Source organism: Pontibacter deserti, from assembly GCF_023630255.1.
Classification (GTDB): domain Bacteria; phylum Bacteroidota; class Bacteroidia; order Cytophagales; family Hymenobacteraceae; genus Pontibacter; species Pontibacter deserti.
On record NZ_JALPRS010000003.1, the window covers coordinates 1 to 57671 of the forward strand.

Genomic DNA, 57671 nt, shown 5'->3' on the forward strand with positions numbered 1-57671 from the left:
TCTTGGAACTATAGCCACGGAAAAGGCTATATAACTATAGCATCTCCAATTCACTATAGTAGCTGCTATCGAAAGCTTTCAGTCTTTGGGTTGAGCGCCTTTGATTTGTTGCGGTGGCGCAGCCAACCCGAGGTACGAGGGTAGCTTCAAATCAGCAGCGCGATGCCCGAAGACGGGGCCCCGCGGCCGTGAGCGCACCAAAGCCAACTATGGTAACTATAGGTAAGCAGAGCTCCTAGGATCAGAGGTAGCTATGAAAGGAAGACTTGACGTCAACTGCAACTATAGATTTCAGCTACAGAACTATAAGATTTCTCCACTGCGCTCAAGATGACAGGAAGTGTAGGACATATAAGATCCCTCGGCTGATGCTCGGGATGACATTAAAAGAAAACGGTGACTAGAATTTATACTTCCAGCCACCGCTCCAAACTATAGTTTTTAAAAACCTTAATGCGCTTCCAGCCAGTTATCTCCAACGCCTAAACCAACTTCCATCGGCACACTCAGCGGCAATGCATTCGTCATTAGCTCTACGATCTTTGGCGTTATGATCTCCACTTCCTCTTTAGGAGTATCAAACAGCAATTCGTCGTGTACCTGCAGAATCATGCGGGTTTTTAGGTTTTCCTGTTTCAGGTACTCGTGTATGTTGATCATCGCAATTTTGATGATATCGGCAGCCGTACCCTGGATTGGAGCGTTAATGGCGTTACGCTCGGCAAACCCACGGATGTTCTGGTTGCGGGAATTAATGTCGCGGAGGTAGCGGCGGCGGCCCAGCAACGTTTCTACATACTCATCTTCGCGGGCTTTGTTGATAGTTTCATCCATGTACTCCTTCACAGCCGGGAATTCCTGGAAATAGGCATCAATAATATCGGCAGCCTCACGGCGTGGAATATTCAACCGCTCTGCCAGGCCAAATGCCGAGATACCGTAAATGATACCGAAGTTAATGGTTTTGGCTTTGCGGCGCATCTCCCCATCCACCTGATCGAGTGGCACGTGAAACACCTTGCTAGCCGTAGAAGCGTGAATGTCCAGACCGTTCTTAAAGGCTTCCTTCATGGTTGGGTCACCACTGAAGTCAGCCATAATCCGAAGCTCTATCTGAGAATAGTCGGCAGAGATGAGCAGGTGCTTGTTATCGCGTGGCACAAAAGCCTTACGTATCTCGCGGCCACGTTCGGTACGCACCGGTATGTTCTGCAGGTTCGGGTTGGTAGAGCTCAGTCGGCCGGTTGCGGTTACAGCCTGGTTAAACGAGGTATGCACGCGGCCATCCAGCGAGCAAACCAGTTGCGGCAGGGCATCCACGTAAGTCGATTTAAGCTTGGTCAGTTGGCGATGATCCAATATAAGCCTTACAATTTCGTGCTCGCCTGCCAGTTTAGATAAGATCTCTTCGCCGGTAGCATGCTGACCAGTTTTCGTTTTCTTTACCTTGCTTTTGCCGTGCAGCTCAAGCTTATCAAACAGGATCTCACCTAACTGCTTCGGTGACCCGATATTGAACTGCGTGCCGGCTATTTCAAAAATGCGTCTTTCCAGTTTTATAACTTCACTCTCCAGCTGTGTAGAAATATCAGCTAGCGCATCTGTATCTATAGTTATACCCTCCCGCTCCACATCAGCAAGCACCTGCACTAATGGCGTTTCTACTTCATGGAAGAGCTTCATCAGGTTACGTTCCTGCAACAGAGGCTCAAAGTATAGTTTCAGGCGCAGGGTAATGTCGGCATCTTCACAGGCATAATCCTTTACATCTTCCGGTGCTAAATCAGACATGTTCAGCTGGTTCTTACCTTTCGCCCCTATCAGGTCAGTGATCGGGATTGGGGTATAGTTCAGGTACGTCTCTGAGAGCACATCCATGTTATGACGCATTTCAGGCTCCAGCAGGTAGTGGGCCAGCATGGTATCAAATAACGGCCCCTGTACTTCTACGCCATAGCTTTTGAGGACCATGATATCGTACTTGATGTTCTGGCCAACCTTTTGAATTGCCGGGTTCTCAAGCACTTTTTTGTAAATATTAACGATGCGTTGTGTTTCCTCCTGATCGTTGACAGGCACCGGGATGTAGTAGGCTTCGCCGGGGAGGTAGCTGAACGACATGCCCACCAGCTTGGCCGTGATGGCATCTATACTTGTGGTTTCGGTATCGAATGAGATCTCGTCCTGTTTCTCTAAATAACTAACCAGGCTCTCGTGCAGTTCTGGCGTGTTGATCAGGTGGTAATCGGCAAGAGAATTATTGAAGCTGCGCATGGTTACCGGTGCCATATCAGCTATGGTTTCCTCTGCAGGCGCTTCTGTTGCCCCGAAAAGCGATGTTTGTCCGGTGTCGGTAGCTTTGCGGCGCGGAGTTTTAGCTGCAGCTGTTGCTGCCGCAGCTGCCATTGGCTGCCCTAATACGCGCTGTGCCAGTTGCCGGAATTCCAGTTCGTTAAATAAGCTGATCAGTTGCTCTTCGTTCGGGGCATCGCAATGCAGCCCTTCTTCACTGAAGTCCAGCGGTACATCGCAATGTATGGTTGCCAGTTCTTTCGACATCAGGCCCTGGTCAGCGAAGTTCTCTACATTCTCTTTCTGCTTGCCTTTCAGCTCATGCGAGTGAGCGATCAGGTTCTCTACGGAGCCATACTTTTGGATAAGCGCTTTTGCAGTTTTTTCGCCAATGCCCGGTATGCCCGGTATGTTATCCACTGCATCGCCCTGCAAGCCAAGTATATCTATTACCTGGCTCACGTTCTCGATCTCCCATTTCTCCAGCACTTTGTTCACATCCCATACTTCAATAGCATTACCCATAAAGGCAGGCTTGTACAGGAAAATATGCTCGGTTACCAGCTGGCAGTAATCCTTATCGGGGGTCATCATGTACACATCAAAACCGGCTTTTTCGGCTTTGCGCGCCATAGTGCCTATAATGTCGTCGGCTTCGTAACCATCCAGGATGAGCACCGGAATGTTAAAGGCTTCGACAATTTTTTTGCAGTAAGGTATAGCCACCGAAATATCTTCAGGCATAGCCTGGCGGTTTGCTTTGTATTCGGCAAAGTTATCGTGGCGGAAGGTTTTGGCAGCTGAATCGAAGGCGACGCCAATGTGCGTTGGCTTCTCTTTTTGCAGCACTTCTACCAATGTGTTGGTAAAGCCGAGTGCTGCGCCCGTGTTCATGCCTTTTGAGTTTATTCTGGGGTTCTTGCTGAACGCAAAATGTGCCCGATAAATCAAGGCCATGGCATCCAGCAGGAACAGTTTTTTTCTAGGTTCGCTCATGTTATAAAGGTAGCGTGTGCGGCTATTATCTGCAAATGTGAAGTAACTGTAAGTATAAACTATGACTTTTGAAATGAATGCCCGCTGTCAGCAAAAATCACTTGTCCGGTTTTGATTGATATACGTTAGAAGGGGCAACTGTTTCAGATCAGAGCAGCATCCTGTTTTCCCGTTCCAGATAATATTAATTGAAGCTGACCTTATGGCAAAATACTTACTAACTCTTATTGCGGCTTTGGCCGTGATTGCAACTGCCAGCGCACAAAAAATATCACTTGTTACTAACTATAAGCCTGCACCTGAAAAGCTGACACATGCTTTTGTAGACTCTGGAGGTACTAAATCAATGACTCCAGTTGCTACGCCCGCACTTGTTATAGCTGAACCTGAACGTAATGAAGTAGAAGAAGCTGCTAAGTTGCGGATACAGGCCCGACAAGATGCTAAATCCTATTATAAGCCTAAAGGAGTTTTCTGGGGAACAATGGGTACAACAATATTATACCCTGCTGCTGGTTTGGTAACAGGAGCTGTAGTTTCTGTAGTGCCTCCAAGCACAGATAATGCCGATAACCCAAATGCTTACCTGATGAAAGAAACTGCCTATGAAGAGGCTTACAGGAAGCAGGCGCACCGTAAGCGTTTCGGTAGTGCTGCAGCTGGTTTCGGGATTGGTGTAGCTGTTTTGGGGATTGCCTCTAAGCTGTTGGTTGGTGGGTTATAGTTTATACTTGTTTAAACCAAGCTATCCTTCCATAGCTGCCCCTAATCCTGGGAGCTCTACTTACCTACAGATTTATAGTTGGTTTTGGTGCGCTCATGGCCGCGAGGCCCCGTCTTTGGTCCTCGCGCGGTGCAAATCTCTTTTGCTCCAAACGTCGCAATGCCTTAGCGGCACCAGATATTTACAAGGCGCTCCACCCAAAGACTGAGATCAGTTCGATAGCTGAAACTTTAGTTAAATGTTCAGTTATAGTTGTATAGCTTTATCGTGGTTGTATTTTCATAGGGACAGGTCTCGACCTGTCCTTTTCTGTAACTATAGAACTGTAAATAAACTATAGCAATATCAGAACTGTCCCCTTGAGAGGACCATAGGGGTGTTGAAAAAGAAACTATAAAACTATAACTACGACTAGAGCAAAGGCTGGAAACTTCCGGCCTTAGATAAGGAGGGGATAATGAGGTGGTTGGACCAACAACAACTATAAAACTATAAATTCAGACTCTCGCAGGGGATGTTGATAAAGTGAGTGTATTCAGTTCAATAATTCGTAATTCTCTAATACATTCTCGGCAGCTCTATTCCTTTAATTTTACGGTATAGGTTTATGGCAGCCTGGTCGGTTAGGCTGGTAACAAAGTCGGTGATGTGGATGATGCGCTCGTAATCTGAGACATGTTCGGGCAGGTTAATATAGTGTGCAGGAATGAGGTCAGCTAATTTACGGTGGCGCTTCGACTCTGGCAGAAATACTGCTTTCATGCAGGCATCCAGTAAACCGCTCAGTACTTCAAAACCTGCTGCTTCTATTTCTAATACGGGTTTGTTACGGTAGATCTTCTCAATAGAAAGCATCTTGATCTCGTCCAGCACAGATTTGCAGTGGAGCAGGTTGATAAGTGGCGTATCGAAGGCGCCGGCTAATATTTCCTGTTCATGTTCCAGGAATACCGCAGCACATTCCTCTATCAGTTTACCTATGATACGGGCACGCAGGTAACCGATCTCTTCACGCCAGTCGTAGAATTTTATACTTGATACCCGGTTCGGATCATCGTTCAGGATTTGCTTAAGCAATGCTATGCCTTGCTCTTTTGTTACAAGTCCCAGTTTCAGACCATCCTCAAAATCAATCACTCTATAACAGATATCATCAGCGGCTTCAACTAAAAAGGCCAGAGGGTGACGATGATAAAAAACAGTGTCGCCATCACCTTTGCGTAGCAATCCAAGCTCTTGTGCAATAGTGTTAAACCATGACTTCTCAGTCTGAAAGAAGCCATACTTTTTCTCGCTGGTATTTTTAGTTTTTGCTATAACCGGCAACGACTCCTTTGGGTATTTCGTGAAAGTAGCCAGCGTAGTATAAGTTAAGCTTAGGCCGCCAGACAGGTTACAGTGCGCAGAATAAGTATAAGTAAGCACCCTGAAGCCAGCAGCATTACCTTCAAAGTTTAGCAGGTCTTTGCGTTGGGCTTCAGTCAGGTTCTGCATAAATGGCTGTGCCGCTTCACTCTCAAAGTATGAAGAAATGGCATCTTCGCCGGAGTGCCCGAAAGGAGGGTTACCAATATCGTGAGCCAGGCAGGCAGCAGCAACTATGTCCCCAAAATCAGCTTCCTGTATGTATTTTTCTTCGGTTAGCTGCGGGTTGCGTTCCAGTATACTTTTACCAACTATACGGCCCAGTGTACGGCCTACTACCGATGCTTCTAAACTATGCGTCAAGCGGGTATGCACAAAATCGCTCTCGGGCATAGGCATTACCTGTGTTTTGTTCTGTAACCTCCTGAACGCTGAAGAGAAAACTATACGATCGTAATCGCGCTGAAACTCGCCCCTTACAGATTCGTCCGAAGTATACTTCTTATCGGTACTCTCGAAGCGTTTTTTAGAAATCAGTTTGCCCCAGGTGGTAGAAGGTATCATAAAGGTAAAGTATAAAGTATAGCTTGCTCGTTCATTTGCATACTCACAGCTATTAGTTATCTCAAATATAGCCTTATCTAGATAAATTAACCAATGAGTGTTTACTACTGATATTCCTTAAAAATTACGCTTTGTTAATGTTACGTATTCATGTAAAATCTCAGTTTTTTTAACACAATTTCTCTTGTAATGTAATTTAGAATGTATTTGGCAAGCTTACAGCTAAAAAATCCAATGTTACAACTGCTATACAAATAGCCTTGCTAAGCAAAATTCAAATATGTTTTTTTGTTATAAATCTTACCAACCTTTCCAAGCTAAAACAAAACAGGCAGCTCTAATAGTATCTGCGGACAGGCCTTGTGCCATCCCAATAGAGACGCAAAAAAGATAAAGTGTTAGAGTTATAAGGCGGGCGTGCATTTGTATCCGGCAAATGTTACGCCCGCCTTATTTTATACCTCCTATTACTGCCCTAAATAAGTATAAACTATAACTGAACAGCCCTAATTACAGGAGCTATACTTATACTTTTATAAAAGAAAAAGCCAGGTATACTTACCTGGCTTCCTGCTTTATCTTTGTTTAACTAAGTTACAGCTTCACGATCTTCATGTTACCGTTAACTCTTTGCGAGCTCCATTTTAACACATAAGCACCCGGTGCAATTCCGGTCATGTCAAACTCTAACGGCAAATTAGCATCCGTAAATACAACTGTAAAACTCCGTACTACTTTACCTGTCATATCGTACAGGAACAGTTCCACAGGTGTATTCCTGTTCACCAGGAACGAGATGGTAAATTTCTCATCAGCACCAACCGGGTTTGGATATACCTCGAATATGTTCAGTAGCTTAGGATCAGTAACCCTGACTTTGAAAGTATACTTAAAGTTTCCGTCGTTATAAATGACGCGCAACCGGTAATAGCTGGTACGAGGCAGCGGGTCTTCGTCTACGAACCTGTTGTCCGCTGCGGCATCTACGGTGCCTACTTCTTCAAACTCATTACCATCCTGGCTACGCTCAACTATATAACGGCTTATATTCGCCTCTGAGTCAGTTTCCCAGGTTACTTCTACATCACCATTTGAGTTATAGGCTGCCTGCAGGGTAGCAATTTCTGGTGCCAGGTTACACTCTCCGTCCAGCTTTGGTTCCATAAGCGGCTGTCGGCAAACGCTTGCTACATCTTGCTGGTTGCTTTCTGCTATCACGGTTCTGCCACCTGTAATATCGGCCTCGCTCAGGTCCCTGAAATCTCTTTTATACTCCAGAGCATAGTGCATCACAGCTTCATTAGGCAAAATTACGTGGCCTAACTGGTGTGCGTGGCCTAACTCGTGTAGCATTACTGTTTCAAAGTCGAACTGACCTGTACCCGGAGGCCCCGGACCATATTGCCAGGTAATGTTGCTGTTAATTTCCATGTCGAACTCTGATAGCCACCAGTTTATCTCTTTAGTAGCTGTAACCTGGCAGCCTCGGTAGCGGCTAAGTGTGCGTGCCAGCACGTTTTTACCAACTTCCGATTCAGGTGCAAACATAATGATCACCTCATCGTCGCCTTCGCTTTCTTCTTTGGTAGTTGGTGCACCTATTTTCCAGTTCACATTTGTAGTACAAATCCAACTGTTCATGGCTCTTATAAAACCTTCCTGTGCTTCAAGGCGGCTTTGCATGCTTGGTGCAAAATGTATCGTATAACCACCATCATCATCAACATCTATAAGAGCAGGCTGGTAAGACAGGGAGTCTTCGTAAAGGTTCGTATAGGTAAAAGGAATTGTTATTTTATCAACGGTGGTAGCGGTGGTGCCATCATTGGCTGTTATCCGTATCTCGCCTGTTCCGGCTGTTCCATCATCCGAGCCTGTAGAGGGCACATACATTCTGATCTGGGTATTGGTCCAGGAGAGATAGGCATCTTCAGGTGCTTCGGTAAAGGTACGTCCGCCATCGTCAGCGTTCTTAAAAGATACATTTCCTTTGCCTCGCACACTTCCGAAGCCCGTGCCATTGATAGTAAGTATAGTCTCGGTACCACCACTGGCCACTTTCGGAGAGAATGATGTTACTACAGGCGCCAGTGCGCTTTGCTGCATTTGCTTCTGCGAGGTAGCCTGCAGTTTCTGGTTAGCACTTATCGTTTTATAATTGGCACCGGTTCTTTTTTTGATACCACTGTAAACCTGCTGAATAGAAGTATAGCTATCAAAAACGCTCTTGGCACTAAGCGTTCGGGTATCATATTTAATAAAACCCTGTTCGCTGGCATAAGCACGTGTGCTGAGACGGGTTTTGCCTGGTGTACGGGCTAATAAATTCTGTCGCTTCAGAAAGAACATTCCCTGCTGCCCTTCGCTTAGAGTAAGTGCCACAGAATATACATGTTTATCAAGCCCGACTGTACCGCCTTCGGTTATAACCTCTATTTGTTTTTCCTGCAAAGTGCCTTTAAACACCTTGTATACTTTAATGATGTTGGAAGTATAAATATTTTTATGCTCCTGATCCCAGAAAGACTGTTTTGCTATCACTTCACCTTCTACTACCATTTCTGCACCCTGCAGGCGCTCCTCTAAAGAAATCGGAATCATATGCGCTCCGGACTGAGCTAACACACCCTGCACCAAGAGCAGATTTATGAGCAACAGCAGCCATAACCTGTTGCGGGTAAGGGTAAAAACGGCTGGATTTCCGTTGTAGAAAATTGTCATAAGAACGGTTATGTGTTATAGTGTAACAGGTGCAGATGATATCGTGGTCTCAACAGCAACACTGCTTTTACGCAAATTCAGCTGCAAGCGGATACAGATTTTATGCTTACAACCATGTTTTATAAGTACTTGTTTAGCAATTTATTTACAAACTAATCAGGCAAAGCCATAGGACTGACCTCTTTGTCTGAACTGATGAAGATACTTAATATTATTTAAAACCTATATACATAGCTTTCTTGCCGCATTTGCTACAGTTAAAATAAATAAAAATGGGCTACCGTTAGTAGCCCTTTTTCTGGTTATAGAAATGGTTATAGCCTAGTCTTTAATCATAACTTCCTTGCTTTTGCCATCCTTTTTATAAGTATAATTTACAGGCTTTCCATCCTTGGTCTTCATTAGGTTGCGATACTTGTTGTAAACCTCCTGCGGTTGCTTTTTACCGTCAATGTATAAGCCTGTATTGTCTATTTTGAAATCGATCTTTTCTGCATCCTTTTTCAGCAGGCCATCTTTTACCAGTTCCTGGTTCACATTATCCAGAACAGCAGAGAGCTCTTCATGACGCTTCATGCTTTCGTCGTGACGTCTCATAGACTCTTCGTGGCGTTTCATACTTTCGGCATGGCGGCGCATAGCCTGTTCGTGACGTTGTTCTGCCAGTTCCTGCTGCCGGCCTCTATCATTTTGCCTTCTGGCTGCAGCAGCTTCCATTTCCTGGGCATGTTTCTTCATATCCTCCTGAAACTGCTTCATGTCCTTCTCATACTGCTTCCTCGCTTGCTCGTAAGCCTTCTTCTGTTTCCTGGCTTCTTCTTTATTATTACCTTCTAAATCAAGCGGCATAGCAGGTGGCACAGGTGGAATCATTGGGGCCATAGGTGCCATGGGAGCCATTGGTGCATGTGGTACTGCCGCTGCTCTAGGTGCATGGGGAACTGGAGGTGCAGGCGGAGGAGGCACCAGTAAGTCGTCCTGATCTGTTCTGAATTCGTAACGGTATTCCTCTCTTCTGTTTTTGCGGTTGCTTCGGCGAGCTTCATCTATGACTTCGCGTTCTACTACCATTTCACGCTCTACATCTACACGGCTGGCTTTAGGTGCATTTTTAACTGCTTCCAGTCGCTGGTTTATAAGGTCGTTATATTCCGGAATATCTTTCTTCGGTATCTGTTTACCGTTTACATATAACTCTGTTACTTCTCCTTTTTTATTTTTTATAATCACAATATCCTGTTTGCGTCCGGTAGTATCCTGCACCGAAAAAGTATAGGCGGAATAACTCTCTTCGGCAACGTTAACAGGAAGTATAACTTCATTCCTGCTCTCTGTTGCTTTTTCTGCCGATCTCGTAGATGCGTTACTTTCTGCTGTTTTGTCTTTCATGCTGGCCATAGCACCTGCCGATAAAAACAGTACTCCGACCACTACAACCAACGCTGCCATAAACCCTTCGGAGAAAGAAGGGCGGAGTGAAGGTTGTTCTACCAGGCGTTTAATGCGGCTAAGCAAAGAACCTTTTTTACCAGCCAGCGCCATAGCTACATGTGAGGTTTGCGGTAATTGCATTTGAGCAAGTGTAGCCAACGCCCGGGCATAAGTCAGGTAATTGCCACAAACAGCCACTGCCATATCATCACAGCAGTTTTCGCGTTCATCGCGCACCACAGCCGACATCCACCACATAGCCGGGTGGTAAAAGAACAAAATATCTACTACAGACTGCAGCAGGTTTACCAGGTAATCGTTGCGGCGGATATGAGCCAGCTCGTGAGCAAGTATAGCTTCAACCTGAGTAGTGCTGAGGCCTGCTGCAGCGCCTATCGGCAGCAGTATAACTGGTTTAGCAAAGCCAATTACCATAGGCACCTTTACCAGCACCGATTCTGCCAGCTGAACTGCCTGCTTCACACCCAGTTGTGCGGCTATATTTTGCAGCGTTGTATCCCATTTGCTGCCCAACTGATTTACCTTATGATAACGTAACCTTTGTGTATAGGCCAGGCCACCCATAAAACGAAGTGCCATAACCAGTAAACCCAGTAACCATAGTGTAACCAGCAGCGGCAGGTGCTGCTCAAAGTATAGCGTTGCAGCTTTAAGTGGCTGCGACCAATCTGTGGCAGCAGTTGTCACCTGGTTTATACTTTGGGTGTGTACTATAACGCTGCTTGCAGGATGTATTGCTGTTGCCGGGGCCGGGGCTGCAGAAGTATAATAGTAGATAAAGGTAGCACCTGAGAGAAGCAACTGCAGCAGTATACTAGCTGTAGCCAGGTAATAGCGCACCGTTGCAGCGTGGCGCTGAAGCAGTACCAGCAGCAAGGCCAGTGTAAGTGCAATTAAAGCTCCTTGCCATAACGAGTGCAGGAGTGTCCAGCCAAGTGCGCTTACTAACGCTTCTGTAGCTAATTGAGTAATCAGGTTCATGAGTTACCTCCTTCCAGTTTATCTAACAGATTTCTTATTTCATCAATTTCTTCTTTTGATGTGCGCTGGCTGCCGAGTGCCTGCAGTACCAGTTTAGATGCCGAACCTCGGAAAGTTGTATCAAGGAAACGGTCCAGCAGGCGGCGCTGCGTGGTTTCTTCAGACAGAAGTGGCTTAAACACATGCGACTTACTGGTTTTATCTGCTTCCAGTATGCCTTTTTCAGCCATGATCTGCATCAGCTTAAGGGTAGTAGTATAACCGGCATCTTTGGTTTCGCTGAGTACATCGTGCACAAAGCGAACCGTAGACGGCCCATGCTGCCACAGTACCTGCAGTATTTCAAGCTCTGCTTCGGTGGGTTTATAAGATTGGTTCTTGCTCATAGTTTTTAATAGATGAGATTAAAGTAGTTACAGCTGCATCACTAAGTTATACGAATGTTTTCGTAAATAGAAATAATTATTACGATTTTTTTCGTAGATAACGTTAAAAATTGTTAAACCCAGCTCCAAAGTATAAATAAAGCAAAGTATAACCAACTATATACTATTATAAATAAGCATCTTAACCCATAATCATGAGAATGTAAAGGGTAAGCTGTAACTGCTATTAATTTTCAGCAAGGGCAAAATGGGTGAACAGCTGTGTTTAATGCACCAAGGCAGATTTGATCATGATAAACTCATTGATGTTATCTGTATTGATAACGCCTGCCAGCCTTCCATTTTCCAAGACCGGGTACAACGGGGAGCGTGTTTTCTGCAGTTCTGTATACGCCTGCGATAACTTATCTTTTACATCAAAAGTCATGAACTCCCTTGACATAATTTCGGACACAGGGGTATCAGTTTTGTTTTCCTTCAATGCCTGGATCAGTTGGCTTCGGGTAAGGGTACCAACTACCTTCCCATCCAATTCAACAATAAATTCGTGTTCAGAACCCATCAGTAGTTTTTCCAGGGCATCGCGCACAGTGTTTTCGGGGGTAAGGGTTACATAGCTGGTCATCATACCTTCACGAACAAGGTGGCCACGCAAAAAATCAAGGTGCTGCACTATCATGTTTTCGGTGTAAGCACCAAAGAAAACAAACAGGCCTATAAGTATAAGAAACGGGTTTGTAAAGAAACCATAGAATACAAAAAGTATAGCCAGTAGTTGGCCAAGGTTCGAAGCGATCTGGGTAGCACGCACGCGCCCCAGTTTAAAAGCCAGCAAAGCCCTTAACACCCGCCCGCCATCCATCGGGAATGCCGGAATAGCATTAAAGAGCACCAGCATTACATTTACAAATAGCAGCAAGTATAAAAAGTTGGCTGGAGTAATGCGCATAAAGAATTCATCTGAGGGCACACTCTGCAGCGCAGGTAAGGCAATCCAAAGTATAAATGCGATCACTACGTTAACAGCCGGGCCGGCAAGTGCAATCAGGAGTTCCTGTTTAGGATTTTCAGGCATTTGCTCCAGGCTGGCTACACCACCAATGGGGAGCAGTGTGATCATGCGTGTTTTAATACCGTAGCGTTTGGCAGTAAGAGCATGGCCTAGTTCATGCAGCACTACACAGAAGAAAACCGATAAAATAAACCCTATAGCCAGCAGGATCGTGTTCAGGTCATTACCGCGCTGAGCTTCAGTAAAGGCTACCCAACCCAGCAACAGCACGAATGTCCAGTGCACCAGAATTTTAATGCCTGCTACCCTGCCTAATGTAAGCGACCATTTCATGAGATGTATTTGTACAGGTATACTACATCTGTAACGAAGTGACCGGCTATTTGTTTATAACATACTAAGCTTTAACTACTTGTTTCTTTTTCACCTGCTTTGGCTTTAACCTGAACCAACGATAGCCATATGCATCCAGTTCTACTCTACCATTGTCGGGTGCTGCGTATGGCTTGTTGCTGAATACTTCTTTTATAAACTGCCCTTTCTGTTGCAGTTCTTCCAGTGTTACATGGCATCCCTGGTTACTGAGATTATGTAAGGCTATAAGTGTATAATCAAGGTGGCTGCTGTGTACAAACACTTTTCTGTTATCTGTATCTAGGATGGTATAATCGCCACTACCAAGTTCCAGGAACTGGCGCCGCAACCGGATCAGGCGCTCTATCCAGTTCAGGAAAGAGCCCGGGTCACATTGCTGTTCAATAACATTTATTTTTTTGTAGCTAAACTTGCCTTTGCTGATAACAGGCCTGATCAACTCCTCTGTTGTATCTGAAAAGCCGCCGTTAGGAGCATCTTCCCATTGCATAGCAGTCCGTACGCTGTTGCGCTCAGGTAATGTCAGGTCATCTCCCATACCTATTTCAGCGCCATATTGCAGCATGGGAGTGCCCGGTAGTGTAAACAATAAACTATAAGCCAGCTCAAGCCGGTTACGGTTACCGTTAAATATAGGAGCCAGCCTGCGCCTGATGCCCCGCCCAAAAATTTTCATGTCTTCTTCGGGCGCAAATACTTTAAATATATCCTCCTGCTCTGATTTTTCCAGGTCTTCGATGTTCAGCTCGTCGTGGTGACGCAGGAAGTTAAGCCATTGCGATGAGTAAACAGTTTCGGGTAACATTTTAAGACCTTTGGCAATAGGAGCGCCTTCTTTGCGTGCAAAAGCAAGGAACAGGTGTTGGTTCAGCAGGAAGTTAAACATCATATGCATCCGCTCTTTGGCTTTAAAAAAAGAACCCACCACGTGCGGCGGCCCCGATGCTTCTGCCACTAGTATGGCATCACGGCTGTGCATGGTTATAAATTCCCTCATATCCTCCACCAGGTCATAGAACTCATCTTTATCGTTTTCGCTGTCGCTTTGCACCAGTATATGTGCTGCATCTACTCTAAAGCCAGACACACCCATCAGTAACCAAAAACGCATGATATGGTGAATCTCTCTCCGTACATCTGGACTCGCTATATTCAGGTCGGGCTGATGTGCGTAAAAACGGTGCAGGTAGTACATACCGGCTTCTTCGTCCCACTCCCAAATACCATTTTGTTTATCTGCAAAGGCTGGCTTCCCTATCAGCTCTTCAGGTTTCTCTTTAACCCATGTATAATAGTTTCTATACTTTGAGTTCTCATCCCGCCGGGCCTCCTGGAACCATGGGTGCTGGTTTGAAGTATGGTTCACCACCAGATCCACAATAACTTTCATTCCCCGCTCTTTAGCTTCCTTCATAAAAATGGCAAAGTCTCCCAGATCACCTAAGCGCTTATCTACATTATAGTAATCCATTACATCGTAGCCATTATCGCGGTTAGGGGTGGGATAAAAAGGAAGCAGCCAGATACAGGTTATACCTAACGTGTCCAGGTAATCCAGCCGGCTGATCAACCCTTGAAAATCACCGATGCCATCTCCGTTCGAATCCTGAAAGGTTTCAACATCTAAAGCATAAATAATGGCTCGTTTGTACCATAGATCTCTTTCTTCCATAAGTTATAAGCTGGTTTAGCGCCCTGCCGGTATAGTTCAGGAATTTTGTAACTAGTTTGATGCAGTAATATGTACTACGGCTATACTTTAAAGTATGGTTCGTACGTAAGGGATAGGCAAAGCAAACAAGTGGTAGTAATTTATAGATGGACTTACAGGAAAGAGGTTTTGAAAAGGAGTTGCAGTTCCAGTCAAGCAGGAGCGGCGGCGCGGGCGGCCAGAACGTAAACAAAGTAGCCAGTAAAGTGGAGCTTCGGTTTCATGTGGAAAGTTCTGCGTTGCTGAGCGATGAAGAAAAGGCCCTGGTGCAACAAAAACTGGCAAGCCGGATGAACAGCGAAGGTTACCTGCAGGTAGTTTGCCAGGATGAACGAAGCCAGTTGCAGAATAAAGAGTTATGCATATCCAGATTTTACGAACTCGTACGCCAGGCACTTACCAGGCAAAAGAAGAGAAAGGCTACAAAACCAACACACGCATCGGTAAAGCAACGACTGGAGAGCAAAAAGCGGCAGGCCCAGAAAAAAGCCAACAGGCGGTTTAATGATTAGGCATAAATGCAAACGGAGCAGACCCATGGCTGCTCCGTAGCTGTTTAACTTGTGAACGTGGACTAAAGATTTATCCTTGTGAGCCTATTATAATTAATCTGCCAGCGCATTTGTTAGAATTAGAATGGCTACAAGCACATCAATTTAATATAATTTTTCCAATTAAAAAATGGCCTATACGAGGTAATTTTAATTTAGATGTGGTCGTGTAAACTTTTTACGTTTTCGGGAAAGGTTTTTGTAAAGCCATAGAAAGTTACTTTGTAAATTCAATATGAAGATTAAATGGTTACTATTTTTCCTGCTCCTGGCAGGTATAAGTATACAGGCAAATGCCCAGAAATATAGAACAGCCGCTGGTGCTCGTTTTGAAAGCGACAAGGTTGGTTTTTCTATCCAGCAGAAGGTGCATGAACGCGGCACCATAGAAGGTATAGCCTCGCTGGGTGAGCGCGAGTACAGCGGCACAGCACTGTATGAATGGCACTTCCCGTTACTGGGCGAACGATTTAACTACTACCTGGGTGTCGGTGCACACGTGGGTAACCTAAAAGATCATGGTGTATTTACAGGTGCCGATGCTATACTTGGCATAGAGTATAAAGTTAACGGGCTTCCTTTCCTCTTATCTGCTGATATCAAACCAGCTTTCCACCTGAACCACGAAGATTGGGTAGGGTTATCTTCCGGTGTATCGGTGCGATATGTAATCTTAAAGGAAAAGAAAAAGAAAAATTCTATCTGGCCCTTTGGCAACAACGATGACGAAGACAGAAAGAAGAAGCGGAAAGATAAAGACGATAGCCCTTCTATTATCGACATCCTGAAAGGAGGCAACCAATAACCGGCACTAGTATAAAATAAAAGACCCGGTGGGGACCGGGTCTTTTCCATGTCATGTAAGATTTGTTGTTGCGGCAGGTTTGTTTTCTACCATAGTTTGTACGAAGTCGGCAATCTAAACATTAAATGTCTTTTGCCTTATTACTTTCTATCGCAACAACTGTAATAAGTAAACGGGTTTATACTTACATGTATGGTTCACTTTAGAATAGCCTACAGGCATATTCCACAAAACAGTTCATTTCAACACCTTATAAATCTATTTTGCAAGGTAAAATTACTGTATTGTTTCCTGATAAAAAAGGGAATCTGACAGGTAACTATAACATCGTCAAAAAAACTACGCCAGTAGCAAATTGGGTCAACAGAGCAGGTATAGCTTAATTACGTGCTGAATAAATGCTTGTATTTCAGCATTTCGTAACAATTGCAGGAAAAGCAGGTCGTGAAAATCTTCAGAGGAGAAATTAAGTGAGCCAGGCTACTCCTTATCCTTTTAGGATAGCCTGGGTCAGGGTTAAAATATGCTGGTCAGGGCCAACCAGCATTTCAGGGTAGTTAGTATGTGTCATCCAGGATCTTGCGCTTCGGGCTTTTTCCCGGGCCAGGTAAAAACACAGCAACAGCGCCAACAATAGCAACAAGGTTTTCATAGTAAGTGGGTAGCAAAAGGTAATCTCTAAAAGCGCGTCACACAGGCCGTGTAGCAGGTGTTAGCTTTGCTGAGCTACCACCTCTACAACAGGCAATAAGTTAGGGTAAGAGTCCAGATTCTTGATTTCCTGCTGAATGGTTATCTCTTTTACATTTTCAGCAGCTTGTTTAACAGCAAATCCGAAAGCAAAGACGAGAGCTAAAAGAAGAACGATAATTTTCATAGTTTTGGAGATTAATGGTTACAGATAATTGGTTTAAATAAGGTTAGCTTTTATGTCCGACAACTTCAACAACTGGTAATAAGTTAGGGTAAGATTTGTACTGGTTGAGCTCATGCTGGAAGCTGATCTCTTTCTGGTCGTTAGCAGTTTGTTTCATGCTAAATCCGAGACCAAGTACTAAGGCGAGAAGCAGTGCAATAATTTTCATAATAGTAGGTAGTTAGTTGGTTATAAAATCTTTTAACTTAAATGCTTTGTAACTAATAGATGGTACTCATAATCAAAAGGTTGCTTAGGCCTCTAATAATTTTTTCCGCATCTGATCGAGTTATTACACTTAGCGTGCCAGACAAAATAAATACCTGAATAACAGCAGTTTACATGCAAAATGATTGAATATAGTGTTTAAAAAGTGTCCGGTGGCGTACACTACTTTGTTCATTAGCGAACAGATTTATTCCTGCTTTGAAATTTTTCTTAAACTTCTTCCGGCTTATGTGCTTGTTACTGAAGCAAATGCGCTGTTTAATCTGCTAACGGAAAGCAAAATCTCTTTACATACTCAGCCTATGTAATAGCTACAACTAATCTCAACAAAGGCAGTCAAAACAAAGTATAACATATTTAATAGTTAGCGAAAGCATATATGGAAACAGTAAAAGGAAAATTGATTGCGCTTGGCGGCGGCGACGACGAAGGACTTATAAAATTGATACGATCTGAAATATGTGACCTACAGTCGCATATAGAAGTGATTGCCACTGCTACGCCCAGGCCATCTGATGCTGTTGACTCTGCACAGGCTTATAAAGAAGCTTTTGAAGAACTGGGATGCAGTAGCGTGCACTTTATGCGCATAGATGAAGAACACGAAGCAGACTTGCCTGAAAACCTGGAGCGGATCGCGAAAGCGGATGTGATCTTTTTTACAGGAGGCGACCAGGTAAGACTTGCCAAATTCCTGAACGACTCAAAGTTTCTGGACATAATGCAACAACGTTACCGCAAAGAAGACATCATCATTTCAGGAACCAGTGCCGGTGCCGCCGTTATGTCTGACAGAATGATATATGACGGGTACGGACATTACTCACTGATTAAAGGTGAAATGAAAACAACGCATGGCTTTAGTTTCATCAACAATGTTTACATCGATACTCACTTTGCAGAACGTGGCCGCTTTGGCCGATTAGCCCATGCCGTAGCCCACGACCCCACGCATATTGGTATTGGCCTGAGCGAAGAAACAGGTATTATCATTAAAGAAGGAGATCAGGTAGAAGTATTTGGGCCGGGTGTTGTAACTATAATTGATGCCAGCCAGGTAAAATTCTCGAGAGTGCGCAAAGCTGAAGAAAACGAACCTATTGCGGTAGAAAATCTTGTAATGCACCTTTTGGTAGAAGGGTATCGCTATTGCCTGCGTGACCACCTGTTTCAGCCGGTAGAGTACGGAGCACCTGCCTTAAACGGCAAAACTGTAGCAATACGAAAATAAGTATAGCCACTATTATAGTTAGTGGCTATACTTTGGTGATTTTATTTTCGCTCTTCGCGCTGCAGCTCCATATTTATGGCTACGCCAGCTTTAGCGCCTTCGGCTGCAGCTACAATTACTAATTGCATATCACGGGCAGCATCGCCTGCTACATATAAGCCAGGTATATTTGATTTCTGTTGCCGGCGCGTTCTTATTACTCCTTTATTTGTAAACTCACACCCTAGCTGCTCTCCCAGGTCGCACTGCTGCGAACTACCAGTTGAGAAGAACATAGCCTGATGCGCTCTTTCTTCCCCGTTGGTAAGTATAATTTTCTGCAGCATTCCATCTTCACCTTTCAGCCCGGTAATTTTAGTAGTGCATACTTTTACCTCGTTACGTTGCAGCAGTTCCTGGTCCAGGCGGCTTAATTTATTTGTACCGTCCGTAAACAAGGTAACATCAGCGCTCCATGTTTTCATGGCCAGTGCCTGCCCTATGCCATCACGGTTTCTGCCGTATACTGCCAAGGCTTTATCCCGGCTCTCCCAGCCATCGCAGTACTGGCAATGATGTACAGATTTGCCGTAAAATGCCTCTATACCTTCTATCTCCGGCAGATAATCTTTTAACCCGGTAGCAAGCAACAGCTTTTTTGATTTATACACAGTGCCATCATCGTCATTAACTACAAAACATCCCTTAGAGTGAGTAGCCGAAACTATAGCCTTGTATAATATCTCTACATTATATTGCTGCAGTTCTTCCCTGCCTCTTTCTATAAAATCATGCGGGTTCATCCCGTCGCAGCCCAGAAAGCCATTCATATGCACAGCCCATCTATTACGGTGTTTCCTATTGTCAAATACAACTACTTTTCTGCGTGAGCGGCCCAGCAACATAGCGGCATTAAGTCCGGCAGGCCCTCCGCCTATTACTATAACATCGTACATAAATTCTCTTTAGTCCACATTTCAAGAATATGTAAACGTACAGGCGACCGAACTGGTGGTAAGCGGAACACAAAATTTATACTTACACAACACTGGCTGCTACAGCCACTCCGTCAATAAGCAGACTTTAAGGGTATTAAATATAAAAGCATAGCCTACAAAAAATGGCCTTGCAAGGGCACAAGAGTATTTTTAGCAGTTTTTCGACTGATATTAAAAAATATTTGAAAAAAGGTAAGCCTGCTGCTAGCGAGCATATATATTATTTCTATATTTGTTTAGACGTACTAACACTCTACAATTAAAAAGTCGCATTTTATGAAAAGCAAAATCTTAGCCTTGCTGGGCAGCACCCTGCTTACAGGCACGGCAATGGCCGGAGGATACCAAGTGAACCTGGCCAGCCAGCGACAGATCGGTATGGGCCACACCGGTACCGGTTTAGTAACTGGAACTTCAAGCATCTTCTTTAACCCAGGTGCAATGGCTCAGGCACGTAATGGTGTTACTATAGGAGCCAGCGCTATTATATCTAAAATTGCTTACGAGGCTCCAGAAAGCTACAACACTATTCAGGCCGACAACCCAACCGGAACACCATTTCAGGTATATGGCGTGTATGGCATAACTGACAAATTAAAAGCAGGTTTAGGCGTTTATACTCCTTTTGGTAGCACTGTAAACTGGGGCGACGAGTGGAATGGCCGCTTTGGTTTAAATGAACTTACGTTGCAAGCCATATTCGTACAACCAACACTTAGCTATCAGATAACTGAGAAACTGGGCATAGGTGCTGGCTTTGTTTATTCATTTGGCGGTGTAAATCTGCAGCGCTCTATACCTCTTGAAAATAACGAAGGCGAAGGAAAAGCTGAACTTGATGGCAATGCAAGCGGTATTGGTTACAATGTAGGTATCTTCTTCAAACCATCTGATAAACTTTCTTTTGGTCTGAACTACCGCTCTCAGGTAGACATGGAAGTAGAAGATGGTACAGCTGAGTTTGATGTTCCGGCTTCTGTACAGTCTCGTTTCCCGGCTGGTACTAAATTTAATGCTGAACTACCATTGCCATCTACTTTAACACTGGGCATAGGCTTTAACCCAACTGATAAACTTACACTTGCTGTAGACATCAGCCGTGTAGGCTGGAGCGCTTACGAAAAACTTCGCTTCGACTATAGCCAGAATGTAAATGGCCAGCCGTTCACAGAGAACGCCCGTAACTACGAAGATGTATACATTTACCGTATAGGTGCCGAATATAAAGTTACTGATGCACTTGTAGTGCGTGGTGGTGCTTATTATGATGAAACCCCTGTGCAGGAGGGTTACCTGACCCCAGAAACACCAGATGCTGACTCACGCGGTCTGTCTGTAGGTGTAGGCTATACTTTCTCTGAGAAGTTTAGTGTAGATGCTTCTTTCCTATACATCAACAAAAAAGAAAGAACAGACGCTGCTAATTTATCCGGTGGTGTACCAGGCACATTTAAATCTATTGCCTACATACCAGGTGTTGCCCTTAATTACAACTTCTAATTTCCCTGAAAATCAATATGAAGAACTTTATCTATAAATCTGGTGTGCTGGCGCTTTTTGCCGGTGTACTGCTTACAAGCTGCGATCCTGAGATCGATAGCCCTAGCCCAAGTGCTGGCGAAGCTGATTTTACAACATATGTAGCGCTTGGCAACTCACTTACTGCAGGTTTTGCGGACGGCGCTTTATACCGCGAAGGCCAACAGAATTCCTACCCTGCTATACTTTCCAGGCAATTTGCTTTAGTTGGCGCAAGTGATCCTCTTTGGACTCAGCCGTTGCTGCCTGCAGGTGTTAGCCTTGGAAGCCCGCGTCAGAACGCCGAAGGGCAATTTGAAGTACCCCAGCAGCGTGTTTTAAGAATTGTAAACGATTGCAAAAATGTTCCTGGTCTTTCTCCGGTTGAGGCAGGTGCCCCTGCGCCATTCCCGCAGGCATTTTTAGGAGCTGCTCCGCAAGAGCCTAGCCCATTTAACAACATGGGTGTGCCAGGTGCTAAGTCTTTCCACTTATTAGCTCCAGGTTATGGCAACCCGGCCGGGCTGGCAAATGGTACAGCGAACCCATTCTTTGTAAGATTTGCATCGTCTCCTACTACCAGTGTTATTGCTGACGCCATGGCACAGAGCCCTACTTTCTTTACACTTTGGATCGGTAACAACGACGTATTAGGTTATGCATTGGCCGGTGGTGTACCAGTAGCAGGCGAGAAGGATTATCCTACCGATAAGACCCAGTTTGCCGGAGCTATTAACCTATTGATTAATCAGCTTACTTCAAATGGTGCTGGTGCTAAAGGGGCTGTTGGTAATATTCCGTCTGTAGATAAGATCCCATATTTTACAACTATACCTTACAACGGCCTTAACCTTACAGCTGAACAGGCTACTCAGTTAACTGCTGCATACGCGCAGGCAGGTCTTACACACATTACGTTCCAAGCAGGTGCAAATGCATTTGTAGTACTAGAAGATGGTATTCCTCGTAAGGCGACCTCAAACGAGCTTATCCTGTTGCCAGCCTCTGACCTGTTGAAATGCCAGGGGTTTGGTTCTCAGAAACCTTTAGATGATAAGTATGTCCTTTCTGAAGCCGAACTTGAAACTATAAGAGATTATACTGCCAGCTACAACCAGTCCATTGCAGCAGCAGCTCAGGGGAAAGGCCTTGCTTTAGCCGACTTTAACGCTTACATGAACAGAATAGCAACCGGCTTTACACTAAACGGCGTTACCTATAGCTCTACATTTGTTTCAGGTAACATTTTCAGCTTGGATGGTATTCACTTTACCCAGCGTGGTGCAGCCTTGGCAGCTAATGAGTTTATTGATGCGATTAACAAGACTTATAACTCAAGAATACCAAAAGTTGACGAAACTCAATTCAGTACAGTTGTATTCCCGTAAGTATAACTGCTTATAAAGTATAAAAAGCGCCTCTTAAATGGAGGCGCTTTTTTTGTACCTATACTTCCAGTAAGTATAGCTATAGTTCGTCGAGTTATCCGGCGGGTTCGTCAGCACGTGTTTTGAGTTTGCAGATTGGTAACAGCCAAATAAAAGTACAAGCTGGGAAGTTGACTGTTTTTAAGCTAAATTTAAACAGGAAAGTTGTGGCTTTTTTACACCGCTACGCTTTCATCTTTATAGTATCATTTTACACCAAAACATATGAAACGTAAAATTATCGCCTGCCTTCTGTGGTGTGTTTCCGGTGCTGCTGCACTGGCGCAAACCCAGGGCAACAAGATCGAGTTCACGGAGTACACCCTCCCGAACGGACTGCACGTGATCCTGCACAAGGACAATTCTACACCAAACGTAGCAGTTTCAGTACTATACCATGTAGGTTCTAAAAACGAGGTTAAAGGCCGTACTGGGTTTGCTCACTTCTTCGAACACCTGATGTTTGAAGGTACTGAGAACATCGATCGTGGCCAGTACATGAGCATGGTACAAAGCGCGGGAGGTTCACTTAATGCCAATACCTCTTTCGACCGTACCTATTACTACGAGTTGTTACCATCTAACCAGGTTGCTTTAGGTTTATGGATGGAAGCAGAGCGTATGAAAGGCGCTAAAGTGGATGAGGTAGGTGTAGAAACACAGCGTAAGGTAGTGCAGGAAGAAAAACGCATGCGTGTAGATAACCAGCCTTACGGAACTATATTGGAGAATACTTTTGGCCTGGCTTATACCGAACATCCTTATAAGATCACTCCGATTGGTACATTTGCTGACCTGAACAGCGCTAAAATAGAGGAGTTCCGCGATTTTTATAAGACCTTCTATGTGCCAAACAATGCTACGCTTTCCATAGCCGGCGACATCAACATCGATGAGACCAAAAAGCTGATAGAGCAGTATTTCGGCAGCATCCCAAAAGGTACTAAAGCAATACCTCGCCCAACTATAAAAGAGCCTAAGCAATCCGAGGAGCGTCGTAAAATTGTGTACGACAACATTCAGCTTCCGGCAGTTATCCAGGCTTACCACATACCGGCACAAGGCACGCCGGACCATTACGCGTTATCAATGTTAACCACTTTATTATCAGGTGGAGAGAGTGCCCGCTTGCCAAAAGCGCTGGTTGATAAGCAGCAGAAAGCAGTTGCAGCTATGTCTATACCTTTCCCAACTGAAGATCCGGGTCTGTTCCTGACTTACGCTATTGCTAATGTTGGTACAGATGCACAGGTACTGGAAGATGCTATGAACGTGGAGATTGAGCGTGTAAAAACAGAGCCTCTCAGCGATAAGGAGTTCCAGAAACTGCGCAACCAGATTGAGAGCCAGTTTGTGCAGCAGAACAGCACTGTAGCCGGCCGCGCCGAGAACCTTGCCAACTACCATGTATACTATAAAGATGCGAACCTGATCAACACAGAGATCGACCGTTACATGAAAGTTACCAAGAATGACATCCAGCGTGTGGCAAAAGAATACCTGACTAAAAACAACCGTGTAGTACTGCACTACCTGCCAAAGTCAGCTCAGCCAAAACAGTAAATTTTTAGGCAAAGGTTTTATGATAGAGGAAGCAAGATTTATACTTCAGCAACTCCTTCGTCTGATAGTCTTTCGTCAAGTATAGATAAAGAGATATTTCACTCATGATAAAGAAATTATATACCACACTGGCGCTGGTTTTGGCGCTGGTATATGTTGCTCCGGCACAAACAAAACAATCTCCGCCTCCTGCAGGTCCGGCTCCTAAAATTGAGCTGGGCAAGTATGAGCAGATCACGCTGAAGAACGGCCTGAAAGTATATGTGGTAGAGAACCATAAACAGCCTGTTGTATCTATGTCTTTAGTATTAGACAGAGATCCGATTCTGGAGGGCGACAAGGCTGGCTACGTACAGGCTGCAGGCCAGATGATGCGCACCGGTACTGCCAACCGCACCAAAGACCAGTTTGATGAGCAGGTAGACTTTATCGGAGCTAATTTGTCGTTCAACTCAACAGGCTTTAATGCTTCAACCATGAAGAAGCACCTGCCTACGTTGCTTGACCTGACAACCGATGCCCTGCTGAACCCTAAGTTTACGCAGGAAGAGCTGGACAAGGTAAAAAAGCAGATGTTATCTAACCTGGCCTCTGAAAAAGATAACCCGGATGCCATTGCCAGCAAGACACGCAACATGCTGCTGTATGGTAAAAACCACCCGTATGGCGAAGTAATGACCGAAAAAACAGTAGAGAGCATTACGCTGGCTGATGTTCAGAACTACTACAACACTTACTTCAAACCAAACATCGGTTACCTGGCTGTAGTTGGCGACATCACCCCGAAAGAAGCTAAAAAACTACTGAACAAGTCGCTGAAAAACTGGAAGAAAGGTACTGTACCAACCAAAACGTTTGCACTGCCTGCAGCACCAGCTAAAACACAGGTAGTTATAGTTGACAGACCAAGTGCTGTACAAAGTGTACTTTCTTTTGTTAACCCAGCCGATCTGAAGCCGGGTGCTCCGGATGCAGTTTCAGCTCAGTTAATGAATGCTATACTTGGTGGTGGCAGCTCTGCCCGCCTGTTCCTGAACTTGCGCGAAGACAAAGGTTATACGTACGGCGCTTACTCTTCTCTGTCTTCTGATGAGATTCTGGGCCGCTTCAACGCATCGGCTAACGTGCGTAATGCAGTTACTGATAGTGCAGCAACTGAGTTCATGAAAGAACTTACCAAGATCCGCAAAGAGCGCGTAACGGACCAGGAACTGAATTATGCTAAAGCGTACATGACTGGTAACTTTGCACGTGGCTTAGAAAGCCCGGCTACAGTGGCCATTTACGCTATCAACACAGCCCGTTATAACCTGCCAGCTGACTATTATGCCAATTACCTGAAGCAGGTAGAAGCTGTAACCGCAGAAGATATTCAGCGTGTGGCTCAAAAATATATTACCCCTGAAAATTTATACCTTATAGCTGTAGGTAACGCTGCTGAAATAGCTTCTAAATTGAAGAAATTTGACCTGGAAGATGGCCAGATAACTTATTATAATGCAGCCGGTGAAAAAGTAGAACGTACTGCGGCTTCTGCAACTTTACCCGCTGATGTTACTGCCGAAAAAGTACTCGCAAACTACATTAAAGCAATTGGTGGTAAAGCAAATATCGATAAGGTAAAAGACATTACCGTAACCAGCAACGCAACTATACAGGGCATGCCGCTTGTAATTACTCAACAGCAGAAAGGCACTGATAAATTTGCTGCTCTGGTTAGCATGAACAACAGCCCGCTTCAGCGCGTGATCATTAACGGCAACAAAGGCAGAATGGAAGCTCCGATGCAAGGTGTAAACAAAGAAATGAGCGCTGATGAACTGGCTACACAAAAACTGGAGTCTGATATGTTTGCACAGTACCGTTACGACAAGCTTGGCATTAAAACCAAAGTAACAGGTATTGAGGACGTAGATGGCAAAGAAGCTTATGTAGTAGAAGCCACAGCTGCAAACGGACAGAAAACACTGCACTACTTCGATAAGAACACAGGCCTGTTATTAAAAGATGTAAAAAGCCTGCAGTCGCCACAAGGTATAATGACTCAAACTAAGAACTACAGCAACTATAAAGAAGTGAGCGGCATTAAAGTACCTCATACTGTAGAAACATCTGTAGGGCCACAGGTTATTAAAGCAGAAGTAAAAAGCGTTGAAGTAAACAAAGGCATCAGCGACGATACCTTCAAGATCTAAGTATAAGTTTATACTTCTTATAGCAAAAGCGGCTGCTCCATTCGGGCAGCCGCTTTTATATTAATTTATAGTTCGTCACACAGTCGTCATGTCGAGCGCAGCCGAGACATCTTATATATCTTATGGCTTCCCTGTCATCTCGACCAGCGGGAGAAACCTAGGTTCTATAGTTGGCTATAGTTGCACCTTGAACTAAGGTATATTTCCATAGTTACCTCCAATCCTGGGAGTTCTACACAACTACAGTTCTATAGCTGGCTTTGGTGCCCTCACGGCCGGAGCCCCGTCTTCGGGCATCGCGCTGCTTTCGCTTCCTTTGCTCGTGCCTCGCAATGCCTTCAGCACCGGAACCTCTCGAGGCGCTCAACCCGAAGACTGATATCAGTTCGATAGCTAACTTATAGTTAGAGGAGAAGTTATAGTTGTATAGCCTTCTCAGCAATGTAGTTCCGTAGGGACAGGTAAACCTGTCCTGCTCTTGGTTTGTAACTATAACTAGTGAAATGGCAAAGGCAGAATTGTCCCCTTGAGGGGACTACAGGGGTGTTACAACGGGAACAACTATATAACTATAGCTGAAGCAAATAGTACCCCACCTTTGATAAGGAGGGGATAAAGGGGGCGGCTGGAGCTCGAAGACCATAAAAACACCTCCCTACCCTCCTCAAGGAGAGAATCTTGAATGCCCAAGCTCCTTCCCCTGTTCTGGGTGTATGAAGGTTGGGAAGGGGTGAAACCTTTAAAACAATTCACCCTGCATAGGCTGTACATACTTCTTTGGCACCTTCAGATCCAGACCACATGTTTTATTCAGCTTTTCGATCAGGTAAATAGCCAGATCAGGCGCTAACGTGTTGTCGGGCTCATGCACAAAGAAGTATAGCTGCTGCAGCCCATTATCAAACCAATGCTTCAGTCTTTCTACCCAGGCATCAATGCGGGTATAGTCTGTTGGGTGCAGGCCGTTGCCTACAAAACGTACCATAGCTGATGGGGTAGTCAGGCGCATGTGCAGCACATCGCGTCGTCCGGCTACATCTGTTAGTACCGTACCTACGCCATACTTTTCCAGCACCTCAAACAGCTCCAGGCTGGCTATGTTATCAACAAACCATTCGGGGTGGCGCAGCTCTACAGCTACTGGTATGGTTTCAGGAATAAACTTCAGGAACTCTTCGAGGTCAGGTAACTGGTCCGGGCCGAAATATGGCGGTAACTGCAAAAATGAGCATCCCAGGTTATCTTCCAGTCCGGCAATAGCTTCGCAGAAGGTAGCAGTTATACTTTGCGTACTGCGCAGGGCACTCTCGTGGCTGATGAGTTGCGGAAACTTTGGGCAAAATTTGAAGCCTTTCGGCACCGAGTTACGCCAGCGCTCTATTGTTGTATCGCCTGGTATATGGTAATGGGTACTGTTAAGCTCGATAGTGTTGAATTGTTTGGCATACCATAACAGTGAATCTTTCTCGCGCATGGTAGCCGGGTATATACTTCCTATCCAGGATTTGTTTACCCAAACCGGTAATCCAATGTATACTTCGGGCTTGCTGTCTTGTTTATGGGCTTGCAACAAACGCTGAGTATCAGGATGATCTGACGGTAGTGTAAAATCTACGTGGTCTATGTTCTGTAATTTCCCGAAATCCATGTTCTGCTTAGTATACTGGTTTTATACGCTGATAAGCTCAAGGTTGTGCCAACGTATGAAATTATGCTGTTATGAAAATATTTTGATAATTTTTTTATTGTACTTTCTCCCGATTTAATTTATTAAAATAAGCCTATACTTGCATAAAACGCACTTTTCGCATTATAGCCCTTATAGCAACTTTGCACCCTAGCCTGTATCCCCCTACATCTCTCGGGCAATATTAGCGTAAAAGGCTTCGTTTAAAAAATTATTCGTAAATTTGCTGTTTCACCAACAATTAGTATTATGATATATAATAGAAAGTGCATCCTCTTAACAGTAATCATTTTTCTATTTATCGGCTTAGGCCAAGTAACAGTAGCACAAGAAAACACTCAAACCCAAACCGGATCTGCCTCCTGGTACGGAAGTAAATACCACGGCAGAAAAACCAGCAGCGGCGAACGTTATAACAAGAACGACATGACCGCGGCACACAATACACTTCCTTTCGGCACAAAGGTAAAAGTAACCAACCTCGCCAACAACGAATTTGTAGTAGTACGCATCAACGACCGTGGCCCGTATGTTGGCAAACGCATTATTGATGTATCGGAAGTAGCCGCCAGAAAACTTAGCATGCACAGCGCTGGTGTAGCACAGGTAAAAGTTGAGGTCGTAGAATTAGATGGCAAATCCATTGCCGCTGGCGAACCTATCAGACCAAACCTGTTTACCATACAGCAAGGTGCCTTTGCCTCACAGGAGCTTGCCTTAGAGCAAACCAAAAAGCTGAAGGAATTCGACAAGAATCTGCCTGTGGAGCTGAAAGAAGAAAAAGTGGAAGGCAAAAAAGTATACCAGGTACGCATTGGCAGTTTCGAAAGCCGCCAACACGCCGAAGCATTTAACGACCTCCTGAAAGAAGAAGACCTGGAAGGCCTGGTAAGAGAATCTTAACAGTTAATTACATATTTTGAGAATGCGGCATCTAACAGGTGCCGCATTTTTGTTTTATAGTCTTTTGTAAGCAATTGTGACTTAATATAGTTTATCAGGCAATTCGTCTATAGTTGTGGTTGGTTAAGCTTGTTTGGCGGGTATTTGCTTTGAAAAGTATTGATATATACTTATACTTAGTTACCCAAATTATTAAACTTTAACCTGACCTTATACTTTGAAAAGACGAAATTTCCTCGAACTATCGGCGCTGGGGCTTGGGGGCTTAATGTTGCCTTCTATTCCTGTGTTCGGTGATATTATAGCACCGGAGCGGGCGCTTGAGACGGTAGACGTTGCCCTTAAAAAACGTCTGGCCGATGTTGCCTTAAACACAGCCAAGTCTAAAGGTGCTTCTTATGCCGATGTGCGCATTGGCCGCTACCTGCAGCAATATGTGTTTACCCGCGAAAAACAGGTGCAAAATATTGTAAATGCGGAGTCTTATGGCGTGGGTGTGCGCGTACTGGCCAATGGCACCTGGGGCTTTGCCGCTACTTCTGATGTGTCGGATAAAGGTATAGCCAAAGCTGCCGAACAGGCTGTTGCCATTGCCAAAGCAAACTCCAAATTGCAGAAAGAACCTGTGCAGTTAGCCCCTGTAAAAGGCTATGGTGAGGTAAGCTGGAAAACACCGATCGAGAAAAATGCCTTTGAGGTGCCGGTAGGCGAGAAAGCCGATCTATTGTTAACTGCCAACGCCAAAGCGATGGAGAATGGAGCCAACTTCGTTAACTCTGCCTTGTTCCAGATAAATGAGCAGAAATATTTTGCCTCTACCGATGGCTCTTACATCGATCAGGACATCCACCGCATCTGGCCAAACTTTACAGTAACTGCCGTTGATAAAGCATCCGGTAAGTTCAGAACCCGCGAAGCACTAAGCGCGCCGATGGGCATGGGCTACGAGTACATGATACCAAAGGCATCTGAAAAAATTAAAGGACCGGAAGGCACAGGCCTGATGGGTTACCGCTATGCCTACGACATGCTGGAAGATGCCACCTTGGCAGCCAAGCAGGCCCGTGCAAAACTAACTGCAAAATCTGTAGCAGCCGGTAAGTATGACCTTATACTTGACCCGAACCACTTGGGTCTAACTATACACGAATCGGTGGGTCACCCGCTGGAACTTGACCGCGTACTGGGCTATGAGGCTAACTATGCCGGTACCTCCTTCGCTACGTTGGATAAGTGGAGAGCCAAGAACTTTAAGTATGGCTCTGATAAGGTGAACATCTTCGCAGATAAAACGCAGAAAGGTTCGCTTGGCTTAGTTGGCTGGGATGATGAAGGTGTAAAAACCAAGCAGTGGGACTTGATAAAAGATGGTATACTTGTAAACTACCAGGCTATCCGCGACCAGGCGCACATCATCGGCGAGAAAGAATCGCATGGTTGCTGCTACGCCGACAACTGGAGCTCAGTACAATTCCAGCGCATGCCAAACGTATCGCTGGCACCAGGCAAAGCTAAAATGAATGTAGACCAACTGATTTCCGGTGTAGACAAAGGCATTTACATTGCCGGCCGTGGCTCTTATTCTATCGACCAGCAGCGCTATAACTTCCAGTTTGGTGGCACGGTGTTCTATGAGATCAGCAAAGGCAAAATTGTTGGCATGCTGGAAGACGTGGCTTATCAGAGCAACACTCAGGAATTCTGGAACTCTTGTGCCGGCTCCTGCGACGAAAGCGATTACCGCCTGTTCGGTTCGTTCTTCGACGGCAAAGGCCAGCCAAGCCAGGTAAGTGCGGTATCACATGGTTCTGCCCACACCCGCTTCAACGGCGTGAACGTGATCAATACAGCGCGAAAAATCTAGTCTTTCACCATCAATTGAGAATTAATTAACATGGCAATATTAAGTAAAGAAGAAGCACAGGCTATACTTAAAAAAGCGCTTGCTTATTCAAAGGCTGATGAGTGTGAGATTACGCTCAACGGCAACAATGGCGGCAACATCCGCTACGCAAATAATGCAGTATCTACGAGTGGTGCCGAAGAGAACACATCGCTGGCTGTGGAATCGCGGTTTGGCAAACGCTCTGGTGTGGCAACTATAAATGAGTTCGATGATAAGTCGCTGGAAAAAGTGATTCGTCGTTCGGAAGAGATTGCGCGCCTTGCACCGGAAAGCCCGGAGTATGTAGAAATGCTGGGTCCGCAAACTTACATCACTACCAAAGAACATTTCGATACAACAGCTAAAATAGACCCTGCTTACAGAGCGGAGGCTGCTGCTAAAAGTATAGCTGCTGCATCTGCTAAAAACCTGTCGGCGGCAGGCTTCCTGGAGCACTACACCAGCTTTGTGGCTAAAATGAACAACAAAGGTTTGTTCGCTTACCATCCATCTTCTGTTGTTGACTTCTCGGTAACGATGCGCACCGAGGATGGTACCGGCTCTGGTTATGTAACCCAGGACTTCTCTGACGCAAGCAAACTGGATACTGGAAAAGCCTCTGAAATAGCTGCTCAAAAGGCTGCCAACTCTAGAAATGCAAAAGCACTGGAGCCAGGCAAGTATACGGTTATCTTAGAACCAGCTGCCTCTATAGATCTGCTGCAAAACATGTTCTTTAATATGGACCAGCGTAACGCCGAAGAAGGCCGCAGCTTCCTGAGCAAACCAGGTGGCAAAACCAAAATCGGTGAGAAACTATTGGATGAGCGCATTACTGTTTACTCTGACCCAACTAACCCGGAAGTGCCATCTTCTCCGTTTGCTGGTGATGGCCGTCCGCAGCAAAAAGTAACCTGGATAGATAAAGGCGTTGTTAAAAATCTGTACAACTCACGTTTCTGGGCGGGCAAAACCAACAGCAAATCTATACCTGCACCGGGCAATGTAATTATGGAAGGCGGCACACAGTCGCTGGAAGATATGATCAAGAGCACTAAGCGGGGCATACTTGTTACACGTTTGTGGTATATCCGCTCCGTAGACCCACAAACACTGCTTTACACCGGCCTTACCCGCGACGGTACTTTCTACATCGAAAACGGCAAGATCATGTACCCGGTTAAGAATTTCCGTTTCAACGAGAGCCCGGTTATTATGCTCAACAACCTGGAAGCTTTAGGTAAACCGCAACGCATCAACGGCAGCCTTATTCCGCCAATGAAAGTGCGCGACTTTACCTTCACCAGCTTATCAGATGCTGTATAATTGCTGATATTTATAATTTGAATGCCGTATGCAGCCGAGCTGTGTGCGGCATTCATTTTAAAATTACGTTCAAAAATGCCTACTATACTTAGGATATTTGGTTACAGGTTCTTCTTCTTTAGCAATGAAGGAAATGAGCCACCCCATATTCATATTGAGAAGGCAGAAGCCTATGCCAAATATTGGCTAGAGCCGGTAGAGCTCGCAAGTTCTTACAGCTTCAATGCAAAGGAACTAAATGAACTCCGTAAATTAGTATTAGAAAACAAATCTCTCTTTGAGCAAAAATGGCATGAGTACTTTAGCTAAAAAATCTACCCCGCAAGCACAGAAAGTATGGTTTACTGATGCAAAAATGTATGTGCTGTTAACTGATGGACGCGAGGTAGGTATTCCGTTAGAGTGGTTCCCCAATTTACGAGATGCCACAGAAACACAGCGTATGAACTGGAGGCTTATTGGTGGTGGCATAGGCATACATTGGGAGGAGCTTGATGAGGACCTCTCTGTTGCCGGTTTATTATAATTAACTCGAGACACAGCACTCAAAACTCAGAACTCTTATAGTGCAACCTTTTACCTTCGTACGCCTGCAATACCGTTCCGGCAACTGGGATACCGACCCGCGTATGCCAAGCAATTTGCTGCACTCGCTTATCCAATACACAACAGTAAAGGTAAACGAGCAGGAGAAGGTGGTATCGTTGGAGAGTGCGGAACTGTTTAATTACCCTTTCAGCTATCTGAGCGGGCACAAACTGGTGCAGTTTAACCAGAAGGAGCGGAAGAACTTTGAGACCTATGTACGTAACGGTGGCTTCGTGTTTGTAGACGACTGCAACCATGACATCGACGGACTTTTTGCCAAATCATTTGAGGAGCAGATGCGGCAGATATTTGGAGCAGGAGCGCTGAAGAAACTACCTAACAACCATAAACTATACCGTAGCTTCTTCACTTTCGAGGATGGTCCACCAACTACAAGTTTCGAGCTAAACGGCTGGGGCGACGACCTGGTGCACGACTACCTGAAAGCAATAGAAATTAACGGCCGGATAGCAGTGCTCTACAGTAACAAAGACTATGGCTGCGAATGGGACTACGATTTCAGAAACAAACGCTGGCTGGCTGAGGACAACACCAAATTTGGCGTCAACATCATTATGTATGCGCTAACCAGTTAAATATGAAAGATGTGCACAGCTCCTGTGAGCGTCTGACCATACTACAAAGTATAAAATGACTGAACAAGATATAAACCACCTGTTAGGCAAACTACCGCAGCTAAAGCAGGAAATACAGAAAGTAATTGTAGGCCAGGAAGAGGTGCTCGACGAGGTACTGATTACCATGATGGCCGGCGGACATGGTTTGCTGGAAGGTGTGCCGGGCCTTGCCAAAACCTTGCTGGTACGCACGCTAAGCAATGCTATGGATTTAGGCTTCCGAAGAATACAGTTCACCCCGGACCTGATGCCTACCGATATACTTGGTACTGAAGTACTGGAAGAAGACCATGCCACCGGAAAACGCTTCTTTAAATTTAACGAAGGGCCGATCTTCTCGAACATTGTGCTGGCCGATGAGATAAACCGTACGCCACCTAAAACACAGGCCGCGTTGCTGGAAGCCATGCAGGAGCACGAAGTAACCTATGCCGGTAAAACCTATACTTTGCCCAAGCCTTTCTTTTTGCTGGCAACCCAAAACCCGATAGAACAGGCCGGAACGTACCCATTACCCGAGGCCCAACTCGACCGTTTTCTGCTCTACATCAAAATAAAATACCCAACCGAGCAGGAGGAGCTAAACATACTTTCCAACACCACCGGTACGCGCCAGGCACAGGTACAGCCTATAGTTACCGGTGAAGAAGTAATGCTGCTGCGCCAACTGGTACGCGAGGTAAGTATAAACGAAGACCTACTAAGCTTTGTGAACCAACTCGTACGCGCCACCCGCCCCGACAGCACAACTATAGATTTCGTGAAGAACTACTGCCGCTGGGGAGCAGGGCCACGTGCCGGGCAGGCACTTATACTTACTGCCAAAGCCAGGGCGCTACTGCATGGCCGTTTTGCTGTAACTATAGATGATATTAGAACCATGGCCTACCCGGTGCTGCGCCATCGTGTGCTGGTAAACTTCGCCGCCGAAGCAGAGCGCATCACACCGGATAATGTGGTAGATGAGTTACTACAAAGTATAAAGTTGCCGAAGGCGGTGTTGGTGTAGGGTATCCAACCACCCCTGCCCCTCCTTGTTTAAGAGGGGAGTTAAAACGCTTGGCGCGGGTATCTAACCCGTAACTTAAAGTGAATGCGAGTCTCCAAGCTCGCTTGATTAGCAAAAGAAAACAGATGGAAGAGACAGCAACTATAAAACTGACGGAGACAGGCACGCAGCTCCTGAAGAAGATCGTGGGGGAAAGGATCTGTTATTTCTTTACTGATAGAGTAAAAGTAGAAGCAACCGGTAGCAAGGTGCTGTACTGGGCACCGGAGTTTGCGCTTGGCCTCAAAACCAACCGCGGCGACCTGACCTTCATCAACATCAGCGCTGACTATAAACTTACGTCCGGCTCATCTACCACCTATTATGAATTTGCCATTGAAGAAAGTAAAATGCCGCTCCGCTGCGAAAAGCTGCTGCAGTCGGGGCAGTACTCGGAGATAAAGGTGCTGTCGTCGCAGGTGCTGATGCTGGAGGTGTACCAGGACTGGAACCAGGAGTTCGACGAAACCATACACTACGACGCAGCTATCGTGCTCTACACCGACTCCCGTAAGTATATGCTAAAGGTGCGCGAAGAGCTGATCGGCGGTGTAGATATTGTACTTGATGAGGCTGCTATTGAGATGGAGTTGGTGGATTTGAAGCTGAGGCAGAGTTTGGTATAGGAAATGGTGAAGCTAGAATTAGATGAATATTGCCCTTGTTGTGGGTATAACACATTTGAGGGGGAAGAACGATTGCAATATATAATCTGCCCAATCTGTTTTTGGGAAGATGATCCTATTCAGTTTGAAAAACCCAAGTTAGAAGGATGTGCAAATAAAGTTTCATTAGTACAAGCACAAGGGAACTATGAAGACTTTGGAGCTTGTGAAAGAAACATGATAAAGCATACGAGAAAGCCAAATATAGACGATAAAAGAAAGCCCAATTGGTCAGCTTATCTCCATGAGAAGAATAATTAAAAGAGTAGCTATTGGTCTTGCATTAGTTCTTGTTGACTTGGCTGTGTATGCTGTCTTAGGAATAATGATGATGGCTTACGATGACTTTTATGATGAGAGTAAGGGAGAATACTGGAGTTGGGAAAGTATGACAGACTTCGATAGAGCCGTAGTTGTAGGTTTATACTTTTGGCATTTTATCAACTTTGTTGTAGCGTGCTTTATAATCTATAATGCTATCAGAGCATTAAACCGAAGACTTAGTTCCAACTATTAAGATATAAAATCGATTAACCTTATAACTTATAGTCCTTGAACACCCACAAATTCATTGACCCGAAGGTATTGGCTACCATAAAAGACCTGCCGCTGTTGGCTAAAACGGTGGTGGAGGGCTTTTTGGCGGGGCAGAACCAGAGTTTGCGGCGTGGGGCGGGGCTGGAGTTTAGCCAGTACCGCAGCTACCAGCCCGGCGACGACCTGCGCCAACTCGACTGGAAGATGTTTGCCCGCTCCGACCGCTATTACATCCGCGAGGCCGAGGTAGACACCAACATTACAGTAAGGTTTATACTTGATGGCAGCGCTTCGATGGCGCACGAAGATGTAAACGGCATCAGCAAAATGGATTACGCGCGGTTTATGGTAGCTTCGCTGGCTTACCTGGCTACTACGCAGGGCGATGCGGTGGGGCTGTACGTGCTGCACGAGAACCAGCTCATTAACCTGATCCCGCGCTCCGACAACATGCACCTGCAGCGCTTCTGGCACCAACTGGCCGAGGTAAAGCCGCAAGGTAAGTTTCCGGGCATAGAGGTAGCAGCCAACCTGTTTGCCGACAGGCGACAGAAAGAGCTAACGGTTTTCCTGTCGGATTTGTATGAGCACGAGCACGAGATAAAGGACTTGCTATACAAGCTGGGGGCACAGGGGCACGAGCTACTGCTAACTCACCTGATGAGCCGCAACGAACTTGACTTTACCTACACCGGCACCCTCACCTTCGAGGACCTGGAAACAGGACAAACACTACAGGTAAGCAGCGGGTCGCAAAAGCAGGCCTACTTAGCCAAACAGCAAGAGTGGCTGCAGGACATAGAAAAAGACATGCGCAACCGACAGATTGCCTACGACAGATTTGTAACCGATGAGCCACTGGATAAGGCGCTAAGGGCATTCCTGCAAAAACGGCTGATTTATTGATAATTTTGATTGAGTGAATGAGTGAATATCCTTTCCCTGTCATCCTGAAAGGATCTTGTGTGGAGGGAGGTTAAGCTATTAAGCCTAGCCACCAAGATTCTTCCAGAATGACAGAAAAAATAATTCCTAATTTATAATTTCTAATTCATAGTTGATTTTAACAGCACCATACTTACTCGTTGCAGCATCGGCTATACTTATACCGATCGCCATTCACCTGTGGAATAAACGGCAGGCGAAAACGGTGAAGGTGGGTAGTCTGCGGTGGCTGGAGACGTCGGCAAGTAACCGTTGGAGAAGTATAAAACTGAACAACTTCTGGCTGCTGGTGCTGCGCTGCCTTATACCTATACTTCTGGCTGTAGCACTAGCCCAACCGATATGGGAGCATCAGTCGCAAAAGCAAAAAGGCGCTAAGGCAGTAGTGGTAGGAGAAGAATTACTTTATACTTCTGCACTCAAACCTATCAAACCAACTATAGATTCGCTGTTGCAGCGTGGTTACACCTTACATACTTATACTTCAGATTTCAAACAAATACCGCTGGAGAAGTGGCAGCAGATCAGCAATCGCACGCAGGACAGTTTGGTGAGCACCAGGTATGATTACTGGAGCCTTCTACCTGCCCTTGCCGCAAAGTATAAAAGTGCTAACGATAGCATTATACTTTTCACTTCAGATCAGCAACAATACTTTGCGGGTTCCCGCCCCGAAACGCTGCCGCAACACATACGATGGATTCCGGTTGCTACCGATGAAAGTATAACCTGGCTGCAGGCCGCAATTCAAATCAAGCCTGATAGCTTATTGCTTATACTTGGGCACAGCTCCCGCGAGGGCACCACTTATAGCAGGTATAAAACTGCCGCATCAGCACAAAGTATAAACCTGGTAGGCAATCAGCAGGTACAACTTCAACGCCAGCAGGACTCGCTGCAGGCTACCATCGCCGGCAACAGCAGTAAGGTTAGAATACAAACTGCGCCACTACAGATTACCATACTTGCAGATAAGGGGCAACAAACAGAAACGCCATATTTAAAAGCAGCCATCCAGGCCATTAGCAGCTACACTGGTTTACCCATTCAAATTAAAGCTGATACCATCAATGCAGACTGGATATTTTGGTTGCGTAACGAGCAACTGCCGGAAAATATAGTCCGACAGGTAAAACAAGGCCTTCAGGTATGGATACAGCAAAGTCAGAAGCCGCAACTTATAAAAACCAGCTTAACAGGTGCAGGCGGTACAACTATAAAAGCGCATCAACTTAGCCCGCTACAACCATATCAAAACCAGGTATGGGCAGCAGCAAATGGAGAACCTGTACTTTATTCCAAAGCCATTGAGCGGGGCAGAGTTTATACTTTCAGAAGTGGTTTTGCCCCAGCCTGGAGCGAACTAGGGCAGAGTGCGCAGCTGCCAGAGTTACTGCTACCTTTGCTCCTGCCACAACCACTCGCAAAGTACGACTTCAGGGCAATGGATGAACAGCAACTTTTACCCGCAAAGCGTGAACAGGTAGCAGTTTCAGGCACATCCCAAACAGACCAGGTGTTGCTACTAAAGTGGTTTGTGCTGGCGGCATTTATTTTATTTTTGATAGAGAGAAGCATCGCCAGCAGGCGCAGCAACCTATAATGGCCACACCAGAAAGCATCCATATCTTACAGCGAATCCGCAGCCAGTACGTGCAGGCGAAACTGCGGCTGTATGCCCTGCAGGCGCTGGCAGCTACACTTGTGGCCGTGGCTATACTTTGGAAGTGGCAGTTTGAGAAACCTGTATTGGCCGCAGCAGCTATGTCTATACTTTTTGGTGCGGTTCTATACTTTATACTTCGCTGGAGATCTGTTTCTAAAATAAACCTGCAGCACGTAGCGCGCCACCTGAACCGCCAGTACCCCCAGTTACAAGAAAGCACAGAGTTACTCCTGCATGAACCAGAGAGCCTGTTACAAAAGCTACAACAGCAGCGCGTAACAGAGGCGCTACAACAACTCCATCCGGAACAGCAGAAAACATTTACCCTACGCAGCACCGCCACTTATACTTCCCTGGGCCTGGCGCTACTATTTTCTATTGGCATTTTATACTTACCAGCCGCACCGCTTACCACACCTCAGTCTGAAAGTATAAAAGTTGAGTTTCCGGATGCACCGGCTGCCGCTGCTGATACTGCCGCTAAGATCGGGAAGATTGAGATTTCCGTTACACTGCCTGCTTATACTGGTAAAGGCACATATCGTGTTGAAAGCCCGAACCTGCGTGTAGAGGAAGGTGCCACTGTAACATGGCGCATCAGCACAAGCAAGCCTGCTAACCTGCAACTAAAGCTAAACGAGCAGCAGCCCATCAACTTCAAAAAACAAGGTAACAGCTATATTTTAGCGCGCAGCTTCAGCACATCAGGGCTTTACACCATTAACCTGAATGGGCAAAAATCTGCTTTTTATACATTGGAGATCATTCCTGACGAGGCACCGGTTATCCAAATACAAAAGCCGGAGCAGTATACTGAGGTACTTTTCGGAGATCCGCAGCGCGTAACGTTACAAGCTCAACTGGCGGATGACTACGGCATTTGGGAAGCAAATATGATCGCCACCGTAGCCAAGGGCACAGGCGAGGCCGTGAAGTTCCGGGAAGAAAAGATCAAGCTTAACCTGAGTGGCAGCGCCAAAAACTATACGGTAAAGCAAACCCTGGATCTGCAAAAACTGGGCATGACTTACGGCGACGAGCTATACTTTTACCTGCAAGCCTGGGACAAACACCGCGGCTATACCCGCTCCGAAACATACTTTGTACAGATAGAGGATACTGCTGTTGTAGAGTCCAGCTTTGATATGTCGATGGGCGTGAATCCGGTGCCGGAATATTTCAGAAGCCAGCGCCAGATCATCATCGATACGGAAAAGCTGTTAAATGAACAGAGAAATATAAGCCGTGCCCAGTTTGAAGAACGCTCTAACAACCTGGGTGTAGACCAGAAATTGCTGCGCCTTCGCTATGGCAAATTCTTGGGTGAGGAGTTTGAAAGCGGTATCGGTCCGGGAGGCGGTATACCGGAAGGCGAGGAACACCATGAAGGGGATGGTCATGACCACAGCCAGACGGAGAACAAGAACAGCCCCGAAGCCCTGCTGGACCCCTACATGCACAAACACGACCAGGAAGGCGAAGCTACGTTCTTTGAGCCCATGGTAAAAGCCAAACTAAAAGGAGCCCTGGCGCAGATGTGGGAAGCCGAACTGCGATTGCGCACACACAAACCTAAAGAAGCTCTGCCTTACGAGTACAAAGCACTGCGCATGTTAAAAGAAGTGCAGCAATCGCAACGGGCGTATGTGGCTAAAACAGGTTTCGAGGCACCGCCACTTAAAGAACCGGAACTGCGCCTGACAGGTGAACTGAACAAAATTACTGCACCAACCGAGATCAGAACCATAACTAAGGAAAAGCAACTGCCGCACGCAAAAGCTGCATTGCAATGGCTGGCAAAGTATAGACAAAGCGGCAAGTATAAATCTTCGGATGCAGCTATACTTGAAAAAGCCGGGCAGGAACTGGCGCAGCAGAAGCTGAATAAACCCGGCAGCAATTTAAAAGCATTGCAGGATTTAAGAACCTTGATCTCCGAAATGCAGACCGGGAAAGTGCTATGCAAATCATGTATGGTTTCGGTAGAGCGGGCCTGGACTAATCTGCTGCCGCCTGCTAAGCAAACGCCACAGCCGCAACAGGCAGTAAGGAGCAGGTTATCTCAACAGTACTTAAAACAACTGAATCAAAAGTAAGACGTGTATTCTACTCCGGCATATTTACCCTGGCTTATCGCAACGCTGGTTGTGCTGCTACTGTTGTGGCTGGCGTGGCGCAGACCAAACCGCCAACGCTTGTGGCTTCGGTTAGTAGCAAGTGCTATTGCAGGTATAAGTTTAGTTCTGATCGTTTTTCCGCCTGCAACCAAACAAGCTATAAACCCAAGCGCAGCCATACTTTTATCAGGAGGTTATAATCCCGATACACTGGCGAACCTGTTAAATCAAAATGAAGCAAAGCCTATACTTTATATGTTAGGAACGGAGGCAGATGAAGCTATTCCGGTTAGTAGCCTTTATACTTTACGCCAACAGCAACCGGGTTTGCAAATGGTGCATGTGCTAGGTTATGGATTGGAAGAGCAGCAACTACAGGCTTTAGAAGGAATTAAACTGGTACCACATTTATCTGAAGCCTCAGCTGGAGTTAGTGCAGTACAATGGCCGCAGGAGGTAAGATCAGGAGAAGCGGTAACGGTAGCGGGCAGGTTTAACCATAACACACAAACCAAACTATACTTACATGCAGCAGGCCAGCTTCGTGATTCTATAGAGATTGGTACCAACAGCACATATACTTTTAACCTGAACTATACACCGAAGCAAACTGGGCCTTACGTTTATACTTTATTAACCAAAAATGGAGCACAGGTAGATACGCTGGGGCAAGTGCCAGTACAGGTAAAAGAGCAACAGCACCTACGGGTTTTATTAATTGCTTCAGCACCATCCTTCGAGTTTAAGTTCCTCAAGAACCACCTCGCAGAGGAGCAGCACAAAGTAGCCTACCGTGCCACTGTTAGCCGCGACATCAGCCAGAACGAGTGGGTAAATATGCCGAAGACTGACCTAGGTAGAATTACACCTAAATTACTGCAAAACTTTGATGTGGTAATAACTGAGCCGCAGGCGCTGCAAAGCATAAGTGCCGGCGAAAGAACAACCTTGCAACGCGCTGTTACCGAAGACGGTATAGGTGTACTTACCATTGCCTCGGCACCAGCTGCAACAAACACTGCAAACTTCTTTACTAACTTCCGGAGCAAACGCCAATCGCAGCAGGAGAGCCGCAGCATTCGCGCAAGTTGGGCAGGCAAGGAAGCAAGTATAAATGCAGCTCCTTACTCGTTAATAAGCACAACAGAGGTAACAGGATTGGTAGCAGAGAGAGGTAATAATTTACTGGCAGGTGCCAAAAGAGCCGGCTGGGGTAAAGTGGCCATAAGCTATGTCCCACAAACATTCCCGTGGCTATTGGAGGGCAAAGAAGAAGTATACGCCAGCTACTGGACCACAATTTTATCACCTATTGCCAAAGAGCAGGTAAAAGATAAATTCTGGCAACTGGAAAAACCGCATGTACCGCAGCCCAACAAACCAGCTATACTTTCTTTTACAGATTATACTTTAACAGAAGGCGCAACCGCACCAACAGCCACTATAACCAGCTTATCAGATTCTGCAAGTATAAATCTGCCACTGGCACAAACCATCCATCAACCTGAAAAGTATAAAGGCAGCTTCTGGCCTAAACAAACCGGCTGGCATAAAATAGAAACCGCTAATGCTGCACCCTACTTTTTTTATGTACAAAACACTTCGGATTGGGAGTTTGAAAATATAGCTGCCCGTAAAGCCGCCACGGAGACTTTTGTTGCACAGCAGAGTATAAAACCTGCCAGCGGTACAATAACTTATAAAGAGGAGCCTTTTCCGGTTATCTGGTTCTTTGTAATATTTGCTTTAAGTAGCGGATTTTTATGGCTGGAAGAGAAGCTGTAATTACATACTTGCAGGGCAAAATACCTTACCTCGGTTATTCAGCAGCAGGCCAAGTACTATTTCGTGGCTGCCATCACTAACGCGCCCTATATCGGAGTTTGCAATATCGTAAGCGTAACCTACCTGCAGCAGGTTCGATACATTTATACCCGCTAACACTACTGCTGCATCTTTGTGCCTGTAAGAGCCGCCTATCCATACTTTATCCTGGTACAAAACCTTCAGGTTCGCATCTACTGATACAGGTGCCGGTGGTACATACTTTACCATCATGGATGGCAGCAACGATAGCTTTGGCGAAACCACTACCTTATACCCACCTGTAACATAGTAATGCATATAAGCCCTGTCCTGCTCCGAGATTCCTTCCTCTTTGCTTAGCTCATCCTGCAAAATCTGAGTGGTTGTAGCACCGACATAATACTTTTTGGTATAGACCATTGCTCCTGCAGAAATATTAGGCTTAGCCCGATAATAATCACCGCCCATAAATGTAGGATCGGTTGGGTTTGTTAAGTATAATCCGGATTGATCTACACTATAAAAAGAGAAACCACCAGTCAAGCCCACTGACATCATCGTTGTTCTGCTTAGCGGCAAATGGTAAGCGTATGTAAGGCTGACATCTGATCGCTTCAAGGCACCCGCTTTATCTGTAAGAGCTGTAAAACCTAATCCGTGGTGCGCCTGCGGAGTAACCAGACTGCGACTTCTATAGTTCTTATGCATCTCCTTACTGCTGTTTTTACCTCGGTAAGGCACTGAGCTGGCAGACTTATTAAAGTTTAACTTATTAAGCGGGGCATGCACGGTAGCATAATATGACTTAGGTGCTCCTTCCACACCACTCCACTGGTTCCGGTAACCGATCTTTACATCGCCATAGTTTTCAACGCCAGCCATAGCCGGGTTAAGCAGGTAGCCGTTCAGCATATACTGGCTGAAGTGGGGCAGCTGCTGGGCAACAGCAACCATACCTATAGCCCACAATACAATTGTCAGAAATGCGCCTCTCATCATCTTATCTCAGTATGGTTATAGAACCTGTAAATGCTTTTCTTCCTTTGTTTGTATCGATGATAAAATAATAGGCTCCGTCTGGCAAAGGCTTTCCGTCTCTGGTGCCATCCCAAGGGGTATTGTAGCCTGTAGAGGTATAAACTTTATCGCCCCAGCGGTTAAATACTGTTACAGATACATCCGGGTAGTCATAAGTCCCGTCAATTAACCAGACATCATTTATACCATCCCCATTAGGCGAGATACCTGTCGGGATGCGGAGCTTGCGCAATACAGTTATCGTTACTTCATTGGTGCTGACACAACCTTCTGCTGACGTTGCCTGCAGCACATACTTAGTAGTTACAACCGGAGAAGCTGTTGGCTGTGCAATGGTTGCATTATCAAGGCTCTGTGGCGATGACCACAATAAGGTTCCTTCTCCGCTGCCTTCCAGCACAACCGATTCTCCTTCTATGATGATAGCTCCTCTACCGGCTTCAACCAGAGGATATGGCGAGAACAGGATCTCTACTTCATCATCCACAGATGCACACGGGCTATCTTCTACCAGCCAGCGCAGTTTATACTTTTCACCCATCTGTCCGGAAAAAGTTGCTCGCGGGTTATGAATATCTGAGATGGTGCCGCCTACCCCGTTAAGTATAGACCATGTACCTTTTGCCGGTGCCGGATTGTTTGCCTGCAAACGTGTGCTGGTAGTACCACAAACCGGAATCTGGTCTGCACCAGCCAAAGCGATAGGCATTGCCGTAATTTTCACCTGCTTCTCCAGCACATCCTTACATCCGTTATCAGTTGTTACCTCCAGCTTAACTTTATATGTACCTGGCTGAGCATACCTGTAAGTAGGATGCTGTAGCGAAGATGTGTTGCCATCCCCAAAATTCCAGTTCCAGGCTACGATGCTTCCGCTGGATACCGTGCTTTCGTTTCGGAACGAGACCTGCTCAGAAATACAGGCTATTACCGGAGAGAAGGCAGCTTTAGGAAGTGGGTATACTATAATCTGTTTTTGCTGTAGGTTCTGGCAGCCGTTTTCTGTTGTTACTGTGAGCGATACAGTATAAGTACCTGGCTTGCTATACTTGTGTGTAGGCTCAGCTATAGTTGCAGTAGCTCCATCTCCAAAATTCCAGCTATAAGATACTATACTGCCCTCTGCCACCGAAGATGAATTTGTGAACGTAGCTGTTTCGCTTAAGCAGATATTGCTTGTTGTAAATGCGGCATCCGGGTTGGCAACAATAGTTACCTGTTGGGTGGTGGTGCTTAAGCAAACTATACCTGAGTAAGCTGTTAACCGCACAGTATAAGTGCCCGTCTTTTTATAGTTGTGTTTCGGGTGCTGTTCTGCAGAGGTGGCACCATCCCCAAAGTCCCATTCCCATTTCACAATTCTGCCAAAGGCAACCTCTGATTCATCTTTAAACTGTACTTCGCTGCGCTGGCAAAAATCTGTAGCCGAGAACTTAGCAACCGGATAGGCTCCGCTTACGATGTATTCCGTCTCAAAGCTTTCAGAACAGCCTTTATCGGAATAGGCAGTTAACTTTACTTTATAAGTGCCTTCTGCCCTATACTTGTGTTTTGGATTTATACTTGTTGAGGTAGTTCCATCACCGAAGCTCCACTCATATTTCACGATACTGCCCGAGCTTATAGTGGTCTGGTTTACAAACTGAGCTTCATCACGAATACAGATATCAGGTAGCTCGAACTTTACCTCTGGCTTCGGATTGATAACAACATTGTTGGTGGTAACAGTCTGGCAACCTGCGTTGGTAGTTACAGTGAGCTTAACCGTATAAGTACCCGGCGCTGCATAGGTATGACTAGGGTTCTGCGCAGTTGCTACCGGAGAGCCATCGCCAAAATCCCACTCCCAGGCAGCAATTGCACCTTCCGCTACCGTAGATTTATCTTTAAAAGAAGTAACGCTGGTGTGGCAGGTTTCGGGAGCATCAAAGGCTGCCTGTGGCAACGGATATACTTTTACCTGCTTTACTATTTCGCTGGTACACGTAGATGCGGTCTGGATTGTCAGTTTTACATCATAAACTCCGGCTTCTGAATAAGTGTGTTGCGGGTGTTGCTCTGTAGAGGTGGTGCCATCGCCAAAGTCCCATAGCCAGCTGATGATCTCGTTACCGGTAACACTTGTAGTTGATTTGTCTTCGAAGGTAATAACCCCAACCTCGCACTGCCCAACAGAGCTGAAGTCGGCTTCCGGGTTCGGGTATACTATCAACTCTACCGAGGTTGAATCCTGAGAATCGCAGTCGTTGCCGTTATACCTGGTTGTTACTAACGATACGGTGTAGGTACCCGGAGCTTTATACTTGTGGGTTGGTTTCTGCTCTTCAGATGTTTCGCCATCCCCGAAATACCACTTCCATTTAAGCGGATCATAAGATGCAAAACCAGTGAAACCAACTGTTTCGCCATCGCAGTAGGGCTCCTTATCAAAAGTTATGTTCTGGATCAGGTTTTTGATGTTTGCTCCGGCAGAGTACCCATACGATTCTACATGGCCAAAACCATACGCTATAGCGTTAAAGCCTTCATCTGCCTTCAGGGTATGGTTACCGGGGGTAACTACGTTTTGTGAATAAGAATATTCCGGATTTGCGGGCACCGGAGTAAATGTAACTGCATTACCATCTAACCTGAAAGACCCAGTGTCTGCGGTGCGCATCAGCACATTTATGTAATGGCCGGTTATCTGGTAAAATGGCGAGGAGTAAAGTGTTATATCTTTTAGTGTTTGCTCCACCGGGTTCAGAATAATCATTTCCGGGTCACCTACAATACCATCACAGACCTGTGTGCGGGGGTATTGCGCCAAAAGAATTGGTTTATCTGCTGTTATATGGCTTGCCTTTTCACTCTGAAAATCATAGAACTGACCTTTGTTTATAGTTACAGGTGCACCCCCATCTACCTGAACTATGGTTCCGTCCTGTGATGCCAGTACTCTAAACATATCTCCGCCAATCCTAGTCATCATGGGTGCAGTTACATAGTTCTGCCCCCAGGCACTGATCGGGTATAACTGCTGGAACAGGTTATCTCCGGAAGCAGGAGGATTTACAGCCACAGCCTCCGGGCAGCCTAAACGGGTATAAGAACTACCCGAGAAAACAGCAATTTTTTTACAGGATGCCCCGTTAGAACCAACCGACAAGATTTTGGTACCCGTCAGGTCCTGTCTGGATTGTACCTGGTAGATATCTCCTTTATTAAGTGTTACAGTAAATGTCTCGCCGGCTAGTTTTCCATTTAGTGTATTAGCTGTAGGCGTTATTTCTATAGTGGTATTGTTTTCCACACCCACTACCATAAACTCCGAAAAATCGCTTGTAGGGTTCTGCTCATAGGAAATAGCATAGTACTCCCGGCCTAGCGTACCGGTTGGCAATACTAAGGTTGCCCCGGAAATATTAAGAGAATAAATATGGGCATAAACTACTACAGGCTCTACGGCGGTAACATGTATGCCTTTGGCTTCTGTAATCTCAGAGCTCCTTATAAAGGCACTGTAGGGGATATTAACGACAGTAACTTTGTTTGGTGCTACAGTATAAGGTGTGGAGAAACCTAATCCCGGAATCTCTACCATACCTGTTGTAGCTACTGTAGATGTAATATAAACGCTCATCTGGGGCAAAACGCTTCCATTACCACGGATGCCATTGATGTGCCCCATAAAGCCGAGCCAGAAATCCTTGCCTTTGTTGGACGTGTTTTGGGCTGATACACTAAAAGATAAAAGGCACAGCAGGCTGAAAGCTATAGCCCGCGCCAACAGGTAACAAGTTGTTTTCAAAGTCATAATAGTCTGGCAGCTTCCTGTAGCAGGCACCGCAATTAATAAATAAACTATAGACTAAGAAGCTGCTTGCTGGCGATAAAAGCCCGAACTATAAAAGCTTTTCAGAATGAAGACAAAGAATACATGCCGTACTCTCCGGGGAAATAAAATATTACTAAAGGAGCATAATGTTTAGCAGTGCCTAACAAAAGCTAAATATAATATATGTAATTTAATATGTTATAACCTTGCACAAATATTTATACTGTCAGTACTATGCTGAAGAAGCAGGCTGTATAGCAGTTTGTAACGATTGATGCCATTGCTGAGCTTGCTTTATACTTTGGCTTCTGATACAGCTGGTCAGTTAACAGGCGCCATGTTACCTATAGATGGCGGTTGATCGGCACAGTAAACACCAATTAAATCTTAAACAAAAGAGGCGGCACTTATCTGGTGCCGCCTCTTTTTATGTTACAGGTTACTTACCTTTCTGATTATTTTAAATTCTGTGCGTCGGTTTTCCTGGTGCATATCCTCAGGGCACGACACGCCATCTTTACATTTGTTAAGTAGCTGTGTTTCGCCGTATCCTTTAGCTACCAGCCTGTTTCTGTCTATACCTTTTAACACCAGGTAATCTACAGCAGCCTGTGCTCTAAGGTCTGACAACATCTGGTTATAGTAATTTGTCTGGCGGCTGTCGGTGTGCGAACTTAATTCGATAACGATAGATGGGTTATCTTTCAGCGTCTGTACCAGTTTATCTAGTTCTACGGCTGCTTGGGCTGTTATCTCATACTTATCCAGGTCGTAGTAGATGTTTTCCAGCACAATTGGCTTGTTAGGTGTGTCGCGGTTAAACACCATCTCCACCATTACAGAATCAGTTGTATTTCGACAGTCCGGCGACACGGTTATAGTTTGTGTCAGGTAATTAGGTTTGGAACCACGAATGGTATACTTACCACCTGCAAACACCGGGAAGGTAAAGTTGCCATCCTTATCAGATTCTATTTCTATTGGCTTAGCATTGCTTCTTTCTTCTGTTATCTGAAGTCTTACGTTGCCTACGGTGAGCTCTTTTTTCTTACCTCTGTTCTGAGGGTCCGGAACAAACTCTATGGTTTTACCTGCAATGGTACAAGGTATACGCTCTTCCACAAACGACAAAATATCATCAAAGCCATCTTCGGCTAACCTGCCCGACGATAACATACCTGTTTTACCGGATGCATCCATTACCAGTCCAAGATCATCATGCGACGTATTGAACGGATATTTCATGTTCTCTACTGTGGTCCAGGCTTTATGTGCACCAACAGCTTTAAACAGGTCCAGCCCGCCCATACCCATATGGCCGTCTGAAGAGAAGTATAAAACACCATCGGCACCTATACTTGGGAAGCTTTCGCGGCCGGTAGTATTTATTTTGTTACCAGCATTTATTGGTTCGCTCCATTCTCCGTTTGGCTGGCGCTCGCTGTAGTATATATCTGTTTCGCCTAAACCTCCCGGCATATCCGATACAAAGTATAGTACGTTACCATCTGTCGTTATTGCCGGATGTCCGATAGAGAACTGGTCTGTGTTATTATACTTAAAAGCTTTTCCCTTCTTCCACTTGTTGCCTTTTTTACTGGCAGTATAAATACCAAGTCTGTTTATGTGCGTACCACCCTCTGCACCCTTAAACCAGCTGGTCGGGTCGCTGTTCTTTTTCACTTCACGGCGAACAGCGCGTGTACGTGTAAAGTATAATGTCTGGTCCTTTTCATGGAATACGCCAGGGCCATTGTGGTAAGCGGTGTTTATAGAAGATGGAAGTGCTGTCGGGTTACTCCAGGTAGTGTCGCTTTTAGCAGGAGCATAATACATTTGTATGTATCCGTTTCCTGTCCAGCCATAACGTTCTACCTGCTCTTTACCTTTCTTCACCAGCCTGTCGGAGGCAAAGTATAACCCATCTTTTGCTTTGAAAGGACTAAAATCAGCACCCTGCGAATTCAGGGTTTTCTCTTTCCATACTTTAAATGGCTTCGGATCCCGTATCCATTCCATGGATGTATCGCAGGAGGCGGCCATACGTTGTGCTAGCACAGCCTGCCCAGGTACTTTATTACTATACTCTAAGAACAGCAGCTTTGCTTTCTCATAGTTCCCGTTCCGCTTCGCTGATTCTGCATATAGGTAATAAGCTGAGGGGTCGGCACCTGCAAACGTAATTACCTGTGCATACCAGAACTCAGCTTCCTTGCTGTTGTTAAGGATGCGGTATATATCGGCAATGCGCTGTACTACGGTTAGGCTTGGTTCTCCCTGGTCTAGTATAGCTTTATACTCATCGAGCGCCAGGCTGAATTCAAATTCGTTAAAGTGCTTATCTGCCTTTTGTAAATCCTGTGCTTTCGCAGTTTGCAAAAAAGTAAGCACCAGGCCTAACAAGATAAGCGCCAGTCGGAGGTTTCGGGTGATGTGGTGGATCATAAGTTACGAGGCGTAATAGTACGTCCGTTTTGTTTTTTAAAGATAGAGTAACCCAAAGATACTTCATGCGATGAAAAATCACGAAGTTTTGTAAGGCTTACATCATAGGAGTAACCAATTCTGAATTTAGGTGTAGCGTATACCTGCGCCAGTATAGCCCATGCGTTTCGTTTTTTAATTTCGCTCATATCCACATCTGTGAACATAGGTACAGCAGTGCGGTAAGAGCCGCCTAACCAAACGCGGTTATACATCAACAGGAAAGCATTCAGGTCCAGGTTTGCCGGTCCTTTAAAATCCTGCTTTATCAGGAAGCTGGGCTTCAGACTTATCCACGGACCAAGATCAAACATGTAACCTGTAGAGAAGAAGTAGTGTCTGCGTGGTGTAGCAATTATAGTATTATCGTCTTTAAAAGGAATCAGGTTTGCTACCGATAAGCCGGCATAGTAACGCTCTGTGTTAAAGAACAAACCTATTTTGGCATCCGGCAATATCTGCGACTCCCGGCCTTCCGGTATAGCTACATCGGGGGTTTCGTCTCCAGGGTTAAGCTTTGTGCCATCCAATACGTACTGCGAAATACCGCCTGCAATACCCAGTGATAATTGTGCTGTACGGCTCAGGTTAATACGTGTAGCGATGTTGGCATAAGCTCCCGTCTGCGATTGAGCGCCGGCCCTATCGTTTATCAGGTGCATTCCCCAACCCATTCTGGCATTGCGCGCCGGGCCATCCACACTGAGCGTTTGGGTGGTTGGTGCTCCTTCTAACCCTGTCCACTGAGAGCGATAGGTGGTATTAATGTTTATAATGTCTTTGCTCCCGGAGTAGGCAGGGTTTATAACAAGCTCATTAAAAATATACTGTGTGTACTGTGGCGCCTGCTGAGCCGAAGCCTGCTGTACAACCAATGCACAGAGCAACACAAGTAAATAGGGTAGTTTTGTTTTCATTTGGTCTATGCTTTTATCTTACAATCATCACGTAACCTTTAAGCATTCTATCTGTGCCGTCGCATAGCTTCACGCGTGCAACATAATAGTAGGTACCCTCTGCCAGGTTATCGCCGGTCCAGTTATTTTTGTAGGATTTTGCTTTGTATACTTCTGTTCCCCATCTGTTCAGGATGGTGATGTCGTTGTCAGGGAATTTCTCGAGGCTCTTGATCACCCAGGTATCGTGTGTACCATCGTTGTTAGGCGAGAAAACATTTGGCACATCAATTATTGTCTCAGCCTTCGATTTATCTGACATGATGGTTGATGGCACGGTGCCGCAGGTTCCGTTATCAGCTACCACGCTAATGGTACCATCTTTTCTGCCTGCATTTACCATGATAATATTTGTGCCTTCACCTGCTACTATTGTCCAACCTTCCGGTAACGACCAATTATAAGAAGTTGCGCCATCAACAGGAGCTACCATATACTTCAGCCCCTCGCAAGGTGAGCTCAGATCCTGTATCTCGCCCATGGCGCCCATCTCATTTACACGCACCTGAATAGCTGCATTTTCGCTGGACCCGCAACCGTTGTTTGCCATTACTTCTACAACTCCTCCGAGCGCACCTGCTGTTACCGTTATCTGGTTTGTGCCCTGCCCTGTTACTATTTTCCAAGTTGCAGGTACTATCCAGGTATAAGAAGATGCATCAGCTACTTCGCTTATCGTATAGGTTACATTTCGTCCGGTACACGCATTTGCAGGACCGTTTATACTTGCCGGCTTAAGTGGTTTGCTTGATACAGGCTGCACCTGTAACTGGCTGAATGTACTCTGGCTACATGCATTTACAGCTTTTACTTTTATAGTACCTGGTGCGCTGGTTACCCCAACTGTTACAGTTGTTGTACCCTGTCCTGCCACCAATGTCCAGCCTAAAGGCAGCTCCCAAGCATATCCTGTAGCGCCAGCAACCGGATCTATACTATAAGTTGTTGTTGGTATCGAACTGCAGGCATCCATAAATCCAGCTATCGGGCCTGGGGCAGGAAGTGGAGTTGGCATTGTTACAGCTAATGTACTGTTAGCACCCTGACCGCACGTATTCGCAGCCATTACTTTTATTTCGCCGCCTGCAGTACCGGCATTTACCGTAATGCTGTTTGTACCCTGACCTGCGGCAATGCTCCAGCCTGCCGGAACTGACCAGGTATAAGATGTTGCGCCAGCTACCGGCGCTACACTATAAACCAGCCCGCTTGTTGTTCCGCATATAGCAGTTGTTCCGGTTATGGTGCCTGCTACCGGTGCGCTGTTTGTTATTGTTACTGTTTTAGTTGATGATGAGCTGCTGTTACCGCAAGAGTTGGTAGCTGTTACCGTTACTTGTCCGCTTGTTGTGCCTGCCTGTACATCTATAGTTGTAGTACCTTGCCCGCCGGTTATTGTCCAGCCCTGCGGTACTGACCAGGTATAGCTAACCGCTCCGCTTACTGCTGCTATACTATACTTTTGAGTGCTACCAGAACATCCGCTTGCGCTACCGGTAATTGTACCCGGACTCGCAGGAATAGCTGTATTTGCTTCAACTGCTTTAGACACCGCTACAAAACCGCAATCATTAGATGCGGTAAGCTTCACGTTACCTGGTGCTGTGCCTGCTTTTACAGTTATGGTAGTTGTGCCTTGCCCTGAAACTATTGTCCAGCCAGTTGGCACCTCCCAGTTATATTTGGTAACACCAGTACCTGCAGGTACTGTAAAAGTAGTATTACTGCCGGCACAAGTAATGGCAGAGCCAGTTATACCAGTTACTCCTGATATAGCACCTGTTATAGATGTTACTGCTACTGTAGAGGCAGGTCCTGTGCCACAACCATTTGTAGCTGTTACACTTATATTGCCTGCCGTTGTTCCTGCTTTTACTACAATTGAATTACCGTTCTGAGAAACAATTGTCCAGCCTGTTGGTACTATCCAGATATAACTGGTTGCTCCTGCCACCGCCGGCACACTGAAGGTTTGCTCTTTACCCACACATGCTGCAGTTGTTCCGGTTATAGTTCCTGGTTTAGCTGGAGCTGATTGTGTAATGACAGTTGTTATCTGCACCGGGCTTGTGTTGCCGCAGGCATTTTTTGCGATAACTGAGATTGTAGTTCCTGTGCTGCCTGCTGATACAGTTATACTTGCAGTACCCTGACCTGATACGATTGTCCAGCCCGGAGCACTCCACTCATAAGAAGTAGCTCCCGTAACCGCAGCTATACTATACGTTAAGTTTGCCTGACCACCGCAAACAGTGGCTGGTCCTGAAATTGCTCCCGGTGTGGCCGGTGCCTCGGTAGATACTTTCACAGCAAGAACTTTTGCCGTGCTGGTGCCGCAGTCGTTGGTAGCCGTTACCGAAATGTTTCCGTTTGTAGCACCTGCTGTTACTTTTATAGTTGTCGTGCCTTGTCCTGAAACTATAGTCCAACCTGCAGGTACCGTCCAGGTATAAGCAGAAACTCCGGCAATAGCAGCTACACTATAAGTAAGGTTGGCCTGTGCTTTACAAACTTCTACAGGACCATTGATTGCTGCCGGTGGATTAGGTAGAGTTACCTGTGGCTGTACGTTTAAAGTGGTAGCCGGGCCTTCGCCGCAAGTTCCTTTGGCCTTTACTGAAATAGTACCTGTGCCTGAGCCCACTTTTACTGAGATGGAGGTGGTGTTCTGTCCTGAAACTATTGTCCAACCAGTAGGCACTGTCCAGGTATAACCAATAGCACCAGCTACCGGATCAATAGTATACGTAGCTGTTTGCGTAGCGCAACCATACGCTGTACCCCTGATAGCTGCAGACGCTGATGGAAGCTGATCTGTAACCTGAACCTGTTTTGTACTGCTACTTGTGTTACCGCAGGCATTCTTTGCAGTTACAGTTATTGTTGTTCCGGCACTCCCTGTTGCAAGTGTAATTTGTGTAGTACCTTGTCCTGAAACTACGGTCCAACCCGGCGCGCTCCACTCATAAGACGTAGCACCTGTTACTGCTGCTATACTATAAGTGATACCTGTCTGGCCGGAACACACTGTAGCAGAACCAGTAATTTCCCCCGGTGAAGCTGGTGCTGCCGTTGAAACAGTAACTGCTTTGGTTTGAGCATCGCTTGTTCCGCAATCGTTGGCAGCTGTTACAGTTACATTGCCGTTGCTGTTACCTGCTTTAACCTTTATAGTTGTTGTGCCTTGACCGCTAACTATTGTCCAGCCAGTTGGAACCGTCCAGGTATAAGTTGTTACACCTGCTATGGCAGCCACACTATAAGTCAGATCTGTTTGTCCTTGGCAAGCTTCTGATGGACCGCTGATTGCAGCAGGTGTTGCTGGTTTTATTACTTGTGGCTGTACATTTAAAGTTGTTGCCGGACCATCTCCACAGTTACCCTTTGCTTTCACAGAGATCGCTCCTGCTTCTGAACTTGCTTTAACGGTTATAGTTGTTGTACCCTGACCACTCTGAATCGTCCATCCTGTCGGCACTGTCCAGGCATAGCTTTGCGCACCTGTAACCGGGTCAATGGAATAAGTCGCAGTAAGATTAGCACAACCATAAGGAGTACCTTTTATGGCAGTTGGAGCTGCTGGAACCGCGTTTGTTACTTGCACTTGCTTTGATGTGCTGCTTGTATTGCCACAGGCATTCTTCGCTGTTACTGTTATAGTTGTACCTGTAGTTGCAGCTGATAAAGTTATACTTGTTGTTCCTTGCCCTGACAAGATGGTCCAGCCTGGAGCAGACCATTCATAAGAAGTTGCTCCCGTAACGGCGGCAATGCTATAAGTTATACCTGCCTGACCGCTACATACAGTTGCAAGTCCTGAAATTGCTCCCGGGGTGGCAGGCGCCTCGGTAGATACTTTCACAGCCAGAGCTTTTGCGGTGCTGGTACCACAGTCGTTGGTTGCCGTTACCGAAATGTTCCCGTTTGTAGCACCTGCTGTTACTTTTATACTTGTCGTACCTTGTCCTGAAACAATTGTCCAGCCAGTTGGCACTGTCCAGGTATAGGAGGTAACTCCCGTAATGGCAGCTACACTATAGGTTATGCCTGTCTGGCCAGCACAAACTTCAGCAGGGCCATTGATTGTGGAAGGAGAAGCAGGCGGAGTTACCTGCGGCTGCACATTCAGCGTGCGGGCAGGGCCTTCGCCGCAAGTTCCTTTGGCCTTTACTGAAATAGTACCTGTGCCTGAGCCTACTTTTACTGTAATGGAAGTCGTGCCCTGACCGCTTTGGATGGTCCAGCCCGCTGGCACTACCCATACATAGCTTTGAGCACCGGCTACCGGATCAATAGTATAAGTGGCCGTCTGTGTAGCGCAACCATACACTGTACCCCTGATTGCTGCCGGTGCTGCAGGTAAACCCTGCGTAACCTGCACATCTTTGGAGCTATTACCGTTAGAACCGCAATCGTTTAAGGCTACTACTGTTATTTTACCGTTTCCGGTGCCAGCTGTTACTGTTATACTTGGTGTATTCTGTCCCGAAACAATTGTCCAACCAACAGGAACTGTCCAGGTATAGCCTTTTGCATTTGGTACGGCATCTATACTATAAACCAATCCTGAAGTACCCATACAAACTATATCTGTGCCTTTAATGGCACCAGGGGCAAGTGGCGGGTTCTCAACGGGTGTAACTGTCAATTTTTGTGCAGTACTCTCACCGCAATCATTAACTGCCTTTACTGTAACATCACCTGCCTGAGAAGTTGGCTTTACAGTGATAGTGGTAGTTCCCTGCCCGCTTAAGATTACCCAGCCGGCAGGTACCGACCAGGTATAGCTGCTGGCATTTGCTACATTGTTAATGCGGTAAGTGGCAGATGCTACTGTAGCACAAACGGCTGAAGGGCCAGTAATGGCCCCGGGTGTAACTGGTATGGTAAGTACTGGTGTAATATTCAGCGTACTTGGTTCACCGTCGCCACACATATTGTAAGCTACTACACTTAGTTGTTTTGTAGTGGCATCGCCATCAGTAGTAACTGTTATAGATGTTCCGTTATCGCTCACCATGGTCCATCCGGCTGGCAATGTCCAGCGGTATCCGGAAGCTCCTGCCACTGGTGCAATGCTATATGTTGTTGCTTTACCAGAACACAATTCCAATGTACCGGAGATAGGCCCTGCCTTTGGCGGAACGTCCTTTACCACTTCTACAGTTAGTCTGCTTGGGGGGCTGGCGCCGCAAATGTTATTAACTGTTACAGATATGGTACCTGAAGAATTTCCAATCTTTACTGTTATCTCTGAAGAATTTCTGTTTCCGGCTGTTATCACCCAATCAGATGGCACTGTCCAGGTATAAGTGGCACCGGCAATCTGCTTTATGTTATAGGTGTTGGTACTGCCCGCACAAACAGCTACCGGCCCCTGAATTTCGCCGGCATCAGAAAGCACAACGCATAGGTCTGCATCAGATTTATTATTAGTCAGGTTTTCGTCTACAGTGGAGCCGGCTACAGTTGCAGTATTTACAATATAACCTGCCATAGTAGCGCGTGCATTTATAGTTAAAGTTTGCACTTCGCCTACTTTCAGCTCATCCAATATCCAAAGGCCAAAAGACGGATCGTATGTTGAGCCGGCTTTGCTTGTTGTGGAAGATACATAGCTCAAACCAGCCGGCAATACATCACGAATCATAACAGATTCATCATCTACCGGGCCCAGGTTCTTTACTTCTATCTTAAAAGTTACAATATCACCTACAGCATACTTCTGAGCTGGCGAGCTGACAACTTTAGCTTTTGTAATGCTAAGATCTGTTGGGAGCGACAGGATGTTATTGCTCAAGTATACAGCATCGTTTATACTCATTACCCTACCAAGTACGGCTGCATCATCACGTACCGTGATGATGTTCTTCGCTACCAGGTTACCTTTCAGGTATGCACCATTACCAATTACAGCATCTTCAGCTACCAGCCAAAGCACATTGTTTACTTTAGCCCCGTTTATAAGCGCTATTGTTACATTATCGTTTACCTGCAGGCCTTTGGTTATCTGAAAGATGAAGGTAGCATTCGGGTTGAAATTGGCATCGAGCACAATAGGACCGGCAATTACAGCTGATCCGTTTATTTTGTAAACTCCTGCAGTAAAGGCCTGATCACTGATAGTATTTGGCAGAACCTGATCAGCGGGTTTTTGAGAGTAGGTTGTATAACTGGCAGAAAGGTCGGAAAGGGCATTAAGTGAAACGGCATCGTTGATATGTGTGGCACCTTTTATACTTCCGGGTGCAAAACCGGTAAGTATAGCACCTGTACCAACGCCAACATCACCCTGAACTACAGTGCTGCCATTGTTAGCCACTTTTTTACTGGCCAGCACGTTAAATGCAGCAGCAGAACCCAAAGAGAGGCCCTGCGCCATAGTGCTGGCAATAACACTGAAGAAGACTGCTGCAAGCAGCAGTACATTCTTTACTAAGCTCCCCATTTAGTAAAAAGTAAATGTTTTACAATAGGACTGATTAAGTTTGCGAATAGATTGTATTTTAACAGCACCTGAAAGCTTCACTTCTCCACTGCTACAGCATCACTTTTACTGCCTTGTTAAGGCAAAGTAGTGCAACAGCTTCTGACCCCAGATGCTTGTTTTCAGAAAGTTACATCCAATTTTCAAATATCGTTCATACACCCGTAATTATATTAAATAAATGCAAGTTTTAGCATCCATTATAACATAACAGCCAAGTTAGCAGGGTACATAGATGTACACTAATATAAGAAAATTATAAATACCACCTAACTCTCTGATAAATAATATTATAAAAATCTTAAAATTTAATGATGATGTAGCTGAAAAAATCAGTGCAATAAATGGAGAGGGTATGATAAACTTTAGCAAATAAAAAGGCGCAACCTGAGCTGCGCCTTACTAAAGCAATTATTTGTAATATAAGGGCATTCTTACCATATCCATTGCGGACAAAGTATACGCCTGTTATTAAGTAATTTAAAACCGACAACTATTTCGTGAGTACCTGCACTTACCTGATTCAGATTAGAGGTAGTGGCATCATAAGAATAGGAAACATCCAGTAGCGGGCTCACATAAACACCCACCATACCAACTACTGCATCGTTATGGCGATAAGCCGCACCTACCCAAAAGCGCTCATCATACAGGGTACGTAAGCTAACATCTATAGAGTTAGGGCTCGGATCAGCCAATTTCAGCATAACAGACGGTATAACATCTATTTTTGAAGTAGGCTCGAAGCGATAACTTGCAGTGGCAAAATAATGGCGCTGCAGCTCCATGGCTGCCCGTTCTTCTTCGGCGGCACTAAAGCTTCCCACATCTTCCAGGAGCTGGGCACCAGCCACGCCAATCGAAAAGTTACGTGAATAAATCCAAAGCCCCAGGTTAAGGTCCACCACATTATTATTCAGGTTACCCCCACCAACCAATGGATCGTTATTATTTCCAAATTCCAGGTCATTGGAATTTATTCTATTATTAATGATGCCTACAGAGGCTCCACCTGATACATTTATAGAGTTTGTTATGGGCAGATGGTAAGCATAAGCAAATGACACTCCTGTACGGCGCAAGGGCCC

Annotated in this window: 39 protein-coding genes and 2 pseudogenes (1 of these 41 running past the window's edge); 23 read left to right on the forward strand and 18 right to left on the reverse strand. The window is 45.6% G+C overall.

Annotated elements, in window-relative coordinates:
* Positions 1 to 450: 450 nt before the first annotated feature.
* Positions 451 to 3288, reverse strand: coding sequence for a DNA polymerase I (gene polA, locus MJ612_RS14915; protein WP_187033863.1), 2838 nt, complete (start codon positions 3286 to 3288; stop codon positions 451 to 453).
* Between the two features lie 202 nt (positions 3289 to 3490).
* On the opposite strand from polA, the gene MJ612_RS14920 reads away from it, so the two are divergent.
* Positions 3491 to 4012 (forward strand): hypothetical protein, encoded by a 522-nt coding sequence (locus tag MJ612_RS14920; protein WP_187033862.1) that lies wholly within the window; start codon positions 3491 to 3493, stop codon positions 4010 to 4012.
* A gap of 558 nt (positions 4013 to 4570) precedes the next feature.
* Here MJ612_RS14920 and MJ612_RS14925 read toward each other — a convergent pair.
* The 6 genes from MJ612_RS14925 to MJ612_RS14950 all read right to left on the reverse strand — a co-directional run bounded on the left by MJ612_RS14925 (position 4571) and on the right by MJ612_RS14950 (position 14540).
* Entirely contained in the window at positions 4571 to 5941 is a 1371-nt protein-coding gene (locus MJ612_RS14925) for a deoxyguanosinetriphosphate triphosphohydrolase (RefSeq protein ID WP_187033861.1), read from the reverse strand.
* Positions 5942 to 6535: 594 nt separating this feature from the next.
* Positions 6536 to 8662, reverse strand: a complete 2127-nt coding sequence (locus MJ612_RS14930; RefSeq protein WP_187033860.1) for a T9SS type A sorting domain-containing protein — start codon at positions 8660 to 8662, stop codon at positions 6536 to 6538.
* A 321-nt stretch (positions 8663 to 8983) separates the two neighbouring features.
* Positions 8984 to 11095 carry a M56 family metallopeptidase gene (locus MJ612_RS14935; protein WP_187033859.1) on the reverse strand — a complete coding sequence of 704 codons (2112 nt, stop codon included), beginning with the start codon at positions 11093 to 11095 and terminating at the stop codon, positions 8984 to 8986.
* Entirely contained in the window at positions 11092 to 11481 is a 390-nt protein-coding gene (locus MJ612_RS14940; protein ID WP_187033858.1) for a BlaI/MecI/CopY family transcriptional regulator, read from the reverse strand. The genes MJ612_RS14935 and MJ612_RS14940 overlap by 4 nt, the downstream gene beginning before the upstream one ends.
* A 265-nt stretch (positions 11482 to 11746) precedes the next feature.
* Positions 11747 to 12826 carry a site-2 protease family protein gene (locus MJ612_RS14945; protein ID WP_187033857.1) on the reverse strand — a complete coding sequence of 360 codons (1080 nt, stop codon included), beginning with the start codon at positions 12824 to 12826 and terminating at the stop codon, positions 11747 to 11749.
* A 64-nt stretch (positions 12827 to 12890) separates the two neighbouring features.
* A complete protein-coding gene (locus tag MJ612_RS14950) occupies positions 12891 to 14540 on the reverse strand; it encodes an alpha-amylase family protein (protein WP_187033856.1) in 1650 nt (549 codons plus the stop codon).
* Between the two features lie 146 nt (positions 14541 to 14686).
* Between MJ612_RS14950 and arfB the strand changes: the two genes are divergently transcribed.
* A complete protein-coding gene (gene arfB / locus MJ612_RS14955; protein ID WP_187033855.1) occupies positions 14687 to 15091 on the forward strand; it encodes an alternative ribosome rescue aminoacyl-tRNA hydrolase ArfB in 405 nt (134 codons plus the stop codon).
* A 274-nt stretch (positions 15092 to 15365) separates the two neighbouring features.
* Entirely contained in the window at positions 15366 to 15935 is a 570-nt protein-coding gene (locus tag MJ612_RS14960; RefSeq protein WP_187033854.1) for a hypothetical protein, read from the forward strand.
* Positions 15936 to 16422: 487 nt separating this feature from the next.
* Here the strand turns inward: MJ612_RS14960 and MJ612_RS14965 are convergent, their stop codons facing one another.
* Positions 16423 to 16587, reverse strand: coding sequence for a hypothetical protein (locus MJ612_RS14965; RefSeq protein ID WP_187033853.1), 165 nt, complete (start codon positions 16585 to 16587; stop codon positions 16423 to 16425).
* A 60-nt stretch (positions 16588 to 16647) separates the two neighbouring features.
* Positions 16648 to 16812: a hypothetical protein gene (locus MJ612_RS14970; RefSeq protein WP_187033852.1), complete on the reverse strand. Its 165-nt coding sequence runs from the start codon at positions 16810 to 16812 to the stop codon at positions 16648 to 16650.
* A 646-nt stretch (positions 16813 to 17458) separates the two neighbouring features.
* Here MJ612_RS14970 and MJ612_RS14975 point away from each other — a divergent pair.
* Positions 17459 to 18310, forward strand: coding sequence for a cyanophycinase (locus MJ612_RS14975; RefSeq protein ID WP_187033851.1), 852 nt, complete (start codon positions 17459 to 17461; stop codon positions 18308 to 18310).
* A 41-nt stretch (positions 18311 to 18351) separates the two neighbouring features.
* Here the strand turns inward: MJ612_RS14975 and MJ612_RS14980 are convergent, their stop codons facing one another.
* Positions 18352 to 19245: an NAD(P)/FAD-dependent oxidoreductase gene (locus tag MJ612_RS14980; RefSeq protein ID WP_187033850.1), complete on the reverse strand. Its 894-nt coding sequence runs from the start codon at positions 19243 to 19245 to the stop codon at positions 18352 to 18354.
* Positions 19246 to 19563: 318 nt separating this feature from the next.
* On the opposite strand from MJ612_RS14980, the gene MJ612_RS14985 reads away from it, so the two are divergent.
* The 5 genes and pseudogenes from MJ612_RS14985 to MJ612_RS15000 form a co-directional block, all read left to right on the forward strand.
* Positions 19564 to 20787 (forward strand): OmpP1/FadL family transporter, encoded by a 1224-nt coding sequence (locus MJ612_RS14985; RefSeq protein ID WP_187033849.1) that lies wholly within the window; start codon positions 19564 to 19566, stop codon positions 20785 to 20787.
* Positions 20788 to 20804: 17 nt separating this feature from the next.
* Positions 20805 to 22193: an SGNH/GDSL hydrolase family protein gene (locus MJ612_RS14990; protein ID WP_187033848.1), complete on the forward strand. Its 1389-nt coding sequence runs from the start codon at positions 20805 to 20807 to the stop codon at positions 22191 to 22193.
* A 264-nt stretch (positions 22194 to 22457) separates the two neighbouring features.
* Complete coding sequence (locus tag MJ612_RS14995) at positions 22458 to 23795, forward strand: M16 family metallopeptidase (RefSeq protein ID WP_187033847.1); 1338 nt, start codon at positions 22458 to 22460, stop codon at positions 23793 to 23795.
* A gap of 104 nt (positions 23796 to 23899) precedes the next feature.
* A pseudogene (locus tag MJ612_RS18450) lies at positions 23900 to 24436 on the forward strand (M16 family metallopeptidase); the annotation flags it as partial.
* Between the two features lie 66 nt (positions 24437 to 24502).
* Positions 24503 to 25990 (forward strand): annotated as a pseudogene (locus tag MJ612_RS15000) (insulinase family protein); the annotation flags it as partial.
* Positions 25991 to 26222: 232 nt separating this feature from the next.
* Here the strand turns inward: MJ612_RS15000 and MJ612_RS15005 are convergent.
* Together MJ612_RS15005 and MJ612_RS15010 are read right to left on the reverse strand one after the other, a co-directional pair.
* A complete protein-coding gene (locus MJ612_RS15005; protein WP_187033845.1) occupies positions 26223 to 26432 on the reverse strand; it encodes a hypothetical protein in 210 nt (69 codons plus the stop codon).
* A 297-nt stretch (positions 26433 to 26729) separates the two neighbouring features.
* Positions 26730 to 27638, reverse strand: a complete 909-nt coding sequence (locus MJ612_RS15010) for a DUF72 domain-containing protein (RefSeq protein WP_187033844.1) — start codon at positions 27636 to 27638, stop codon at positions 26730 to 26732.
* Between the two features lie 288 nt (positions 27639 to 27926).
* On the opposite strand from MJ612_RS15010, the gene MJ612_RS15015 reads away from it, so the two are divergent.
* The 14 genes from MJ612_RS15015 (at position 27927) to MJ612_RS15080 (ending at position 41780) form a co-directional block, all read left to right on the forward strand.
* Entirely contained in the window at positions 27927 to 28580 is a 654-nt protein-coding gene (locus tag MJ612_RS15015) for a septal ring lytic transglycosylase RlpA family protein (protein ID WP_187033843.1), read from the forward strand.
* Between the two features lie 217 nt (positions 28581 to 28797).
* Positions 28798 to 30444 (forward strand): TldD/PmbA family protein, encoded by a 1647-nt coding sequence (locus tag MJ612_RS15020; RefSeq protein ID WP_187033842.1) that lies wholly within the window; start codon positions 28798 to 28800, stop codon positions 30442 to 30444.
* A gap of 30 nt (positions 30445 to 30474) precedes the next feature.
* Positions 30475 to 31791, forward strand: coding sequence for a TldD/PmbA family protein (locus MJ612_RS15025; protein ID WP_187033841.1), 1317 nt, complete (start codon positions 30475 to 30477; stop codon positions 31789 to 31791).
* 75 nt (positions 31792 to 31866) lie between these two features.
* Positions 31867 to 32100, forward strand: coding sequence for a DUF4160 domain-containing protein (locus tag MJ612_RS15030; protein ID WP_187033840.1), 234 nt, complete (start codon positions 31867 to 31869; stop codon positions 32098 to 32100).
* A complete protein-coding gene (locus MJ612_RS15035; protein ID WP_187033839.1) occupies positions 32084 to 32317 on the forward strand; it encodes a DUF2442 domain-containing protein in 234 nt (77 codons plus the stop codon). Before MJ612_RS15030 ends, MJ612_RS15035 begins: the two co-directional genes overlap by 17 nt.
* A 40-nt stretch (positions 32318 to 32357) precedes the next feature.
* Entirely contained in the window at positions 32358 to 32975 is a 618-nt protein-coding gene (locus tag MJ612_RS15040) for a DUF4159 domain-containing protein (protein WP_187033838.1), read from the forward strand.
* Between the two features lie 55 nt (positions 32976 to 33030).
* Positions 33031 to 34026: an AAA family ATPase gene (locus MJ612_RS15045; protein WP_187033837.1), complete on the forward strand. Its 996-nt coding sequence runs from the start codon at positions 33031 to 33033 to the stop codon at positions 34024 to 34026.
* A gap of 125 nt (positions 34027 to 34151) precedes the next feature.
* Complete coding sequence (locus tag MJ612_RS15050; protein ID WP_187033836.1) at positions 34152 to 34691, forward strand: hypothetical protein; 540 nt, start codon at positions 34152 to 34154, stop codon at positions 34689 to 34691.
* A 3-nt stretch (positions 34692 to 34694) separates the two neighbouring features.
* The gene (locus tag MJ612_RS15055; RefSeq protein ID WP_187033835.1) at positions 34695 to 34991 is read left to right on the forward strand and encodes a CPCC family cysteine-rich protein; all 297 of its coding nucleotides are present in this window, start codon (positions 34695 to 34697) and stop codon (positions 34989 to 34991) included.
* Positions 34975 to 35247 carry a hypothetical protein gene (locus MJ612_RS15060; protein WP_187033834.1) on the forward strand — a complete coding sequence of 91 codons (273 nt, stop codon included), beginning with the start codon at positions 34975 to 34977 and terminating at the stop codon, positions 35245 to 35247. The genes MJ612_RS15055 and MJ612_RS15060 overlap by 17 nt, the downstream gene beginning before the upstream one ends.
* Positions 35248 to 35282: 35 nt before the next feature.
* On the forward strand, positions 35283 to 36173 hold the full coding sequence (locus MJ612_RS15065) for a DUF58 domain-containing protein (protein ID WP_187033833.1): 891 nt from the start codon (positions 35283 to 35285) through the stop codon (positions 36171 to 36173).
* Between the two features lie 151 nt (positions 36174 to 36324).
* Positions 36325 to 37815: a BatA domain-containing protein gene (locus MJ612_RS15070; protein ID WP_187033832.1), complete on the forward strand. Its 1491-nt coding sequence runs from the start codon at positions 36325 to 36327 to the stop codon at positions 37813 to 37815.
* Positions 37815 to 39974 carry a DUF4175 family protein gene (locus MJ612_RS15075; RefSeq protein WP_187033831.1) on the forward strand — a complete coding sequence of 720 codons (2160 nt, stop codon included), beginning with the start codon at positions 37815 to 37817 and terminating at the stop codon, positions 39972 to 39974. Before MJ612_RS15070 ends, MJ612_RS15075 begins: the two co-directional genes overlap by 1 nt.
* Positions 39975 to 39977: 3 nt before the next feature.
* Positions 39978 to 41780 carry a hypothetical protein gene (locus MJ612_RS15080; RefSeq protein ID WP_187033830.1) on the forward strand — a complete coding sequence of 601 codons (1803 nt, stop codon included), beginning with the start codon at positions 39978 to 39980 and terminating at the stop codon, positions 41778 to 41780.
* On the opposite strand, the gene MJ612_RS15085 is transcribed toward MJ612_RS15080, so the two are convergent.
* The 6 genes from MJ612_RS15085 to MJ612_RS15110 form a co-directional block, all read right to left on the reverse strand.
* On the reverse strand, positions 41781 to 42800 hold the full coding sequence (locus MJ612_RS15085; RefSeq protein ID WP_187033829.1) for a PorP/SprF family type IX secretion system membrane protein: 1020 nt from the start codon (positions 42798 to 42800) through the stop codon (positions 41781 to 41783).
* A 1-nt stretch (position 42801) separates the two neighbouring features.
* Positions 42802 to 46629, reverse strand: a complete 3828-nt coding sequence (locus MJ612_RS15090; protein WP_317233058.1) for a PKD domain-containing protein — start codon at positions 46627 to 46629, stop codon at positions 42802 to 42804.
* A 459-nt stretch (positions 46630 to 47088) separates the two neighbouring features.
* Positions 47089 to 49101, reverse strand: a complete 2013-nt coding sequence (locus MJ612_RS15095; RefSeq protein WP_187033828.1) for an OmpA family protein — start codon at positions 49099 to 49101, stop codon at positions 47089 to 47091.
* Positions 49098 to 50057, reverse strand: a complete 960-nt coding sequence (locus MJ612_RS15100) for a PorP/SprF family type IX secretion system membrane protein (RefSeq protein WP_187033827.1) — start codon at positions 50055 to 50057, stop codon at positions 49098 to 49100. The genes MJ612_RS15095 and MJ612_RS15100 overlap by 4 nt, the downstream gene beginning before the upstream one ends.
* Positions 50058 to 50070: 13 nt before the next feature.
* Positions 50071 to 56544, reverse strand: a complete 6474-nt coding sequence (locus MJ612_RS15105; RefSeq protein WP_187033826.1) for an ice-binding family protein — start codon at positions 56542 to 56544, stop codon at positions 50071 to 50073.
* A 473-nt stretch (positions 56545 to 57017) separates the two neighbouring features.
* A protein-coding gene (locus MJ612_RS15110; RefSeq protein WP_187033825.1) for a PorP/SprF family type IX secretion system membrane protein crosses the window boundary here: on the reverse strand, positions 57018 to 57671 show its 3' portion. Its footprint extends 312 nt past the window's final position; 654 of the gene's 966 nt are visible here — the last part of the coding sequence; its start codon lies off the right edge, out of view; its stop codon occupies positions 57018 to 57020.

Bases quoted from the DNA above. Each gene is read 5' to 3' on its own strand.
- polA (WP_187033863.1), bottom strand. From the start codon at position 3,288: ATGAGCGAACCTAGAAAAAAACTGTTCCTGCTGGATGCCATGGCCTTG.
- MJ612_RS14920 (WP_187033862.1), top strand. From the start codon at position 3,491: ATGGCAAAATACTTACTAACTCTTATTGCGGCTTTGGCCGTGATTGCA.
- MJ612_RS14925 (WP_187033861.1), bottom strand. From the start codon at position 5,941: ATGATACCTTCTACCACCTGGGGCAAACTGATTTCTAAAAAACGCTTC.
- MJ612_RS14930 (WP_187033860.1), bottom strand. From the start codon at position 8,662: ATGACAATTTTCTACAACGGAAATCCAGCCGTTTTTACCCTTACCCGC.
- MJ612_RS14935 (WP_187033859.1), bottom strand. From the start codon at position 11,095: ATGAACCTGATTACTCAATTAGCTACAGAAGCGTTAGTAAGCGCACTT.
- MJ612_RS14940 (WP_187033858.1), bottom strand. From the start codon at position 11,481: ATGAGCAAGAACCAATCTTATAAACCCACCGAAGCAGAGCTTGAAATA.
- MJ612_RS14945 (WP_187033857.1), bottom strand. From the start codon at position 12,826: ATGAAATGGTCGCTTACATTAGGCAGGGTAGCAGGCATTAAAATTCTG.
- MJ612_RS14950 (WP_187033856.1), bottom strand. From the start codon at position 14,540: ATGGAAGAAAGAGATCTATGGTACAAACGAGCCATTATTTATGCTTTA.
- arfB (WP_187033855.1), top strand. From the start codon at position 14,687: ATGGACTTACAGGAAAGAGGTTTTGAAAAGGAGTTGCAGTTCCAGTCA.
- MJ612_RS14960 (WP_187033854.1), top strand. From the start codon at position 15,366: ATGAAGATTAAATGGTTACTATTTTTCCTGCTCCTGGCAGGTATAAGT.
- MJ612_RS14965 (WP_187033853.1), bottom strand. From the start codon at position 16,587: ATGAAAACCTTGTTGCTATTGTTGGCGCTGTTGCTGTGTTTTTACCTG.
- MJ612_RS14970 (WP_187033852.1), bottom strand. From the start codon at position 16,812: ATGAAAATTATCGTTCTTCTTTTAGCTCTCGTCTTTGCTTTCGGATTT.
- MJ612_RS14975 (WP_187033851.1), top strand. From the start codon at position 17,459: ATGGAAACAGTAAAAGGAAAATTGATTGCGCTTGGCGGCGGCGACGAC.
- MJ612_RS14980 (WP_187033850.1), bottom strand. From the start codon at position 19,245: ATGTACGATGTTATAGTAATAGGCGGAGGGCCTGCCGGACTTAATGCC.
- MJ612_RS14985 (WP_187033849.1), top strand. From the start codon at position 19,564: ATGAAAAGCAAAATCTTAGCCTTGCTGGGCAGCACCCTGCTTACAGGC.
- MJ612_RS14990 (WP_187033848.1), top strand. From the start codon at position 20,805: ATGAAGAACTTTATCTATAAATCTGGTGTGCTGGCGCTTTTTGCCGGT.
- MJ612_RS14995 (WP_187033847.1), top strand. From the start codon at position 22,458: ATGAAACGTAAAATTATCGCCTGCCTTCTGTGGTGTGTTTCCGGTGCT.
- MJ612_RS15010 (WP_187033844.1), bottom strand. From the start codon at position 27,638: ATGGATTTCGGGAAATTACAGAACATAGACCACGTAGATTTTACACTA.
- MJ612_RS15015 (WP_187033843.1), top strand. From the start codon at position 27,927: ATGATATATAATAGAAAGTGCATCCTCTTAACAGTAATCATTTTTCTA.
- MJ612_RS15025 (WP_187033841.1), top strand. From the start codon at position 30,475: ATGGCAATATTAAGTAAAGAAGAAGCACAGGCTATACTTAAAAAAGCG.
- MJ612_RS15030 (WP_187033840.1), top strand. From the start codon at position 31,867: ATGCCTACTATACTTAGGATATTTGGTTACAGGTTCTTCTTCTTTAGC.
- MJ612_RS15035 (WP_187033839.1), top strand. From the start codon at position 32,084: ATGAGTACTTTAGCTAAAAAATCTACCCCGCAAGCACAGAAAGTATGG.
- MJ612_RS15045 (WP_187033837.1), top strand. From the start codon at position 33,031: ATGACTGAACAAGATATAAACCACCTGTTAGGCAAACTACCGCAGCTA.
- MJ612_RS15050 (WP_187033836.1), top strand. From the start codon at position 34,152: ATGGAAGAGACAGCAACTATAAAACTGACGGAGACAGGCACGCAGCTC.
- MJ612_RS15055 (WP_187033835.1), top strand. From the start codon at position 34,695: ATGGTGAAGCTAGAATTAGATGAATATTGCCCTTGTTGTGGGTATAAC.
- MJ612_RS15060 (WP_187033834.1), top strand. From the start codon at position 34,975: ATGAGAAGAATAATTAAAAGAGTAGCTATTGGTCTTGCATTAGTTCTT.
- MJ612_RS15075 (WP_187033831.1), top strand. From the start codon at position 37,815: ATGGCCACACCAGAAAGCATCCATATCTTACAGCGAATCCGCAGCCAG.
- MJ612_RS15085 (WP_187033829.1), bottom strand. From the start codon at position 42,800: ATGATGAGAGGCGCATTTCTGACAATTGTATTGTGGGCTATAGGTATG.
- MJ612_RS15095 (WP_187033828.1), bottom strand. From the start codon at position 49,101: ATGATCCACCACATCACCCGAAACCTCCGACTGGCGCTTATCTTGTTA.
- MJ612_RS15100 (WP_187033827.1), bottom strand. From the start codon at position 50,057: ATGAAAACAAAACTACCCTATTTACTTGTGTTGCTCTGTGCATTGGTT.
- MJ612_RS15105 (WP_187033826.1), bottom strand. From the start codon at position 56,544: ATGGGGAGCTTAGTAAAGAATGTACTGCTGCTTGCAGCAGTCTTCTTC.